The following is a 57,671-nucleotide window of genomic DNA, read 5'->3' as shown; positions in this document are numbered from 1 at the left end:
ACCCGAAACCAACGCAATACCGAGCAACTGGCCAGGAGCGATGGTTTCCCCGGCAAAAACGGCGGCCCCCAGGGTGATCAGCACCGGCGAAGAACCACGGGAAATCGGATAGATCTGCCCCAGGTCGCCGACCCGGTAACTGCGCACCAGGAACAAGTTGTAGCCCACATGCAGCAGCCCCGACAGCAGCGCATAGCGCCAACTTTCAACTGCAGGCGGCAGCATAAACACCGCAGCGACCGCGCAGGTGATAGCGATGGCCATGCACATCACCGTCATGGACCACAGGCGATCGGCACCGCTGCGCAGCAGTGCATTCCAGCTGGCATGCAGGAGCGCGGCGAAAAGGACGAGGCAGACCAGATGAATAGGCATGCCTCATTCTATTTACGCCGGTGTCGGGACTACAGCGAAGTCTCCTCATCGAGGCATGAATGAACACTCATCATGGGCGCCTTCACGTCCCGCACTTTCAGCGCCTCACTCAGTAACCATTGGCGAAGGCTGACGATGTGCGGCAGCGTTTCGACGCCTTTGGGGCACACGAAGTAATAAGCCAGCGGCGATGGGAAATGCACGTCGAATAGCCGCACCAGACGGCCGTCGCTGATTTCCTTCTCGACATGCCCGCTGCGCACCAATGCCACGCCTTGGCCGAGCAATGCCGCCTCGACCGTCATGTTGGTATCGCCGAATCTGACACTTTCCCTGAGCGGCAGATACACCAGCCCCAACGCCTCGAACCACGCCTCCCATTTGGGCGCTAGTTCTGCGCCATCACGGGCCAACAGCGGAAAATGCAACAACTCGGTGGGGCTCAGCGGTGTCCCGACGCGGCGCAGCAATTCGGGACTGGCCACGGGAAATACCTGTTCCCCGAACAAGAACTCCGAATACAGGCCAGGGTAACTGCCCTTGCCCAGCCTGATCGCGACGTCTGCCTGGGCGTTGGAGAAATGAATAATGGCATCCGTGGTGTCCAACGACACCAGCAGCTCGGGGTGCAGGCGAGAGATGTTCGGCAGGCGTGGCAACAGCCATTTCAGCGCAAAGGAATAGGTGGTGCTGACGCTGAGCCGAACCCTGCCCTTCTGCTCGCGCAGGTCGTTGAGCGTCGCCTCCAGGCTCAAAAAAAACTCGCGCACGATCGGCGCCAGGGTAGCGCCCGCCGCTGTCAGGCGCAGCGCCTTGCCACGCTCGAACAACTGCACGCCCCACAGCGCCTCAAGATGCTTGAGCTGGTGACTGACAGCGCTTTGAGTCACATGCAGTTCGTGGGCGGCGGCAGTAAAGGTCGGGTGGCGGGTAGCGACTTCAAAAGCGCGAAGTGTCGCGGTGGGCGGCAGGTCTCTCATCGGGGCGTATCCAGCGAGTCATCAGAGGGTGTTGCATGAACGTTAGCTCATCATAAAGCCAAGCTGATTGAATAACCTCGCCGTTGAAGCAGCCAAAATGCCTAACTTTAGGCTACAGTTCGCAATAGTGGCATTTAGACATGATCGTCGGTCACCTGCTGGTAATAAACCAGACGGAAGGCACACTAGCGTGTCTAAAGTTGCGGCACATAGGGCAGATAACCCCTATGTTGTTTATATATCCGCAGTACTGTTCAAGGATCGAACTATGACCCCGCCTCCATCCAGCCGCACTTCCCTTACCGGTCATCCGCGTTTTCGTTGGTTCGCTTTCATTCCCGTGGTGCCTGCGGTGATCTGGATCCTCGTCCAGTCAACCTCCGCGGCCAACCTCGTTGCGTGCGCGGCGTTGGTGCTGGTCGGTCTTGGGGCCTGCGCCTGGAGCGCGAAATCTCAGCGCGATGCCCTATGGCGCGCGACATCGAGCGCATTGGCCAATCAGGCCGATGCCGACGCAGCGCACAACAGCCAGGCGGCGCGGGCGCAACTCGATGAGGTGTTGCTGGGCGCCATGCCGATCTGGGCCAAACAGGTGGAAAGTTCACGCCAGCAGACCGAGGAAGCCATTGTCAGCCTGGCGAATCGTTTCACTGGGATCGCCGCACGCTTGCAGGAAACCGTCCAGGCTTCACAGCACGCAGCCGGTGAACTGGATGGGCAAGCCGCCGACGGCGCGCTCAAGGTGCTGGCGCGCAGTGACAGCGAATTGAGCCAGGTGATCGACTCACTTAAGGCCACCCAATCCAGCCGCGACCAAACCCTGGCGCAAGTACGCGGCCTTACCGCCTACACCGGCGAATTACGCACCATGGCCGCCGACGTCGCCGCGATTGCCGCGCAGACCAACCTGCTGGCGCTGAATGCCGCAATCGAAGCGGCCCGTGCCGGTGAAGCCGGGCGCGGTTTTGCGGTGGTGGCCGATGCGGTGCGCAGCCTGTCGAGCAAGTCCAGCGAGACCGGCCAGCAAATGTCGGCCAAGGTCGACATTATCAACAACGCCATTACCCAGCTGGTGCAGGCCGCCTCCACCAGCGCCGATCAGGACAGCCACTCCGTCGGTGCGTCCGAGCAAAGCATCCAACTGGTGCTTGAGCGCTTCCAGAACATCACCGGGCGCCTGGCCGAGTCCGCCGACCTGCTCAAGCAGGAAAGCTACGGCATCCGCGACGAAATGACCGACGTGCTGGTCAACCTGCAGTTCCAGGACCGGGTCAGCCAGATTCTCAGCCATGTGCGCGACAACATGAATGCCTTGCACGATCACTTGCGTCAGGCCAGGCAAGCGCCGGACCAGGCCGTGAGCATCGACGCCCGACAATGGCTGGCCAGTATGGAGGCCACCTACGCCACCGACGAGCAGCGGCGCACGCACCATGGCAACGACGCCGCGCAGCAGAATTCCCAAGACATCACTTTCTTTTAGGAGCCCATCATGGCGAAAAGTGTATTAGTGGTCGACGACTCCAGTAGCGTGCGGCAAGTGGTCGGTATTGCCTTGAAAAGCGCCGGTTACGACGTGATCGAGGCCAGCGATGGCAAGGACGCCCTGGGCAAACTCAACGGGCAGAAAGTGCACCTGATCATCAGCGACGTGAATATGCCCAATATGGACGGCATCACCTTCGTCAAAGAGGTGAAGAAGCTGGCCAACTACAAGTTCACGCCGATCATCATGCTGACCACCGAGTCCCAGGAATCGAAAAAGGCCGAAGGCCAGGCCGCGGGCGCCAAGGCGTGGGTGGTCAAGCCGTTCCAGCCGGCGCAGATGCTGGCGGCGGTGTCCAAGCTGATTCTGCCGTGATCCGGGGAGGCTGGCATGTCCATCACCCACGAAACCACTGACGACACGGCCCGCGTGGGCATTGAAGGCGAGCTGACGATCTACACCGTCGCCGAGCTGGCCGCCGCGCTGCTGCCGCAGGTTGGCGCCGCGGCCCGCCTTGAGCTAGACCTGTCACAGGTCACTGAGATGGATGGCGCCGGCCTGCAACTGCTCGCGGTGATAGAACGCGAAGCCGGCATCAACGGCACCGCCCTGAGCCTGACTGGCCAGAGCCAGGCCGTCACGCAAACACTGCAACTCTGTCGCGGCGCCGCGTTGTAGGCGGCGCCACCGTTCATTGATCGACAAGGAAAGTCCAGGTGAGCATCAATCTCGATCAGGCACAGCAGACCTTCATCGTGGAGGCCCGCGAACTGTTGCAGGCCATGGAGCAATCCCTGCTGCAACTGGAGAACGAACCCGACGATCAAGACGCCATCGGTGCGATATTCCGCGCCGCGCATACCATCAAAGGCTCCGCCGGGCTGTTCGGCCTGGCACCGATCGTGGGGTTCACGCATATCGTCGAAGATGTGCTGGACCGCCTGCGCGACGGCGATATCGCGGTGGATGCCGACTTGATCGCCCTGCTGCTCAAGTGCGGCGACCATATGCTCGAACTGATCGACGTGGTTGCCAGTCGTGGTGAAGCCCTTACACCCGCCGCATTGCAGCGCGGTGAGGCTTTGCGCGAGGCGCTGGGTGTCTACCACCCGCTTCACGCCACAACCGCCGACGCCGTAACCGCTAAGGCGGCCGACGGCGAGTCAGCCGAAGTGCTGTGGCATATTTCTCTGCGCTTCGGCGCGGACGTGTACCGCAATGGCATGGACCCGCTGTCGTTCCTGCGCTACCTCCAAACCCTGGGGCAAATGGTGCAGGTCGACACCCTCACCGACAGCATCCCGGCGCTGGAGAACTTTGACCCGGAAAGCTGCTACCTGGGCTTCGAGATCGACCTGCGCTCCACTGCCAGCCACGCCACCCTCAACGAAGTGTTCGACTTTGTGCGCGACGAGTGTGAGGTGCAGATCACGGCCGTCGATGAAGCGCCCATCAACCCGGCGAGCACCGGCACCGAGCTGGTCACCCAGGCCGAACCCACTCACCGGAGCACCGCGCCCCAGCGCGTGGCGACGGCCAGCGAGGCCAAACCCCGAGATGGCAACTATGTACGGGTCAACGCCGACAAGCTCGATGAGTTGATCAACCTGGTCGGTGAGTTAGTGATCGCCAGCGCCGGCGCGAGCCTGTTGGCGCGCTCCTGCAACCACGACCCACTGCATGAAGCCACGTCGACGGTGTCGGGGCTGGTGGAAGAAATCCTCGATGGCGCCCTGCATCTGCGCATGATCCCCATCGGCGATACCTTCAACCGCTTCCGCCGCGTGGTGCGCGACGTCAGCCAGGAGTTGGGCAAGGACATCGACCTGCTGATCAGCGGTGCCGAAACCGAGCTGGACAAGACCGTGGTGGAGAAGATCGGCGATCCGCTGATGCACCTGCTGCGCAACGCCATGGACCACGGTATCGAAAGTGCCGAGGCGCGGCGTGCGGCGGGCAAGTCGAGCAAGGGCCATCTGAGCCTCAATGCCTATCACGACTCCGGCAGCATCGTCATCGAAATCGCCGACGACGGCGCCGGGCTCAACCGCGAACGCATTCTGGAAAAAGCCCAGGAACGCGGGTTGGTGGCCAGCGGTGCGGTGCTGTCCGATCAGGAAATTTACAACCTGATTTTCGAAGCGGGCTTCTCCACCGCCGAGGCGGTGACCAACCTGTCCGGGCGCGGCGTTGGCATGGACGTGGTCAAGCGCAACATCACGCTGCTGCGCGGCACCGTCGATCTGGACAGTCGCCCCGGCCAGGGCACGGTAGTGCGCATTCGGCTGCCGCTGACCCTGGCAATCATCAATGGCTTCCTGGTCGGCATCGACCAAGCCACTTATGTGATTCCCCTGGACATGGTTCAGGAATGCATCGAACTGGACGAACCACAGCGCGACTCCAGCCGCGAACAAGGCTATCTGGACCTGCGCGGCGAGGTGCTGCCATTGGTTCACCTGCGCGACCACTTCAACCACGAAGGCCCCGCCGCCCGGCGCCAGAACGTGGTGGTGGTGCGTTATGCCGAGCACAAGGCCGGGCTGGTGGTGGACGACCTGCTCGGTGAGTTCCAGACCGTGATCAAACCCTTGGGCAAGCTGTTTGGCGCACTGCGCGGAATCAGCGGCTCGACCATTCTGGGCAGCGGGGCCGTGGCCCTGATCCTGGATGTGCCGGCCCTGCTCAACCAACTCGTACAAATGGAAGCTCGCACAGCCCAGGCGCCACAGTCGCCACTGGTCGTCGCTCGCTGACGTATTTGCAATTCCATGGAGGTTCCGCGATGAAATGGTTTTACGATCTAAAAATTTCCACCAAGCTGATCAGCTCGTTCCTGGTGGTCCTGGCGCTCACAGCGGCCATGGGTGCCTTCGCTATCCTCCAATTGGGGGGGGTCAACCAAGCCGCCCAGGACATCCGCGGCAATTGGATGCCGTCAATGCGCGCGGCGGCCGGTATGCGCTTCTTCGCGGCCAACTACCGCTTGAAAGAGAACCGTCATGTCGCCACCGAGGTCGCCGAGGAAAAGGCCCTGGCCGAACGCGAAGCCGCCGAGGCGCGCCAGCAGTTCGACACACGCATGGGCACCTATGAACAACTGGTGTCGAATGACGAAGACCGACAGTTGCTGGATAGCGTGAAAACCGGATGGGCCGCGTACCTGGCCACCAGTAAACAGTTGCTTGAGCTGTCCCGGGAGAACCAGGAAACCCAAGCGCGCGGGCTGCTCAGGGGCGAATCCAAGACGCACTTCGATGAAGTGACCGCGCGCCTGCAAAAAATGGTCGAGCTCAATGATGCTGGCGCCACTGCTGCCGGTGACAAGGGTTCTGCGTTGTATGAAAGCTCGCGTCTGTCGATCATCGCGGCCTTGGTCGCCGCCCTGTTGATCGGCTTGGGCCTGGCGCTGTTTATCGCGCGAATTATTTCCCGTCCGTTGAGGCTGGCTGCCAACGCCGCCGAGCAATTGGCCGAAGGCAACCTCAGTGCACAGATCGAACCGGGCGCCAAAGATGAAACCGGTATGGTGCTCAATGCCATGCGCAATATGGTCGGCAAACTGGCGCATATCATCGGCGAAGTGCGCAATGCCGCCGACAACCTGGCCAGCGCCTCCGAGCAAGTCAGCGCTACGGCGCAATCGATGAGCCAGGCCACCAGCGAACAAGCGGCCAGCGTCGAGGAAACCAGTGCCTCTATCGAACAGATGAGCGCCAGCATCAACCAGAACACTGAGAACGCCAAAGTCACCGACGGCATGGCCAGCAAGGCCGCCAAGGAAGCCACCGACGGCGGTGAGTCAGTGCAGCAGACCGTGGTGGCGATGAAGAAAATCGCGCAGCGCATCAGCATCATCGATGACATTGCCTACCAGACCAATTTGCTCGCCCTCAATGCCGCCATCGAGGCCGCACGGGCCGGCGAGCACGGCAAAGGTTTTGCCGTGGTCGCCGCCGAGGTGCGCAAGCTGGCCGAACGCAGCCAGGTTGCCGCTCAGGAAATCGGCGAACTGTCTTCCAGCAGCGTCGACATGGCCGAGAAAGCCGGCAAGTTGCTTGATGAGATGGTGCCGTCGATCAACAAAACGTCCGACCTGGTGCAGGAAATCAGCGCGGCGTCCGAAGAGCAGGCCGCCGGTGTGGCGCAGATCAACACGGCGATGACTCAGCTTAACCAGGTCACCCAGCAGAACGCCTCCAGCAGCGAAGAATTGGCCGCCACCGCCGAAGAGATGAGCAGCCAGGCCGAACAATTGCAGCAGGCCATGAGTTTCTTCGTGCTCGACACGACGTCCAGGGCCGCCACCCAAAGCAGTGTCGACAGCGCCGGCAGCAAGCCGACTCGCCAGCCGCCGCGCCCCGCGCAACCGCCAGCGCGCAAGGCCTTTGCCTACAACATGGCCAGTGCCCCGGACGAATCGGAATTCACCCGTTTCTGATCAATCCGGGCTCACAGGGAGTAATGAGATGGGCGCAGTGATGACTACCCGCCAGGCCGCCGTCGCGGTCGACGAGGATGCGCAATACCTGACCTTTATGCTCGGCGGCGAGATGTTCGCCATCGGCATTCTGGGAATCAAGGAAATAATCGAATACGGCAGCCTGACCGTGGTGCCGATGATGCCCGCGTTTGTGCGCGGGGTGATCAACCTGCGCGGTGCGGTGGTGCCGGTGGTGGACCTGTCGGCGCGTTTTGGCCGGGCCAATTCGCAGATCACCCGCCGTTCATGCGTGATCATTATCGAAGCCAGCACCGAGGACGGCCTGCCCCAGGATATCGGGTTGCTGGTGGACACCGTGTCCGCCGTGCAGGAAATCCCGGCTGCCCAGATCGAGCCGCCGCCCAGCTTCGGCGCGCGGATTCGTGCAGACTTCATCAGCGGCATGGCCAAGGTCGAGGGCAAGTTTGTGATTGTGCTGGAGGTGGATAAAGTGCTGTCCATCGATGAGATGTCCAGCCTTGCCGAAGCCGGCCAGGCGCCGGCCCTCGACTTCGACCCGCGGTGAGGTGCGATCATGCCTGATACCACCCCGCTGGATGACCGCGAGTTCGGCCAGTTTCAGTCCTGGCTGCATCGCGCGGCGGGCATCAACCTGTCACCGGCCAAAAAGGCCCTGGTGGCCGGTCGGCTGTTCAAGCGGCTCAAGCACTATGAACTCAAGAGCTACGGCGAGTATTTCAAGCTGATCATGAGCGATCAGCGCAAAGGCGAGCTGCAAGTGGCGCTGGACCTGCTGACCACCAACGAGACCTACTTTTTCCGCGAGCCCAAGCACTTTGATTTCCTGCGCCAGCAGGTGCTGCCCAACGCCGCGCCTGGCAAGGTGTTCCGCGTGTGGAGCGCGGCCAGTTCCTCGGGCGAAGAACCCTACAGCCTGGCCATGACCCTGGCCGAAGGCCTGGGCACCACGCCTTGGGAAGTGCTCGGCTCCGATATCAGCACCCAAGTGCTGGCCAAGGCGCGCAACGGCCACTACCCCATGGAGCGCGCCGCCAACCTGCCCCAGCCATTGCTGGTCAAATACTGCCTCAAGGGCATCGGCCGCCAGGACGGAACATTCCTGATCGACAAGCCACTGCGCAACCGCGTCAGTTTCGTCCAGGTCAACCTTAATGAACCCCTGCCTGGCCTGGGCGAGTTCGACGTGATCTTCTTGCGTAACGTGATGATCTATTTCGACCAGCCGACCAAGACCCAGGTGGTGGCGCGACTGTTGCCGCAGCTTAAATCCGGCGGTTATTTCATCATCAGCCACTCTGAAAGCCTCAACGGCGTGAATGACACGTTGAAGCTGGTGGCGCCGTCGATTTACCGCAAGCCATGAAAAAGCCAGCCAATGCCGCCGAGGTGGTGCTCGCCCCTGGCCAAGTCAGCTTTGCCACCTGCCCGACGCGTTTGCGTACCTTGCTCGGCTCCTGTGTGGCGTTCACTTTCTGGCACCCCCAACGGCGCATCGGCGGCATGTGCCATTTCATGCTGCCGGCGCGCAACCGCACGGGCCAGCCACTGGATGGCAAGTACGCTGACGAAGCCCTCGAACTGTTACTGCGCCACGCCCGCGCCAACGGTACACGGCCGCAGGATTACCAAGTCAAAGTGTTCGGCGGCGGCGAGATGTTCCCTGAGCAACCGCGCCAGCGACCGGCCCACAACGTGGCCAACCTGAATATCCGCGCCGCACTGGCCCTCGCCGAACGCCACCACCTGCACCTGGCGGCCCAGGATATGGGTAGTACCGGCTATCGCACGATTATGTTCGACCTCTGGAACGGCAACGTCTGGGTCCGGCACCAACCAATGGGAATACTCGAAAAAGATGCCTACCAAAAAAATCAGCGTGCTGCTGGTCGATGACTCGGCCGTGGTACGCCAGGTGCTACTGGCGATTTTCAACGACACACCGGATATCCATGTCATGGGTGCGGCTTCCGACCCGATCTTCGCCATGGACAAGCTCGCGCGGGAATGGCCGGATGTGATCGTGCTGGACGTGGAGATGCCGCGTATGGACGGCATCACTTTTTTGCGCAAGATCATGAGCGAGCGCCCCACGCCAGTGGTGATCTGTTCGTCGCTGACTCAGAAAGGCGCGGAAACCTCCCTACAGGCGTTGTCGGCCGGCGCCGTGGAGATCATCACCAAGCCCACCACCGGGCTGAAAAACTTCCTGATCGAGTCCGGCCCCGAGCTGGTGGCGGCGATTCGTGCGGCGGCCAATTCCAACGTCAAGAACCTGGGCAAGCGCATCGCCAAGCCCACACCAGCCCCCGTTCCTGCCAGCAAACTCACGGCGGATGCGATCCTGCCCGCCGCCAATGGCCAGGCCATGGCCCAGACCACCGAACGCATCGTCGCCATCGGCACTTCCACTGGCGGTACCCAAGCGCTAGAAGCGGTGCTCACGGCGCTGCCGAGGGTGTGCCCGGGCATAGTGATCGTGCAGCACATGCCGGAAAAATTCACCGCGTCCTTTGCCGAGCGCCTCAACGGCCTGTGCCAGATCGAGGTGCGTGAAGCGCGCAATAACGACCGTATCCTGCCCGGCCTGGCCTTGATCGCCCCCGGCGGCAAACACCTGATGGTCACCCGCAGCGGTGCCTTCTATCACGCCCAGGTGATTGACGGGCCGCTGGTCAATCGCCATCGGCCGTCGGTGGATGTGCTGTTTCGCTCAGTGGCCAAATTTGCCGGCAAGAACGCCACCGGCATCATCATGACCGGCATGGGCGACGACGGCGCCCGCGGCCTCAAGGAAATGCTCGACGCCGGCGCCGCCACGGTAGCTCAGGACGAAGCCAGCTGCGTGGTGTTCGGCATGCCCAAGGAAGCCATCAAACTCAACGCCGCCCAACGCGTCATGCCGTTGCAGGAAATTCATCAGGCGATTTTGCATAAGTGACGTCCAGCGGCTGCGCCCTTGTCAGCGGGCGGCCGTGTTGCTAGTGTCGATTCATGACAAATTATTGCCTCACCTCGACCACCCTCACCACGACCGCTCAAAGCGGTGCGTGCGAGGTGTCGTGAGCCCATAGCCAACGAACTTCAAAGGCCCGCCAGCAATGGACAGGGCCTTTTTTTGTGCCTTGTGTTGCTGGCGCAAACGCAAGGAGATGCACCCATGTATGCACTGTTGGTACTCGATATCCAAGTCGGCCTGGTTCATGGCCCGGAAACACCCTGGCGTTGCGACGCGATGCTCGACACCGTCAATGGCCTGATGGATCAGGCCCGTCGCGCCGGGGCTGGAATTTTCCTCGCGCGCCACATCGGGCCCGCAGGGTCGCCGATGGCGCCGGACAGCCCGCTCACAAGGCTGGCGCCGCAGCTGAAGCTTTCAGGCAATGAAGTGGTGTTTGAAAAGCAGCGGCCTAATGCTTTTGCCCAGACCGACCTGGCGAACAGCTTACGGTCTGTCGGGGCGACGGGCGTGGTGATCGCGGGTATGAAAACCCAATACTGCGTCGACAGCACCTGCCGTGCCGCCCGTGATCTTGGCTTCGATGCAGTGCTGATCGCCGATGGGCACACCTGCTCGGACACTGCAGCGCTGCAGGCCAAGGATATCGTGGCCCATCACAACGCGACGTTGCATGGGCCGTTCTGCCAGGTGATAAAAGCTGAGGACTGGTGCTTCTAGCCAGCGATGGCCAATGCGGGGAGCAAGCGCGTGCCCTCCCCGCAAACAGCACGTCAGTTGTCCGGATGCTCACTGGCAACCGAATCGGCCGCATCTACATCCGACATATCCTCGTCCAGCGGCGCGTCGTCATCGGGTGGCAATGGCAACGCGTCGTCGCCTTTGCGCGGGTCATGCCCGGTCTCGTTGTCGGTGCCCCGCGTGACAGCCTGCTGTGAAAGGTTGCCCGGTGCGTTCTCATCGATATCCATGTTGGCTCTCCGTGGTGACTGAGCACGGAATACCCGCGCCTGATCATAAGAGCCAGTGGCTGACCCACGAGTGCCGAGTACTGGACGAACGGTGACCACCAAAGTCGGTCAGCCCAGGGAGGATTTGAGTCGTCGGAAACTGCCAAACGTTGCCTCGGAGCGTGCTTGCTCCAGCACACTCATGGGCATCGGCTTGCGCACGACGTTGATCACCGGCTTTTGCACCACCGTGCGCTCATGCGTCGCCAGCCGCTCATCGCTGGGCGGCACACCAAAGTATTCGCGATAACATTTGGAAAAGTGCGGCGTCGATACAAAACCGCAGAGCACCGCCAATTCGACGATAGAGATGGGCGTCTGCTTGAGCAATTGGCGCGCGCGGATCAACCGCAGCCGCAGGTAATAGCGCGACGGCGAGCAGTGCAAGTATTTCTGAAACATTCGTTCAAGCTGCCGCCGAGAGAGCTGGACATACTCCGCCAGGTGGTCCAGGTCGATGGGCTCCTCAAGGTTCGCCTCCATCAGCGTGACGATTTCCTGCAGCTTGGGCTGCTGAGTGCCCAGCATGTGCTTGAGCGGTATGCGCTGGTGGTCTTGCTCACTGCGCATGCGTTCATAGACGAACATGTCTGAAATGGCTGCTGACAGTTCATGCCCGTGATCCAGGCCGATAAAGTGCAGCATCATATCCATCGGCGCCGTGCCCCCTGAACTGGTAAGGCGGCCGCGGTCGAGGGTGAACAAGCTTGGGCTGACAGTCACTCGCGCAAACGCTTCTTGCATCGCGGCCAGCCACTCCCAGTGAACGCTGCACTCAAAGCCATCCAACAGCCCTGCCCTGGCCAATACCCAACTGCCGGTGCAGATGCCGCCCAAGCGTTTGGAGTAACGCGCCTGAGCGCGCAGCCACTTGACCAGCTCGGGGGTCACCGTGTTTTGAATGCCCGTCCCGCCGCACACGAAAATAATGTCGGCCGAAGGGGCGGCATCCACCGAGCTGTCCGGCGTGATGGGCACGCCGTCGCTGGCCCAGATGGGCGTGCCGTCGAAACTGGCGGTGTACCAACGATAGAGCTCCTGCCCCGACAATTGGTTGGCCATGCGCAGCGGCTCCACCGCCGACGCCAATGAGATCAGCGTGAACCGGTCCAACAATACAAACAGGATGCTGGTCACAGGTCGTGCATTCATGGCGGCGAAACCATCGAAAGTGGGCTCTGTGCGCGCACGGGTTGGCGCGCAGTGATAACCCCCACCAGTGAAATCAGCAACGCCAACCCAATCGTCGAAGACACCTCAAGACGATGCTCTGGCGTCACCAGCATTACCCCCAGCGCGGCGCAAATAAAGGCGATGACCAGCCAGGTCAGCCAGGGGAACAACCACATCTTGAACGTCAGCGTGATATTGCGGCGCTGCATGAGCTTGCGCATACGCAGTTGCGAAATGGCGATCACCAAGTACACCAACAACGCGATCGCCCCGGAACTGGCCAGCAGGAACTGGAACAGCCCGGCGGGCATGAAGTAGCTGAGCAACGTCACGCCAGCGCCCAGCACGGTACTGGCGATCACCGCGGCCCTAGGCACGCTGGCTGCCGACGTCTTTTTCATCAACGTGGGCGCATCGCCGCGTTTGCCCAGGGAATACAACATGCGCGAGGCAATGTAGATAGAGGAGTTCATGCAACTGGCCACGGCAATCAGCACTACACCGTCGACCAGCAACTTGGCATGGGGAATATTCATCAACTCCAGTGCCCGTTGATAGGAACCGACGGACGCCAGCAAAGGGTCATTCCAAGGCACCACGGAAATCACCACGAAGATCGACAGCACATAGAACACGCCGATACGCCACATCACCGAACGTGTGGCGCGGGCGATATTCTGCGCGGGGTTGCTGGACTCCGCTGCGGCGATGGTGACCGCCTCCGTTCCGATAAAGCTGAACATGATGGTAATGAACGCGCCCACGACGGCAGACATACCGTTCGGGGCAAAACCGCCATGCTCCTCCATCAGTAGACTCAAGCCACTGGCCTCCCGCTCGGGAATCCAGCCCATCAGCACGGCGCCACCCAGGCCGATAAAGCCGATGATCGCTACGACCTTGGCCATGGCAAACCAGAACTCGAATTCTCCGTACTTGGAGACACTGAACAAATTGGTGACCACCAACAAAAAGATCGACAACAAGGCAAACAGCCAAGCGTCGATCTGGGGAAACCACTGGTTCAAGATATGCCCGGCGGCCAGGGCTTCGATCGGAATCACCAGCACCCAGAACCACCAGTACAGCCAGCCAATCGTAAACCCGGCCCAGCGTCCGATGGCCTGGTCGGCATAGGTCGAAAAGGAGCCGGTGTCCGGGTTGGCCACCGCCATCTCGCCCAGCATGCGCATGACCAGCACCACCAGCAGCCCGGAAAAAAAATACGCCAGCATGACTGCGGGGCCCGCCGCCGCAATCGCATGCCCGGACCCGACAAACAACCCAGCACCGATAATGCCGGCAATGGAGAGCATGGTGACATGACGCGGCTTGAAGCCCTGCGCCAGTTGGCCGTTCGAATCCTTGGAACTCAGGCTATTCATCGTTCTTTTTATTCTCTGTGATCGACGTTCAGACGTGCTGACCGGAGGGTCAGGCGATCATCATTTCTCAATGACGGGTCACAGTACGCGGCATGTCGCCGGTCAAAATAGCCTCATTGCGTCATCCAGACGTCTGATATCGACATTTGCTGCCGTCCGGGCAGTCGCTGGAAAGTGCCGGCCGGCACCGAACTGCCGCCACCTATGCCGCCTCCGCGCTGGTTTTGTGAAATATCTGTCCGTAGACTGCCGCCATACCTCCCCTCTGAAGGCGGCGAAAAAACGTGATGCAAGTGACTGAAGTTTCCATTGCCCAACTGCGCGCGGCGCTCGAATCCGGCCAGACCACTGCCGTTGAACTGGTCAAGGCTTACCTGGCGCGGATCGATGCCTATGACGGTCCGCAAACGAGTACCGCGCTTAACGCTGTGGTGGTGCGCAATCCCCAGGCTCTGGAAGAGGCCCAGGCGTCCGATGCGCGCCGGGCCAAGGGCGAAACCCTCGGGCCGCTGGATGGCATTCCTTATACGGCCAAGGACAGTTACTTGGTCAAAGGCCTGACAGCGGCCTCCGGCAGCCCGGCGTTCGCCAAACTGGTGGCCCATCGCGACGCGTTCACCATCGAACGCCTGCGCGCCGGGGGGGCCATCTGCCTGGGCAAGACCAATATGCCGCCGATGGCCAATGGCGGCATGCAGCGCGGTGTGTACGGCCGTGCCGAAAGCCCCTACAACGCCGATTACCTCACCGCGCCGTTCGCCTCCGGTTCGTCCAATGGCGCCGGCACCGCGACAGCAGCCAGCTTCGCCGCGTTCGGCCTGGCTGAAGAAACCTGGTCGAGCGGCCGCGGCCCGGCCTCCAACAATGGCCTGTGCGCGTACACGCCGTCCCGTGGGGTGATTTCGGTGCGCGGCAACTGGCCGTTGACCCCAACTATGGATGTGGTGGTGCCGTTTGCGCGCACCATGGCTGACCTGCTGGAAGTGCTTGATGTGGTGGTCGCCGAAGACCCCGATACCCGTGGCGACCTGTGGCGCCTGCAACCCTGGGTGCCGATCCCCAGCGTCGCCTCGGTGCGCCCGGCGTCCTACGCACAATTGGCCGCCAGCCCGTCGGACCTGGCCGGCAAGCGCTTTGGCGTGCCGCGCATGTATATCAATGCCGACCCGGACGCCGGTACCAGCGAAAAACCCGGCATCGGTGGCCCGACCGGGCAGAAGATCCACACCCGTGCCAGCGTGATCGACCTGTGGCAGGCCGCGCGCCAAGCCTTGGAAGCCGCCGGCGCGGAAGTGGTCGAGGTGGATTTCCCGCTGGTCTCCAACTGCGAAGGCGATCGTCCGGGCGCACCCACAGTGTTTACCCGTGGCCTGGTGTCCAAGCAGTTCCTGCACGATGAACTGTGGGAGCTTTCCGCCTGGGCCTTTGACGATTTCCTGCGCGCCAATAACGACCCGGCACTCAACCGCCTGGCGGACGTTGATGGCCCGCAGATCTTCCCCCACGACCCCGGCACCTTGCCCAACCGCGAAGACGACCTCGCCGCCGGCATGGACGAGTACGTACGCATGGCCCAGCGCGGCATCACGCCATGGAATGAAATCGCCAGCGTGCCCGACGGCCTGCGCGGCCTGGAACAAACCCGGCGCATCGACTTGGAAGACTGGATGGACAACCTCGGCCTCGACGCGGTGCTGTTCCCCACCGTGGCCGATGTAGGCCCGGCGGACGCGGATGTCAACGAAACCAGCGCCGATATCGCCTGGAGCAACGGCATCTGGGTGGCCAACGGCAACCTCGCCATCCGCCACCTGGGCGTGCCCACCGTCACCGTGCCGATGGGCGTGATGGCGGATATCGGCATGCCGGTGGGGCTGACATTTGCCGGGCGGGCGTACGATGACTCGGCGTTACTGCGCCTCGCCTCGGCCTATGAAGCAACCGGCAGCAAACGCCTGATCCCGCCGCGCACCCCGCCACTGAACGCCCACTAACGGGTTCGATGCCTCGAACGCATTTCACCTCAGCCCACGTAGGGCACGGCAATCAGCAGGATTGCCGTGCCATGGCAAGCCGTTGCAGGCACTACCCCATAACGCATGCGCACCAGGGCACAGGCCAACCCTTCCACAAGGGTAAACAGCAGCACCGGCCATCCCAGTTGGGTCACGCTAAGGGCCAGGAAACTATGGCACGCGGCAAAGGCCACGCCGCTAATCAAAGCCGCGCGAATCGGCGCGACCTGCTGCTCCAGGTGGCCCTGTAAGAAACCGCGAAACAGCACTTCCTCCAACGCGTTGGCGCCGTAAGCCAACACGATCATGCCCGGCAACCACAGCCAATAGCCTGGGATCTGTTGAGCATCGACCCCTTGGTAGGTACGCAATGGCACGCCGATCAGACACCCCACCGCCAACCCCATCAACAACCCCGTTAAGCGGGTTCCTCGGTACCACACCACCAGTGCCCACAACGGCGGGGCCACGCGCGCAAGGCCTGCGATCAACAACAACGACAGCCCGCCTAACGTCGCGAGCACGACCGGGTTCGCGCTGAACGCGATCTGCATCTCGCTGCCAAGGGCCCACATGCGCAGCGGCGTCATTGCATCGCGCATCAGCACAAATGCCGCCAGCAGAATCAGAATGCGCATAGCCACCAGCGTTCTGGGGGTGAGCGCGAACCACAAGCCGAATAACAAAAGGCCTGGCGCCAGGTACGCTCCATAGTCCAGCAGGACCACGATTGCCTGGGCGATCATCGGTTCTCCAGCGCCGACCTGTTCACACCGTGCAAACGACACCACTGATCGGCTACGTCGCCCAAGGTGCTGGGTTCGCCGCTACGAAGCCACGCCATAAAGGCCCGGTCGAACTTAAACGTCGGCCCACACTGATCACGCATAAAACGCCGAACGTTCTGGGTGCTTTTGTATTGCGCGGTGATCGGGGTGGCGCGGGTGAGAACGTCACGATGCCAGTCAATGTCCATTTTGAGTCTCGGCTGAGTGATATTAAGGCGCTAGCATAACGGTGCGCCGTCCGCACGGGAAAGCACCAAGCCCTGAATAGCTTTCGACACGCACTGTTAGGACGTCACATAAATAAATCCCCTCTTACATCTCTCTATTTCTCTAGATAATCCAAATTTTACTTTCCATCCCAAGCTGATCTATTGCATGGTTGTACGACGACTTAATCGTCGTCTCGCCTCCATAACAATAAGGACCTCTCCATGCAAAACATCAAAGTGCTGATCGGCTTTCTATGTCTGTTCAGCGGCTACGTCGCCGCCGGCCCTGCCGCCGACGACCAGGATGTAGCCCAAGCCGTCGACCACCTGACCCAAGCCATGCTGCATAAAGACATCAAGCAATTGCAGGCCCTCACCGCCGAGAAACTGACCTACGGCCACTCCAGCGGCAAGATCCAGAACAAACAGGAATTTATCGCCGACATCGAAACCGGCCGCAGCGGCTTCAAGACCCTGGAAATGCAGAAGCAGACCATCACCTTGAACGGCGATACGGCACTGGTGCGCAACCACTTTCACGCCCAGGCGGTGAACAGTGGCGTCGAGGTGCCGACCGATATCGAGAACTTCCAGGTTTGGCAGAAGCAAAAAGGCCACTGGCTGCTGATCGGTCGCCAAGCGTTCAAGTTCTGACACACTCGGTGAGCCCAGCGCGGCTCACCACGCCACGATGCTGCGCACCTTGAGCAACGCCTCGCGCAGCGCCGGCATGTCCACCGACCCCAGGGCCAGGCGCAGCGCATGGGGCACATGGGTCGAGACCGCGAACGGCTCGGCGGTGGACACCGACACGCCCTGGCGCTGCAAAGCCATTGCCACTTGATCGGCGCGAGCGTCTTCGGCCAGCGGTAACCACAAAAAATACGAAGACGGATGACAGGTGTAATCCAACCCCTTGAGCACCTGCGCCGCCAGCGCTTGCCGCGCCTTGGCGTCCTCGCGCTTTTGCGCTTCCAACTGAGCCACAGTGCCGTCTTCCAGCCAGCCCAAGGCGATGGCGCTCATGATGCCGGGCACGTTCCATGTCGTGGCCATCACCCTGCGTTCAAGCGCGCTGACCCACGCCGGCGGTGCCGCGACAAACCCCACGCGCAAACCGGTAGCGACACTCTTGGATAACCCGCCCACATATACCGTGCGCTCCGGCGCCAGGCTGGCCACGGGCGGCGGTGCGTCTTCGGCGAGAAACGCGTAAGCCGCGTCCTCGATGATCATCAGATTGTGCTGGCGGGCGATGTCCACCAACCGCTCGCGCTGCGTCAGGTCCATCACCCAACCGAGTGGGTTATGCAGGGTCGGCATGCTGTACACCGCGCGCACCGGGCGGCGGCGGCACAACTGCTGCAGAGCGTCCAGGTCCGGACCGTAGGCGGTGACCGGCAGGGCAAGGATTTCCAGATGCAGGGTTTCGGCCAGCACCTTGAACCCCGAGTACGTCAGCGCATCGACGGCAATCACATCGCCCGGCTTGAGCAGCGCCATCATGGTCACCGCCAGGCCATGTTGCGCACCGCTGACCACCAGCACCTGTTCGGCCGCCACCGTTAAACCGCGGCTAAGCAAGTGCCGAGCGACGGCGGCGCGCTCGTGTATACGGCCGGCATGGGGCTGGTAACGCAGCAAGGCTTCCAGGTCGCCGGACAGCGCCAACTGGCGCAGAGCCGTGCGCAGCAAATCAGCCTGCCCGGGCAAGGACGGATAGTTGAAATTCAGATCGAGCAGGCCCGCCGCCACGTTCATCTGCCCACTGCCCTGCCCCGGCGGCAAGGCGATCTCACGGACAAAAGTGCCCCGCCCCGTCTCCCCACTGACCAGGCCCATGGCCTCCAACTCGGTGTACACGCGGCTCGCCGTTGCCAGCGCCAAGCCATGTTCGGCGGCCAACTGACGGTGCGTAGGCAGCCGGGTTCCGGGCGCCAGCGCACCTGAGCGGATGGCGTGGGCGAAGCGGTCGACCAGCAGTTTGTAACGGGCTCGCGGCATGGCGGCTGTATCCATGACAATTTTTTGATTGTCACAATCCTCGCTCCTAGGATGACGCCCACGCAACTTCTCTTTTTCAGGCAGACCTCATGGAACGTTCCCTCGACACCCCGCACACCCGCACCCAGGGCTGGATCAACGGTTTTATCGGCGTGGTGATCTTCAGTGGTTCACTGCCTGCCACGCGCCTGGCAGTGATGGAATTCGATCCAGTGTTCCTGACCGCGATCCGCGCCACCCTCGCCGCGCTGCTGGCGGTGTTGCTGCTACGGGTATTCAAGGAGAAACGCCCCACACGCCAGCAGTGGCTGCCTCTGGCGATCGTCTCGCTGGGCGTGGTGATCGGTTTCCCCCTGCTCACCGCCATGGCGTTGCAATACGTGACCTCCGCCCACTCCATCGTGTTTATCGGCCTGTTGCCGCTGGCCACTGCGGTGTTTGCGGTGTGGCGCGGTGGGGAGCGGCCGCGCCCGGTGTTCTGGTTGTTTTCGCTGCTGGGCAGCGCATTGGTGGTGGGTTACGCCTTGTCGCAGGGCCTGACCGCCGCTCCGGCTGGCGATTTGCTGATGCTGCTGGCGGTGCTGGTGTGCGGCCTGGGATACGCCGAGGGTGCCACGCTGTCGCGCAGCCTCGGCGGTTGGCAGGTGATCTGTTGGGCACTGGTGGTGGCACTGCCAGTGGTGGCGCCGCTGAGCCTTTTACTGGCGCCGTCGAGCGTCTCCGGGATCAGCCTGTCGGCGTGGCTGAGCCTGGGCTACGTGGCGTTGTTCAGCATGCTGATCGGCTTCGTATTCTGGTATCGCGGCCTCGCCCAGGGCGGTATTGCGGCTGTCGGCCAGTTGCAGTTGCTGCAACCGTTCTTCGGCCTGGCGCTGGCGGCTGGATTGCTGCATGAACAGGTCAGCCTGGGCATGCTGCTGGTGACGCTCATGGTGATCGCATGTGTGGCGGGCGCCAGGCGCTTTGCGCGGTGATCCGTCGTCGCGCAGCGGCACCATTAGCTCAGCGTTTTATTCCCATTCCTCGTTTGTCCTGCTAAACAGTGCTATCGCCACAGAATAAAAGGATGCGACATGCACGCCCCTTCACTGCAGGACACTACCGCGCCGGAAGGCGTCTGCTACGGCTGCGGCAGCAGCAACCCCCATGGTCTGCACATCAAGAGCCGCTGGGACGAAGACCGCATCCATGGGATCGCCGAGCATCAGCCCGACGCTCGCTATTGCGGCTGGCCGGACCTGGTCTATGGCGGCCTGATCGCCATGCTGGTGGACTGCCACTCCAACTGGACCGCCATGGCCTATCACTATCAGGCCGAACAGCGCGAACCCGGCAGCCTGCCGCGTATCGACTGCGTCACCGGCAACCTGGGTATCAAATTCATCAAGCCCACCCCCATGGGCGTGCCGCTGACGCTGCGTGCGCGGGTCGAGGGCGAAGTCGGGCGCAAAACCCAGGTAATCTGCGAGGTGTACGCCGGCGATGTGCTCACGGCCATCGGTGATTCGGTGTTCGTGCGCGTCGATACCGGCCAATTGGCTGCCGCTGCCCACGGTCGCAGCGACTGAACCTGGGCTACCCTCACTGCCATCGCTTATTGAGGACTGCACTAATGGAACGTCTGACCGCCAAAGACTTCGCTCCCGAACTGCTGGAACTCTATGACGGCTATGCCCACGGCACGATCAACCGCCGCGAATTTCTCGACCGCGCGGCGCTGTTCACCTTGGGCGGGCTGACCGCATCGGCGCTGCTGGCGGCGCTTAGCCCCAACTATGCCCTGGCCGAACAGGTGAAATTCACTGACCCGGCCATCGTCGCCGACTACATCACCTACCCCTCGCCCCAAGGCCACGGCACGGTACGCGGCTATCTAGTGCGCCCGGCCAATGCCAGCGGCAAACTGCCGGCGGTGGTGGTGGTGCATGAAAACCGTGGCTTGAACCCTTACATCGAAGACGTCGCGCGACGCCTGGCCAAGGCCGGTTTCATCGCCCTGGCGCCGGACGGTCTCACATCGGTCGGCGGCTACCCCGGCAATGACGAAAAAGGCAAAGCGCTGCAAGAGAAAATCGACCCGACCCGACTGATGAACGACTTCTTCGCCGCCATCGACTGGCTGATGAAACACGACAGCAGCACCGGCAAAGTCGGCATCACCGGTTTCTGCTACGGCGGCGGCGTGACCAATGCGGCGGCCGTGGCCTACCCCGACCTGGGCGCGGCGGTGTCGTTCTACGGGCGCCAACCGGACGCCAAGGACGTCGCGCGTATCAAGGCGCCGATCATGCTGCACTTCGGCGAGCTGGACACGCGAATCAACGAAGGCTGGCCGGCCTATGAGCAAGCGTTGAAAGCGGCCGGGACGACCTATGAGGCGTATATCTACCAGGGCGCCAACCATGGGTTTCACAACGATTCGACACCGCGCTATGACGACGCGGCGGCGAACCTGGCGTGGGAACGCACCTTGGGGTGGTTTCGCAAATACCTGGCGTGAGATCGACTGTCAGCGGGGGCTGCCTGCCGAAAGCTAGCACATGCAACGCTTGTGATGAGCAGGCTTGCCCTGCTCATCACGGCACGCTGAGGATCAGTGTTCCAGAGCATATCGCCGGCAATGGTTGAGGTAGCCTTGTTCATGGCTGCCCACCAGTTGCACCACGCTCGTCCATAGCCATGACGGCGCATCCAGTTGTCGGGTGCGGTTTTCCTGGAGCACTGCCATCCATGCTTTGCGGGTGGCGCGATCCATCTGGCGGGCGTGGGCGATGCCGACTACGCGGGCCAGATAACCGGCTGCGTGCATGGCATCGGTTTCGCTCAGTTCATCCAGCTCCAACTTCATGTCCTGGGGCAGCAGTTCCCGGATAAAAAAGCCGTGATCCAGAAAACGCGTCGCCACCATGCGCTCGCCCAATCCTGGCGATAGATGGCGTGCGCCTTCGACCACGCGACGACCATTGTCCCGAGGCATCTTCGCCCGCGGCGCTCGAGGTGCGGCCGCGCCCACGGCTTCCTTGATATCGATCAGGCAGTATTCCTGATCATCTTTGTCACCCACGCCGAGCAATACCGCATAGCGCATCAGGCCAAGGGAACTGCAGCCTTTTACCCAATACGCGGAGTCCAGCAGTTCAACCTTGGCATCCTTTGGCCGACCTTTGAGCGAGGTGACCAACTGTTGAATGTCATCCGAGGCGCAGACGTGCTCCAACGCGCTTTTTTCCGCGCGCGACAGCGACCAGAAGTGTTTGCCCAAGGGGATCGTCGGCCGCACGCTTTCGATCCGTTCCCGCGCCAGATTCTTCCAGGTGCGCGCCACCGCGCTGCGCATGCCGGCCTTGACCTGGGAGGGGCGTGGCGGGGCTTCATCCGGCTTGTCTTTGAAGGCTTGCTCGTAACCCAGCATCATTTCTTCGAGCATGCGCGCAGTGGTCACACCTGGCAGGTCCGAACCCCGCGCGGCGGTGGCCAGGGACAGGGCCAGGCGCACCAGATCATGGGCCGGGTTGCCGATCACCGTTTGGTCGAGGTCGCGGATATGCATGTCGATACGGCCGTTGTTGTCGCCGGTCGGGCCCAGGTTGCCGGCGTGGCAGTCGCCGCAGATCCAGATCGCCGGTCCATGGGGCAAGCGGCGCCCCGGCAGGCTGTGCAGCCACTCGTAAAACTGTACGGTGCTGCCGCGCACATAGGCGTGAGCCGAGCGCGCCATCTTCAGATTGCGCAGTTGAGTCAGGTGCGGCATGCGAGCGGAGGGGCGTGGAATTTTCATGAACAGCCTCAGGTGGGGCCACAGTAGATCGCAGCGCCCGGGAGAATGTTTCATTTTGTTTCAAGATAATGGCATTAGGACAGCTCAGACGTCGCCGGATTGCACTTGCAACCACTCCTTGAACGCCAACATTGCCGAGGTTTCGGCGCGCGATTGCAGGCGCGTCAGCCAGTAACTGCCGGTGTTGATGCCGACATCGAACGGCTGGCGGATCAGATCGTTCTCCAGTTGCCGCGTGAACATCAGCGCCGGTGCCAACGCAACGCCGATGCCTTGCAGCGCCGCATCCATCATCGCCAGGGAGGAGTCGAACACGATGCTGCGCGGCACCAGGGTGTCGACGGGCAAACCCGCAGCGTGAAACCACAGGCTCCACTCATCGGCGCGATAGGAGCGCAGCAGCGTGTGTTTCAACAGGTCGTGTGGCGTATGCAGTTGCTCGGCGATCGCGGGAATGCACAGCACCGTCAGCGGCGCTTCCAGCAGATGGCAGGCATCGGTGCCATGCCAGGCGCCGGCGCCGAAGCGTACTGCGTAGTCCAACCCCTCGGCAGCCACGTCGACACGGTTGTTATGGGTGGACAGGCGCAGGTCGATAAGCGGGTAGCGGGCCTGGAAGTCGGCCAGGCGCGGCAACAACCAGCCTACGGCGAAGGTGCCCACCGCGCCCACGGTCAGCACTTCGCGGTAATGCCCGCCTTCGAACTGGCCCAACGTCTGGGCAATGCGATCAAAGGATTCACGCAGCACCGGCAGCAGGGTTTCGCCTTCGCGGGTGAGCATCAGCCCGCGCGGCAAGCGTTTGAACAAGGTCACATTGAGTTGCGCCTCCAGGCTTTTCACCTGATGGCTGACCGCCGCCTGGGTCACGCACAGTTCAATGGCGGCGCGGGTGAAGCTCAAGTGCCGGGCCGAGGCTTCGAAGGCGCGCAAGGCATTGAGGGGCAGATGGGAACGCAACATGGGTTTGAGCCCCAATTTTTCTAATGGCAGGTGCGAGATATGATCGTTTGTCGACCGAATGAAATCCACCTAGATTTGCGGCGCCTGCGCAGGCCTTTATCGCTATCGCGACACTTATAGGGAAGCCAACCACCATGCGTCACTACGCACACACCCTCTTTCTTTCTGCGCTGCTGCTCGGAGCGGGCAGCTGCATCGCCAGTACCGACCTGCGCCCCATGGTCAACGCCAGCATCGAGCCGCTGATGCGCCAGCAAGGCATCACCGGCCTGTCGGTCGCGGTGATTCACCAAGGCCAGGTGCAATACTTTAATTACGGCCTTGCCTCCCGAGAAACCCAACAACCGGTCAGCGAAAACACGCTATTTGAAGTGGGTTCGGTCAGTAAAACCTTCGCCGCCACCCTGGGCGGCTACGCCCAAGCCACCGGCAAACTCACGCTATCGGACAAGGCCAGCCAGCACCTGCCGGCCCTCACGGGCAGCGCGTTCGAGCAGATCAGCCTGTTGCAACTGGCCACCTACACCGCCGGCGGTTTGCCGTTGCAGTTCCCCCAAGCCGCTGACACTGCAGGCGGCATGCTCAACTACTTCCAGCACTGGAAACCCACCTATGCGCCCGGCGCACAGCGGTTGTATTCCAACCCCAGCATCGGTCTGTTCGGTTATCTGGCGGCACAAAGCCTACAGCAGCCGTACAACGTCGCCATGGAGCAAACACTGCTGCCCAAACTGGGCCTGAAACACACCTATGTGAACGTGCCAAAGGCGCAAATGGCCCTTTACGCCCAAGGCTATGACAAACAGGACAAGCCCGTGCGCGTCAGCCCCGGCGCGCTGGACAGCGAAGCCTATGGCATCAAGACCAGCGCCCACGACCTCGCACGCTACGTCCTGGCGAACATGCGCCCGCAAACCCTGGAACAGCCGCTGCAACAGGCCATCGCCACCACCCATAGCGGTTATTACCGCGTGGACGGCATGACCCAGGCCCTGGGCTGGGAGTACTACCCCTACCCCATTTCGCTGCAAGCGTTGATCGACGGCAACTCCACGCCCATGGCCCTGCAACCCCATGCAGCCAGCTGGTTCGGCAAGCCCCAGGCGCAACCGGCCAATGTGCTGTACAACAAAACCGGTTCCACCGGCGGGTTTGGCGCCTACGTGGCGTATGTACCGAGCCAGGACAACGGCGTGGTGATCCTGGCGAACAGGAACTATCCGAACGCCGAACGGGTGAAGGTGGCACATGCGATCTTGAGTGCCCTGGCCCCATAACGCACTCAGGCGGGCGTGGTTCTGCGGGTCATTCGGCGTACGCCCAGGTCATGCGAAACGACGCCCCGCCCCATTCCGAATCCCGCACCTCGACCTGCCCGCCGTGCCACTGTGACACCCGCTGCACCAAGGCCAGTCCAAGGCCGAAGCCGCCAGTGCGGCGGTCGCGGCTGGCGTCCAGGCGCATGAAGGGTTGGAAGATTTTCGCGCGGCCGTCCTCAGGCACGCCGGGGCCGTCGTCACACACGCGCACTTCATAACCGTTACCGAATGCGAGCAATGACACGTGCACCCGGTGTTCGGCGTAACGAATGGCGTTGCGCAACAGGTTGATCACCGCGCGGGCCATAAAGCGCGGTTCGATCTGGATAAAATCCACCTCGCACACGCGCAACGATAACTGCACACCGGCCGCCTCGGCCTCCAGCGCCACGCTGCCGATCACGCTGTCGAGCCAGCTGTGGGCTTCGATGCGCTCGCGGGTGACCTGAGTGGCGCCGCGTTCCAGGCTGGCATAGGTGAGCAACTCCGAGACCATCTCTTCCAGTTCGCCGAGGTCTGCGTACATGTCGGCAATCAGTTCGCCGCGTTGGCGCGGGTCGGCCTGTTGCTTGAGCTGGTCGAGCTCGAACGACAACCGCGCAATCGGTGTACGCAATTCGTGGGACACGGCGTTAGTGAGTTCGCGCTGATTGGCGATCAGGCTTTCGATGCGTTCGGCCATCTGGTTGAAGTGGCCGGCCAGCTCGCGCACGGTGGAGCGGCGCGGCAGCAGGATGCGTGAGCCCAGGTCGTTATCGCCGAAACGCTGGGCAGCCAGGCGGATGTGTTCCAGGTCGCGCCAATGCGGGCGCACCCAAAAATACAGCACAAGGGCCAGGCACACCCCGAGAAGGCCATAGGCCCATAGGTACAGCCATTTGGGCTCTTCCGGCAGTTTGATCTCCAGCAACTGCGGGCCAGCGTCGATAGCGGCGAGGAACTCCTTGAAGTCGCCACGCACCACCAGCAGACCCTGAGCCAGCAGCGCTTGCTCCCGGGAGGTTAGCGCCTGGGTGTCTTTGTGCACCAATTGCAGACGCAGCCCATAGTGCGCTTGCAGCTCGGCGAGCCGGGCCTGGCGCTGTGCACTGGGTAATGGCCGCAGTTGTTCGACCACGCCATACGCCGGGCCACGCATGGCCTCGCGGTTGTAGGTTTCGTTGGCGTCGGGCAGCAGCTCGTCGAAGGTGTAGTTGACCAGCCAGATTGCGCCTGCCAGCCCCAACGCCAGGATCAGATACAAACGCAGGTACAGCCGCAGCACCTAGACCTCCCACGCAAAAGGATTGAACAGGTAGCCCTTGCCCCAGATGGTCTTGATGCACACCGACTCGCGGGGGTTGTCGTTGAGCTTGGCGCGCAGCTTGCTGATGTACACGTCGACACTGCGGTTGAGGCCATCGAAGGCGATGCCGCGCATGCGGTTGAGGATGTCATCGCGCGACAGGATGCTGCCAGCGTTGCTGGCCAGCAGCCAGAGCAGCTCGAACTCCATGGTGGTCAGGTCGATGCGCTCGTCCCCCAGGCTAACCACCCGGCAACTGCGGTCGATGGCCAACCGGCCAAACGCTAGGGCTCCGCGCACCGTAGGCTCCGGCGCCTGGCGGCGTTGCAATGCACGCAGGCGCGCCAGCAGCACCGGTGGTTTGATCGGTTTGATCACATAGTCGTCGGCGCCGGACTCCAAGCCCAAGATATGGTCCAGATCGTCCTCTTTGGCGGTGAGGATCACGATGGGCGTGTCCGACACCCGGCGGATCTCGCGACACACCTGCAAGCCACTCTGGCCCGGCAGCATCAAATCGAGCACCACCATCTTTGGCGTGAAGTCTAGAAAGGCCGCCAGGGCCTCGTCGCCCCGGTGTACCACGCGCACGTCAAAGCCATGCTGCGACAAAAAATGCGCGATCAGCCCTGCCAGCCGCTCGTCGTCCTCGACAAGCAGGACCTTGCCCAGCCCCAGGTTTTCCATAGGTTCTCAGTTGCAAACGGCGATTGATTGAAGAGCGCGCAGTATAGGTGGCAAGCTGCACCACTTGAGCGGCCGGCCAGCTTCGATAAGCCAAGCTTCATGTTTTTAAGAGTTTTTAACAAATAGGCCGCAGTTTTTAACGCCATCCACAGGGAGTTGTATGCGCAAGGATTACCTGGCGTTTTTCGTGTCGCTGTTCCTGTCGCGGCTGGCGGACCAGATTCTGTTGTTTATCGTGCCGCTGCTCGTGTTCCAGACCACCGCCAGCGTGGCGTGGGCGGGCCTTGCGTTTTTTGTCGAGTCCCTGCCGCGCTACCTGGCATTCCCGGTGTGCGGCGCGTTGTGCGACAAGTTTTCGCCGCTGCGGATGTTGCATATCAGCCAGGTCTATCGGGCATTGGCCTGTGCGGTCGCGGTGGCGCTGTATGGGTTGTTCGATGGGATTTATTGGTTGGTGATCCTGTCGGCCCTGTGCGGGGTGCTGACGACCCTGGGCATTATGGCGCGGGAAGTCGTGATGCCCCATGGCTTCGCACAGTACAGCTACGCTAAGACGTTGTCCTATTCACAGATTGCCGATCAGAGCGGCCTGGTGCTCGGCCCACTGCTGGCGGCGTTGCTGCTGGAAATGTGGAGCTGGCCGTGGGTGGTAGCAGGCGTCGCCGGGTTGTTCGTGCTGGCCGATCTGGCCATGCTGATCTGGCAACGCCACACCTCGATGGGCCTGCCCAGTCATGCGCAGCATTCCGATATCTGGCTGCAACCGCTGCGTATCGCCTTGGGCCACATCGGCCGCCTGGCGGCGTTGAAGCGCATCATTATTCTGGCGGTCGGCGTCAACCTGATCGTCGGTGTCACGCTGGCGACCTCGGCGGCATTGGTCACCGGCCAGTTCGCCGCCGGCAAGGACGCCTACGCCCTGCTCCAGGCTGGCGGAGCGCTGGTCACCATTGCGACTCTGTTCTACCTGGCCCGCGCCACTTTACCCTTGAAGCTGATGGGTGGGCTGGCGTATTCGATGATTGCAATCGGTGCGCTGATCACTGCGATCAGCCCTGATGTGGGGGTCTATACCGTGGGTTTCCTGCTGATCACCGGCTGCGACAAGATGTTCAACGTGTACCTGCGCAGCACCCGCCAGCGGGTCATCCCGGTTCAGGATTTCGGCAAGACGGTGGGGGTGATCACCCTGCTCAACAACCTGGCGCAACCCGTGGCGGGCTTGGCGATTGCGCTGTTGGCCACGCCCCTTGGCACGCAAACGGTGATCCTGTTATTAACCGGGATCACCACGCTGATCGGCCTGGCGGTCGCCTCAGGCTGGCACGCCACTGTGAAAGCGGAACTCGACGTCGGGTGACTCGATCAGCTCTTGCTCGGCCGCCCTTACCCGCTCGATCACGTGGGCGATGTCCTTGGCATCGCCATATTGGTAGGCCAGCTTCAAGTACCCCTGAAAGTGCCGGGCCTCGCTTTTGAGCAGACCGAAGTAGAACTTGCCGAGCTCGTCGTCCAGATGGGGCACCAGCGCTTCGAAACGCTCGCAACTACGCGCCTCGATAAACGCGCCGACCACCAGGGTATCCACCAATTTGACCGGCTCATGGCTGCGCACCACTTTGCGCAGTCCCGAGGCATAGCGCCCGGCGTGCAGCTGGCGCAGTTCGACCTTGCGCTTTTTCATCAGGCGCATGACCTGCTCGTGATGCACCAACTCTTCCCGGGCCAGGCGCGACATCATATTGATCAGGTCGACATGGGCGTGGTACTTGGCCATCAGGCTCAGTGCCGTACTGGCGGCCTTGAATTCACAGTTCTTGTGGTCGATCAACAGGGTGTCCTGATCGGCCAATGCGGCCTGGACCCAGGCGTCAGGGGTACGGCAACCGAGGAATTCGTGGATATCGGGCAGGTTCATCGGGCTCACGGGCAAAGGATCACAAAAGGGTGGCGATTATACCGACCGTGCCGCAGACCACCAGCCACTGGGCTTGATGTGTATCAACATGACGCCCGGCGCGGATCAACTATAGTTGTGACACCCCCCTTGTTTCCGGAGAAACCGACCATGCAAGACGTCCGCAGCATCCTGGTGGTCCTTGAAACCGAACATTCCGAGAGCCTGGCCCTCAAGCGCGCCAAGCTGATCGCCGGGGTGACCGGGGCGCATCTGCATCTGTTGGTGTGCGACCGCAAACACGAGCACTCCGCGCTGCTCAGCGTACTCAAAGCGAGCCTGACCGAAGAAGGCTACAGCGTGACCACCGAACAGGCCTGGAACGATAGCCTGCATGACACCGTCATCGCGGTGCAGCAGGCTGAAGGCTGTGGCTTGGTGATCAAGCAGCACTACCCTGATAGCCCGCTGAAAAAAGCCCTGCTGACTCCGACAGACTGGAAATTGCTGCGGTACTGCCCCGCGCCGGTGCTGCTGGTCAAAACCGCCACACCCTGGGCCGGCAAAGTGATCCTGGCCGCCATCGATGTGGGCAACAGCGATATGGAGCACCGCTCGCTGCACCATTCGATCATCGACCATGGTTTCGACATTGCCTACCTGGCCAAGGCCCAGTTACATGTGATCAGCGCCCATCCCTCGCCGATGCTGTCGGCGGCGGACCCCACGTTCCAGCTCAAGGAAAGCATCGAGGCACGGTATCGCGAGCAGTGCCAAGCCTTCCAGGCCGAATTCGATGTGGACGATACCCACCTGCATATCGAAGAAGGCCCGGCGGATGTGCTGATTCCCCACATGGCCAGCAAGCTGCAAGCGGCGGTGACCATTATCGGCACCGTGGCGCGCACCGGCCTGACCGGCGCATTGATAGGCTACACCGCGGAGGTGGTGCTGGATAAAGTGGAAAGCGATGTGCTGGTGCTCAAACCGGAGACGTTGATGGATCAGTTGCAAGAGCTGGCTGCCAAGGACTGACGCCAACTTCCAAGACAACTGAGATCCAAAGTGGGAGGGGGCTTGCCCCCGAAAGCAACCTGTCAGTTGCAACCTGTGTTAACTGACAGATTGCTTTCGGGGCAAGCCCTCCTCTCATATTTGGAATTGCGCTGTCAGTCAGCCAGCGCATCGTTCAGGAAAGCCGGCGCGATATAGCGCTGGTAGTGGGCCTCGGACAGGATAAAAAACTCACGGTCGATAGCATCGCGCAGTTCCGGCAGGGCCCAGTCACGAAACTCCGGCAACAGCACCATGCCATAGGCCTCCAGATTGGAAATCACCCGCGCTCCGCGAGCAATCAACTGATACGCCCAGCAGTACTCGGACTGGTGCGGCACAAAACGGATCTTGCGCTGTTCCAGTTGCCAACGCAGTTTCTGCGGGTCGAATACTTCAAGCTTGCCGGCCATCACCTGCACCAGCAGCTGCTCCAAGCGCAGCCATACCGCGCGCTTTGCCTCCTCGTCGTAACCGTTCCACTGGATCACTTCGTGATGGAAACGCTTGCAGCCGCGGCACACGAGATCGCCGTAGACCGTGGAGCACAGACCGACGCAGGGGGTCTTGATGGTTGAGTTGGACATGGGCGGCAACACGCAAATCAGCGAAACAGTGCGCCATGTTAGCCCTTTGTCTAAGCTCGATCACCCGGCAAACGTGACATGGCAACTTACCTTTAGTTTTTTTTTGCCGTAGAATCATCCGGCCTTGTAAGGCGCCAATAATCCGCTGGAAGCTGTTTTCAAAGCGTCACGAGCACAGTCGTTCCTTCAGAACGGTGTTGGCGATGGTGAATGACCCGGTAGGTCGAGCATCAGCGCCAACCCTCATCAGCTCCGTTCTGCAGGCGTAAAACTTTGAAAGCAGCTTCTGTAAGGAATGCCGGCAGCGCTGGCTTTGCGGCCCAAAAAGCCCCCGAGCGCATGCGTGCCGTTCATTTCTGGATGAGCGTCCCGTGGGACCACTGATGAGGGTAATAACTGTGCTTGAAGCCTACCGCAAACATATCGAAGAGCGTGCAGCCCTGGGTATCGTTCCCCAGCCGCTTAACGCCGAACAAACCGCAGGCCTGGTCGAGCTGCTGAAGAATCCTCCGGCTGGCGAAGAAGAATTCCTCGTTGACCTGATCACCAACCGCATTCCACCAGGTGTTGACGAAGCTGCCTACGTCAAGGCCGGTTTCCTGTCTGCCCTGGCCAAGGGCGAAGCCACTTCCCCCCTGATCGACAAAAAGCGCGCCGTTGAACTGCTTGGCACCATGCAAGGCGGCTACAACATCGTGACCTTGGTCGAGCTGCTTGACGATGCCGAGCTGGCACCTGTTGCCGCCGCTCAACTCAAGCACACCCTGCTGATGTTCGATGCGTTCCACGACGTGGCAGAAAAAGCCAAGAACGGTAACGAACACGCCAAAGCGGTGCTGCAGTCCTGGGCCGACGGCGAGTGGTTCAAGAACCGCCCGACCCTGGCCGACAAGATCAGCCTGCGCGTGTTCAAGGTCACCGGCGAAACCAACACCGACGACCTGTCCCCTGCCCCGGACGCCTGGTCCCGCCCTGATATCCCGCTGCACGCCCTGGCCATGCTGAAAATGGCGCGCGAAGGCATCGTGCCGGACGAGCAAGGCAAGACCGGCCCCATGAAGCAGATCGAAGAGATGCGCGGCCAAGGTTTCCCGATCGCCTACGTCGGTGACGTGGTCGGTACCGGTTCGTCGCGTAAATCCGCTACCAACTCCGTACTGTGGTTCTTCGGCGACGACGTGCCTTACGTACCGAACAAGCGTGCCGGTGGCTTCTGCTTCGGCAGCAAGATCGCTCCGATCTTCTACAACACCATGGAAGATGCCGGCGCACTGCCAATCGAGTTCGACGTCACCAACATGCACATGGGCGACGTGATCGACCTGTACCCGCATGCTGGCAAAGTCTGCAAGCACGGCACCGATGAAGTCCTGACCACCTTCGAAATGAAGACCCCAGTGCTGTTGGACGAAGTCCGCGCCGGCGGCCGTATCCCGTTGATCATCGGCCGTGGCCTGACAGACAAGGCCCGTGCCGAGCTGGGCCTGGGCCCGACCGATCTGTTCAAGCTGCCAGAAGCCCCGGTCGACACCGGCAAAGGCTTCACCCTGGCACAGAAGATGGTCGGCAAGGCGTGCGGCCTGCCGGAAGGCAAAGGCGTGCGTCCAGGCACCTACTGCGAACCGAAGATGACCACCGTAGGTTCTCAGGACACCACCGGTCCGATGACCCGTGACGAACTGAAAGACCTGGCGTGCCTGGGCTTCTCCACCGATCTGGTGATGCAGTCGTTCTGCCACACCGCGGCCTATCCAAAGCCGATCGACGTGACCACCCACCACACCCTGCCTGACTTCATCATGACCCGTGGCGGTGTATCCCTGCGTCCAGGCGACGGCATCATCCACAGCTGGCTGAACCGCATGCTGCTGCCGGACACCGTCGGCACCGGCGGCGACTCCCACACCCGTTTCCCGATGGGCATCTCGTTCCCAGCCGGTTCCGGTCTGGTCGCGTTCGCCGCCGCCACCGGCGTCATGCCGCTGGACATGCCGGAATCGATCCTGGTGCGTTTCAAAGGCAAAATGAAACCTGGCATCACCCTGCGTGACTTGGTTCATGCCATTCCTTACTACGCGATCCAGGCTGGCCTGTTGACCGTAGAGAAGAAAGGCAAGAAAAACGCCTTCTCCGGCCGCATCCTGGAAATCGAAGGTCTGAACGACCTGACCCTGGAGCAAGCGTTCGAGCTGTCCGACGCCTCGGCCGAACGTTCGGCTGCCGGTTGCACCATCAAGCTGTCCAAAGAGTCCATCACCGAGTACCTGAACTCCAACATCACCCTGCTGCGCTGGATGATCGGTGAAGGCTACGGCGATGCACGCACCCTGGAACGTCGCGCCCAAGCGATGGAAGCCTGGGTCGCCAACCCGGAGCTGATGGAAGCCGATGCCGACGCCGAATACGCCGAAATCATCGAGATCGACCTGGCCGAAATCAACGAGCCGATCCTCTGCGCACCGAACGACCCGGACGATGCCCGTCTGCTGTCCAGCGTTGCCGGCGAGAAGATCGACGAAGTGTTCATCGGTTCGTGCATGACCAACATCGGTCACTTCCGCGCTGCCGGTAAGTTGCTGGAACAGGTCAAGGGTCAGCTGCCAACCCGTCTGTGGCTGTCGCCGCCGACCAAGATGGACGCTCACCAACTGACCGAAGAAGGCTACTACGGCATCTATGGCAAGGCTGGCGCACGCATGGAAATGCCGGGCTGCTCGCTGTGCATGGGTAACCAGGCACGGGTAGAACCGAACTCCACCGTGGTGTCGACGTCGACCCGTAACTTCCCGAACCGTCTGGGTGACGGCGCGAACGTCTACCTGGCTTCGGCTGAGCTGGCGGCTGTCGCTTCCACTCTGGGTCGCCTGCCGACCGTCGAGGAGTACATGGGCTACGCGGCCAAGCTGGACACCATGGCCAGCGACGTCTACCGCTACCTGAACTTCGACCAGATCGCCGAGTTCCGCAAGATCGCGGCCAGCGCCAACATCCCGGTGCTGCAAGCTTAACGGTGTGTTGATGTGAAAAACGCCGTGTATCGCAAGATACGCGGCGTTTTTTTGTGCCTGGAATAAGCCATTGGTGCCAAGACAAAACAATGGCGGGAGAGGACCAGCCCCTCCCACACCACTTAAGCCATCAGCGAATACACCAACGCCGTAATCGCCACCAGACCAACCGCCGTGACAAACACGTTGGACGCCTGCCCACGGTATTTGGCCATGGCCGGCACTTTACGGATGGCGTACATCGGCATCAGGAACAGGATCGACGCAATCACCGGGCCGCCGAGGGTCTCGATCATGCCGAGGATGCTGGGGTTGAGCGTGGCGACGATCCAGCACACCACCAGCATGAAGGCGGCAGTCATACGGTCCAGGGTCTTAGCGGCCGGGCGGCGACCGGTTTTAAGCACCAAGCCCTTAAGGCCTTCACTGGCACCGATGTAGTGGCCCAGGAACGATTTGGCGATTGCCACGAACGCGATCAGCGGCGCGGCGAACGCGATGGTCGGGTTGTTGAAGTGGTTGGCCAGGTACGACAGGATCGACAGGTTCTGCGCCTTGGCTTCGGCCAACTGGGCCGGCGACAGGGTCAGCACGCAACTGAACACGAAAAACAGAACCATCGCCACCATCAATAGGTGCGCGCGGGACAGGATCTGCGAGCTGCGCTCATCGGCATTGGCGCCGTATTGGCGCTTCTGATCCACCGCGAACGCCGAAATGATCGGCGAGTGGTTGAACGAGAACACCATCACCGGAATCGCCAGCCACAGCGTATTGAGCAACGCCGACGGCGCCGGCACCTCGCGGGCGGTGCTGAGGATGCCGCCGGTCCAGTGCGGCACCAGGTACACCGCCAGGAACAGCAAGGCGACGATAAACGGATACACCATCAGGCTCATGGCCTTGACGATCACCTGCTCGCCGCAGCGCACCACGGCCAGCAGGCCCAGGATCAGCACGAACGACAGGATCGCCCGTGGCGGCGGCAGGATGTGCAGTTGGTGCTCCATAAAACTGCCGACGGTGTTGGTCAGCGCCACGCTGTAGATCAGCAGGATCGGGAAAATCGCGAAGAAGTACAGCAACGTGATCAACGCCCCGGCCTTGATACCAAAATGCTCTTCCACCACGTCGGTAATGTCGGAGCCTTCACGACCGGACAGCACGAACCGCGTCAGGCCACGATGGGCGAAGAACGTCATCGGGAATGCCAGCAGCGCCAGGATCACCAGGGGCCAGAAGCCGCCCAGCCCTGCGTTGATCGGCAAGAACAAAGTACCGGCGCCAATGGCGGTGCCGAACAGGCCGAGCATCCAGGTGGTGTCCTGGCGGCTCCAGCGCGTGAGGGTTGCAGGTGTCGTTGCATAGCGTTCGTCGACGCTATTGGCCTGATCATTCATCCAGTCGGATCTCCGCATTTACACAGCCGGGACGAGTCAGAAAAACCTGACAGGCAGCGCCCCGACCATAGAAGGGGCCGGATTGTCCGGGATTCTCGTGAAGAAGCAAAGACTTAGCTGAGGAATGGTTGACCGGTGCAGCCGCAAACAGTCACGAACTTGCCCGATCCCACGAGCAGTAAATTTTCCTTCCCGATAAAACGCTCTGTCTTACAAATCCAGCATACTGGTCCTGTCTACCCTCCAAGGAAGAGCCTTGCGATGACCACCACTGTTCTGGTCCTGGTTGAAACCATCAACGACTACCTGCCCATCATCGAAAGCAACGACTTTCATGTGATCCTGGCGCCGACGCCCGCCGAACGCGCTCACGCCATCAAAGCCCACGGCGGGCAGATCCAGGCCGTGCTGACCCGTGGCCCATTGGGCCTTTACGCCGAGGAAATCGCCGCCTTGCCACAGCTGGAGATCATCTGCGTGATCGGCGCCGGCTATGAACACGTCGACCTACAGGCGGCCAGCAATCGCGGGATCGTAGTCACCAACGGCGCCGGCGTGAATGCACCTTCGGTGGCCGACCACGCCATGGCGCTGTTGCTGTCACTGGTACGCGGCATCCCACAGAACGACGCCGCCGTACGGCGCGGCGAGTGGCCCAAAGTGATGCGCCCATCCCTGGGCGGCAAACACCTGGGCATTCTCGGGCTCGGCGCCGTCGGCCTGGAGATCGCCAAACGCGCGGCCTTGGGCTTTGGCATGGAGATCAGTTACCACAATCGCCAACCTCGGGATGACGTGGACTACACCTACTGCGCCACGGCCCTGGATCTGGCGCGCACCGCAGACTTCTTGATTCTGGCCACGCCCGGCGGCGACGGCACCCGGCACCTGATCGACCGGCGCGTACTGGACGCCCTCGGCCCCCATGGCTATTTGGTGAACATCGGACGGGGCAGCGTAGTGCTCACCGCCGACCTGATTGCCGCCCTCGAACAGCGGCGCATCGGCGGTGCGGCGCTGGATGTGTTCGACGACGAACCCAAGGTGCCCGACGCCCTCAAGCGCCTGGGCAATACCGTACTCACCTCCCATGTCGCCGGGCTGTCGCCCGAGGCCGCCCATGACACCGTGCAGCGCGTGGCCGACAATCTGGTGGAGTATTTCGCCGGGCGCCCGGTGCTCACCCCGGTCGCCCTGCCCCCGCCCGTAAAATGACCGATCAGGCACGTTGATCATCCTGCAACACGCTAACCTATTAAACCGCCCCGACCTTGTGGCTGGGCGGTGGCGCGCATTAGATTAGCCAATAGTCCGAGGCCTTTAGAATAAGCAGAAGGGATAAGCATGGCGCTGAACGACCAATCCACCCAGATTCGCCCCGGCGAGGAACTCGATGCCGGCCTGATCGATCCCTACCTCAAGGCCCACATCCCGGGGTTGAGCGGCACGCCCACCATCAGCCAGTTTCCCGGTGGCGCCTCCAACCTGACTTACCTGCTGGAATACCCCGATCAGGAATTCGTACTGCGCCGCCCACCTTTTGGGCACAAAGCCAAGTCCGCCCACGACATGGGCCGCGAGTTCCGCATTCTCAACCAACTCAAGGATGGCTTCCCCTACTGCCCCAAGGCCTACGTGCATTGCACCGATGAGTCGGTGATCGGCGCCGAGTTTTATGTGATGGAGCGCGTCAACGGCATCATCCTGCGCTCCGACCTGCCCGCCGAGCTGGGCCTGGATGCAGCCAAGACTCAAGCACTGTGCAAAAGCTTTATCGACAAGTTCGTCGAACTGCATCAGGTGGACTACACCGCTTGCGGCCTGGCCGACCTGGGCAAGCCCGAAGGCTACGTGGCGCGGCAGATTCGCGGCTGGAGCGACCGCTACGAAAAAGCCCTGACCCCCGATGCGCCAAAATGGGAGGCGGTACGCGCCTGGCTCAACGACAAGATGCCGGCCGATCACCCCACCTCCAGCATCGTGCATAACGACTACCGCTTCGACAACGTGATCCTCGACCCGCATAACCCGATGCAGATCATTGGCGTGCTGGATTGGGAACTGACCACCTTGGGCGATCCACTGATGGACCTGGGCAACACCCTCGCCTACTGGATCGAAGCCGCCGACCCGGCGCCGGTGCAATTGATGCGCCGCCAGCCGAGCAACGCGCCGGGCATGCTCACTCGCCGAGAATTCGTTGACTACTACGCCGAACGCGCGGGCATCCGGATCGATAACTTCGATTTCTATTACACCTACGGCCTGTTCCGCTTGGCTGGCATCGTGCAGCAGATCTATTACCGTTTCTTCCATGGCCAGACCCAGGACAAACGCTTCGCGCAGTTCATCCAGATGAACGCATTGCTCGAGCAGATGAGCCTGAATGTCATCAGCAAATCAGCCCTTTAAGGAATCCCCATGTCCAAGACCCACCTGTTCGACCTCGACGGCAAGATCGCATTTGTCTCCGGCGCCAGCCGTGGCATCGGCGAGGCCATCGCCAAGTTGCTGGCCCAGCAAGGCGCCCATGTGATCGTGTCCAGCCGCAAGCTCGAAGGCTGCCAGCATGTGGCCGATGCGATCATCGCCGACGGCGGCAAGGCCACGGCGGTGGCCTGCCACATCGGTGAAATGGAGCAGATCAGCCAAGTATTCGCCGGTATTCGCGAGCAGTTCGGGCGCCTGGACATCCTGGTCAACAACGCCGCCACCAACCCGCAGTTCTGCAATGTGCTGGACACCGACCTCGGCGCGTTCCAGAAAACCGTAGACGTGAACATCCGTGGCTACTTCTTCATGTCGGTCGAAGCCGGCAAGCTGATGCGCGAAAACGGCGGCGGCAGCATCATCAACGTGGCCTCGATCAACGGCATCTCGCCCGGCATATTCCAGGGCATTTACTCGGTGACCAAGGCTGCGGTGATCAACATGACCAAGGTGTTCGCCAAGGAATGCGCCGAGTTCGGTATACGCTGCAACGCGCTGCTGCCGGGCCTGACCGACACCAAATTCGCCTCGGCGCTGGTCAAGAACGACTCGATCCTGAAAATGGCCCTGGCGCAGATCCCCCTCAAGCGCGTAGCCGACCCGAGCGAGATGGCGGGTGCAGTACTGTTCCTGGCCAGCGACGCCTCCAGCTACACCACCGGCGTGTCGCTGAATGTGGACGGTGGCTTCCTGTCCTGAGTGCCGGCGCAGCGGTACAGATCGATTTGCGAGTAATCTTGGCGCCGATCGATCTGTCTCAGGATGAAACATGGAACTCCACATCGTCATCAACGGGCGTAAGGACCTCGCTGCGCAGCTTTATCAGCAGTTGCGCGAAGCCATCGCCGCCGGGCGTCTCACGGCAGGTGCGCAACTGCCGCCCAGCCGCTTGCTGGCCGAGCAATTGGGCATATCGCGCAAGACGGTGTCCGATACCTACGCCACGTTGACCTATGAAGGCCTGCTGGTGGGCAGGATTGGCCGCGGGACCTTCGTCAACGCCTGGGCCCCACAACCTGATCGCGTACAAACCGCTACAGACCTGGCCTGCTCCGCCAACCTGGCGAAGTGGCAGGCACTGCCCTCGCCCATGCATCACCCCGCCAACGACAAGCGCCTGCGCTACGAATTTATCGGCGGCGCCACCAGCCGCCAGCAGTTCCCCCAGGATGAATGGCGGCGCTGCACCCAGCATGCCCTACGGCGTATCGCCGAGCACAGCGGCTTCTACAGTCAACCCGAAGGGCTGCCGGCGTTGCGCAGTGCCATCGCCGGGCATATCGCGTTTTCCCGAGGGGTCAACTGCCGCGACAGCGACATCGTGGTCACCAACGGCGCGCAACAGGCACTGGACCTGCTCGCCCGCGTGGTGTTGGAACCGGGCAGCATTGTCGCCATGGAAGACCCCGGCTACACCCCCGCGCGCCAACTGTTCACGGCACTGGGCGCCCATGTCGCCAGCGTGCCCGTGGACGCGCAGGGTATCCAGGTCGACCAGATCCCCGACGGCACGCGCCTGATCTACGTCACCCCGTCCCATCAATTCCCCCTGGGCATGCCCATGAGCCCGGCGCGCCGCGAAGCCTTGCTGGCGCGTGCGTTCGACCTGGGCGCGATCATCATCGAAGACGACTACGACAGCGAATTCCGTTACGAGGGCCGCCCTACCGATTCCCTGCAAAGCCTGGACAGTCGCGGCGTAGTGGCTTATGTCGGCACCTTTTCCAAGACCCTGCTGCCCGAGTTGCGCCTGGGCTACGTGGTGCTGCCACCGGCGATCCACGGCGCGGTGCTCAAGGCCAAGCTACTGACCGACCAGCACAGTTCCACGCTGCCGCAGTGGGCATTGGCCAAGTTCATCAGCGAGGGCTACCTGCTCAAGCACATCCGACGCTGCCACACGGTATACGCCGGGCGCCGCGAACGTATCCTGGAGCGCCTGGCGGGCGATCTGTCGCCATGGTTCGAAGCGGTGCCCACAGTGGCGGGGTTCCACCTGGCGGCGCTGTGCAAGGTGCCGGTCAATATTGCGCTGCTACGGGAGCTGGCGCGCCAGGTGGACGTCGGCCTATACCCACTGGAGGTGTTCTTCCATGACGCGCCGGTGCGTGCAGGCTTGATTGTCGGGTTCGGCGCCATTGAACTGCTGGATATCGACCCGGCCCTGGACAGGGTGCGCGATATTCTGCTGAAGATTGCATGACGCTCTATAACCCGGCCGCCGGGCGGGATTTTGGGTCAGTTAACGAGAGGTCGACTGACCCAGCGTCATCGGGGGCAAGCCCCCTCCCACAGTTTCAACCGCCCGATTCGGCAATTCAGGGGCGCTTGAACTGGCGCCGCAGCGCTTCAATCTGCGGGAGGCATGCGCATCCTTCGAGATGATCATTGACCATCCCCATCGCCTGCATCAGCGCATACATCGTGGTTGGCCCTACAAACGTCCAACCACGCTTCTTCAGCGCCTTGGACAATCGCACCGAGGCCGGTGATGTCGGGTTACCCGTCCAGTAAGCCAGGTCCACCACGGCCGGGCGCTCTTGCGGGCCGGGTTCGAAGGCCCATAACCACTGCGCCAGAGAGCCGGTCTCGCCCACCAGTTCACAGGCACGCCGCGCATTGTTGATGGTGGAGACGATCTTCGCTCGATTACGCACGATGCCCGGGTTCTGCATCAGACGCAGGATATCCGCCTCGCCGTACTGCGCCACGCGGCGAAAATCAAAGCCGTCGAACGCTGCACGAAACTGCTCGCGCTTGCGCAGGATGGTGATCCACGCCATCCCCGCCTGAAACCCTTCCAGGCAGATTTTCTCGTACAGCTGAATATCATCGGCCACCGGCACGCCCCACTCATGGTCGTGGTAATGCAGGTATTCCGGCGCGGCACCGCGCCAGGCGCAGTGTCGGTGCCCATGCTTATCGGTGCTCAAACCTAGTGTGTCCATTCGCCCCCCTTCTGTGCCGAGCGCCGGATGATAAGCGAAAATTTTTGCACGCCGCCAACCGCTCAAGCATCGCCCTTACCGACCCACTGGTCAGACCGGGACCTGCCAACCGCCGAATTATTACTTGTGATTTCAAAAAAACCCGGCGTAGACTGGCCCCGCACTGGACTTACCGGTATGACCACAACAATTAAGCCCTGGAACCACCAGGGCGCCGAATAGAGATCCCTCCCATGCTCAGATGGTGCTCGCGTTCGATTTTCCTGCAAGTCGTGATCGGCCTGATGTTAGGCGTTGTTTGCGGCCTGGCCCTTCCCGAATTCTCTTCGCAACTCAAACCCCTCGGCGACGGCTTTATCAAACTGATCAAGATGCTGATCGGCCTGATCGTGTTCTGCGTAGTGGTCAGCGGCATTTCCGGCGCCGGCGACCTGAAAAAAGTCGGGCGCATCGGCCTTAAGTCGGTGATCTACTTCGAAGTGCTGACCACCATCGCGTTAGTGATCGGCCTGGTTATGGCGTTCAGCACCGGCATCGGCACCGGCGCCAATATTCATCTGGAACAGCTCTCGTCCGCCGGCCTGAACGAACTGGCCGACAAGGGCCAGCACATCCGCGGCACCAGCCAATTCCTGATGGACCTGATCCCCAACTCAGTGATCGGTGCGTTTGCCGACAACAACGTGCTGCAAGTCCTACTGTTTTCAGTGCTGTTCGGCAGCGCGCTGAACCTGGTGGGCGAAGCGGCGTCGGGCATTTCGCGACTGATCAACGAATTGAGCCATGTGATTTTCCGCATCATGGGCATGATCGTGCGCCTGGCGCCCATTGGCGTGTTCGGCGCCATCGCCTTCACCACCAGCACCTACGGCCTGGATTCCCTGCAACACCTGGGCAGCCTGGTGGGCCTTTTCTACCTGACCTGCTTTGCCTTTGTCGGCGTGATCCTCGGCGTGGTGATGCGCCTCTCGGGCCTGCGCATGCTGCCGCTGCTCAAGTACCTGCGCGAAGAGCTGCTGATCGTAATGGGCACCGCCTCTTCCGACGCTGTGCTGCCTCAGATCATGCGCAAACTGGAGCACCTGGGCATTGGCAGTTCCACCGTGGGCCTGGTGATTCCGACCGGCTACTCGTTCAACCTCGACGGGTTCTCGATCTACCTGACCCTGGCCATCGTATTTATCGCCAACGCCACCGGCACACCGCTGTCGATGACCGACCTACTGACCATTCTGCTGGTGTCGTTGATCACCTCCAAGGGCGCCCATGGCATCCCCGGTTCGGCGCTGGTGATTCTGGCGGCCACCCTCACCGCGATCCCGGCGATTCCGGTGGTGGGGCTGGTGCTGGTGCTGGCGGTGGACTGGTTTATGGGCATCGGCCGCGCATTGACTAACCTGATCGGTAACTGCGTCGCCACCGTGGCCATTGCCCGCTGGGAAAAAGACATCGACCTCCAGCGCGCCAACAAGGTATTGGACGGCCAGCAGGGTTATGCCTTCCAGGCCAAGAAACCGGTATTGCCGGCGCACCAGGAATTCTGAAGGCGACACTACCCAGGTGGGAGCGGGCAAAACTGCTCCCACCGTATCTGCATCATCAAGGAGCCATCGACGTGATCAGCACCTCAACCGTCGTCAATTCAGTGGTAGAAAAACTACGCGCCGCCCTGGCGCGGGGTCAGTGGCGCCGCGGTGAAATGCTCCCCGGCCAGCGCGAACTGGCCGAACAGCTGGGCATCAGCCGCCCTAGTCTGCGTGAAGCGGTGATCGTACTGGAAACCCTCGGCCTGGTGCGTTCCATGCCCGGCAAAGGCGTGGTCGTGTTAGAGACCAGCGTCAGCGATCCGCAGTCCAGCGACGCCGTAGCCGACGCCAGCCTCGAAGACATTCTGCAACTGCGCTACACCCTCGAACCCTTTATCGTCGGCCTGGTGGCCCAGTCCATCAGCAGCAAGGAAGTCGGCCAGTTGCGCCTGACTTTGATGGACATGCGCGAAGCCCTGGACGCCGGCGATGCCGAAGCGGGCCTGAACGCCTATGTCGATTTTCATGAAGAGCTGTTCGCGCTGACTTCCAACCCGATCTTCCAGAACGTGGTGCAGCAGACCCGCAACGCCCTCAAGCAAAGCGCCCAGGTGCTGCGTAACTCGCCTGAGCACCTGGCCGAACGCCTGCAGGAAAACGAAGCCGTGGTGCGCGCCATACGTAACAAGAACAGCGCCCTGGCCAGCGCCGAAATGCGTCGGCATATCCTCCAGGAAGGTCTGCGCATGGGCATCGCCCTGAACATCCCGGATGACCATCTCGGCAGCTGATTTTTTGGAGACCGGCCATGACCGCCCACGCCTTGCAACGCAACCCGAGCCTGCCTGCCCTGCGCCTGGTGGCCGGTAAAAAACCCTCGGTGGACGACATCTACCCGCGCCTGTTCGACGCCATCCTCGAACAACGCATCGCTCCGTCCAGCCGCTTTACCGAAGAAGGCCTGGGCGAAACCTTCGGCGTGAGCCGCAGCGTGATTCGCCGGGTGCTGGCCAAACTGTCCCATCAGCAGGTGATTATCTTGCGTCCCAATCAACGCGCCCAAGTCGCCGCGCCGGACAGCCTGCAAGCCCGACAAATCCTCGAAGCCCGGCGCATGACCGAAGTCACCGTGGTGCAATTGGCCTGCGCCCAGGCCACGCCGACGCAGACTCGCCAACTGCGCGAGCTGATCGCCCGCGAGCGCGAGTGCATTGAGCGCGACCAGCGTGGGCCGGCGATTCGGTTGTCAGGGGAGTTTCATTTGCAGTTGGCCGCGATCGCCGGTAATGCGCCGTTGGCGCAGTTCCTCAACAGCCTGGTGCCATTGACATCGTTGGTCATCGCCCAATTTGAAGCAAAAGCCTGCACGTATTGCGCGTGGCAGGAACATGTGGCGATTGTGGATGCGATTGAGCAGCGCGACTCAAACACTGCGGTGAGCCTGATGACCCAACACCTGGATCACCTGGAAAGCAAACTACTGAAACATCACTGACCTTCAGATAAATGAAGACCCAAATGTGGGAGAGGGCTTGCCCCCGATGACAGTGTGTCAGTCAACCTATACATGACTGATACACCACTATCGGGGGCAAGCCCCCTCCCACAATTTTGTAGGCGCCAGGCTGGGTGCCAGGGTGCTTTCCAGGCCTCTTGCTGGCCAAGCCCGCATACAAGCCTGAAGCCAACTGAGGCCCAAATATGGGAGAGGGCTTGCCCCCGATGACAGTGTGTCAGTCAACCTATACATGACTGATACACCACCATCGGGAGCAAGCCCCCTCCCACAATTTTGTAGGCGCCAGGCTTGGTTGCGAGGTGCTTTCTATGCCTCCTGCTGGCCAAGCCCGCATACAAACCTGAAGCCAACTGAGGCCCAAATATGGGAGAGGGCCTGCCCCCGATGGCAGTGTCAGCCAACCTGTACATGACTGATACACCACCATCGGGGGCAAGCCCCCTCCCACAATTTTGTACGCACCAGGCTGGGTGCCAGGGTGCTTTCTATGCCTCTTGCTGGCCAAGACCGCATACAAACCTGAAGCCAACTAAGACCCAAATATGGGAGAGGGCCTGCCCCCGATGGCAGTGTGTCAGCCAACCTGTACATGACTGATACACCACCATCGGGGGCAAGCCCCCTCCCACAATTTTGTACGCACCAGGCTGGGTGCCAGGGTGCTTTCCATGCCTCTTGCTGGCCAAGCCCGCATACAAGCCTGAAGCCAACTGAGAACCAAATGTGGGAGGGGGCTTGCCCCCGATGACAGTGTGTCAGTCAACCTATACATGACTGATACACCACCATCGGGAGCAAGCCCCCTCCCACAATTTTGTAGGCGCCAGGCTTGGTTGCGAGGTGCTTTCTATGCCTCCTGCTGGCCAAGCCCGCATACAAACCTGAAGCCAACTGAGGCCCAAATATGGGAGAGGGCCTGCCCCCGATGGTAGTGTGTCAGCCAACCTGTACATGACTGATACACCACTATCGGGGGCAAGCCCCCACAATTTTGTACGCGCCAGGCTGGGTGCCAGGGTGCTTTCCATGCCTCTTGCTGGCCAAGCCCGCATACAAACCTGAAGCCAACTGAGAACCAAATGTGGGAGGGGGCTTGCCCCCGATGGCAGTGTGTCAGTCAACCTATAGATGACTGATACACCACTATCGGTAGCAAGCCCCCTCCCCCAGGTGTTTCACCGGGACATCAAGCCGATTGCAGCACCGACTGACCGCTCATTGCCAGGTCCAGCAGTTCACGGTTGGCCACGGCGTACATGGCGTAGTCCGTGCCGACGGCGGCACGAATTTCCACCATCATCGCGCGCCAGCGATCGGCCATGTCCTGGTGCTGCTCAAGCCACAGGGCCACGCGGGCTTCCATGTCTTGTGGCGCATCGGCCATTTGCAGTACCGAAATGGTGATCGCGCGCTGCTGCCAGTCCACATCGTCGCGGAACGCTTCGCGGGCCTGAGCCTGCCAGTTGTTGGCCACGGGCAGATCGCTGATCTGCTGCAGGTACCACGGCAGGTCCAACGCGCTGCCTACAGCGAAGTAGGCCTTGGCCACTTCGGCAGCATCGTGCCCGGTGACGTCGGCGGCTTCGATGATCGGCAACAAGGTGTACAGGTGCGTGGTGCCTGCCACCATACGCGCCAACAACTCCGGCACGCCGGCTTCGGTGTACGCCTGGTAGCGGTTCTGCCAGCCTTCGCGAGTCGGGCCTTCCAGCAGTTCGTCGAGTTTAAGACCCAACGCAGCCAGGTGCGGACCGAAGTGTGCGGTGTCGCGACCAGCATCCTGCTCATTCCGGCGGCTGCGCAGGAACCAACGCGTGGCGCGGCGGCCCAGGCGCATCAGCTCGTCCATCAGTTCCAGTTGCACGTCGGCGGAGACCTGATGATCCAGGGCTTCGATCTGACGGAACCAGTGCGGGAGATGGAAGATGTCACGCACGATCACATACGCACCGGCCACGTTCGCCGGGCTCATGCCGGTCGACTCTTTGAGCCGCTGCACAAAGGTGATGCCCATGTGGTTGACCAGATCGTTGGCGATCTGGGTGCTGACGATCTCGCGCTTGAGACGGTGACGACGCATGGCCTCGCCGAACTTGGCCACCAGGCTCGGTGGGAACGCGGTCTCCATGTCACGGGTCAGGTAGTCGTCATCCGGCACCAGCGACTTGAGCAAAGCTTCCTTGAGGTCGATCTTGCTATAGGAGATCAGCACCGACAGTTCCGGACGGGTCAGGCCCTTGCCAGTGGAGGCACGCTCGGTGAGCTGCTCCTCGGTCGGCAGGTACTCGATGGCGCGGTCCAGTTTGCCACGGCCTTCCAGGTCGCTCATCAGGCGCTTGTACTCGGCGGCACGCTCGTAGGCTTTGCGCGCAGCCAGGGACAGGGCCTGGGTCTGCTTGTAGTTGTTGCCCAACACCAGGCTGCCGACTTCGTCGGTCATGCTCGCCAGCAACTGGTTGCGCTGCTTGTCGGTCATGTCGCCGGCCTGCACCACTTCGTTGAGCAGGATCTTGATGTTCACTTCGTGGTCGGAGCAGTCCACGCCACCGGCGTTGTCGATAAAGTCGGTGTTGGAACCGCCGCCATTGAGGCCGAATTCCACACGGCCCAGCTGGGTCATGCCGAGGTTACCGCCCTCGCCCACTACCTTGCAGCGCAGTTCGTTGCCGTTGACCCGCAGCGCGTCGTTGGCCTTGTCGCCCACGTCGGCGTGGCTTTCGGTGCTGGCCTTGACATAGGTGCCGATACCGCCGTTCCACAACAGGTCCACCGGCGCCTTGAGCAAGGCGTTCAGCAGTTCGGTCGGGGTCAGCTTGTCGGCCTGGATATCGAAGCGTTCTTTCATCTGTGGCGAGATCGCGATGCTCTTCGCGCTGCGCGAGAAGATACCGCCACCTTCGGACATGATGCTGGTGTCGTAGTCGGTCCAGGCCGAACGCGGCAGCTCGAACATGCGCTTACGCTCGACGAAGCTGGTGGCCGGGTTCGGGTTTGGATCGATAAAGATGTGCAGGTGGTTGAAAGCTGCGACCAGTTGCAGCTTGTCGGACATCAACAGGCCGTTACCGAATACGTCGCCGGCCATATCGCCGACGCCGACGACAGTGATGCTGTCTTCCTGCACATTGATGCCGCGTTCACGGAAGTGACGCTGCACGCCGACCCACGCACCCTTGGCGGTGATGCCCATTTTCTTGTGGTCATAACCGGCCGAACCACCGGAGGCGAACGCATCACCCAGCCAGAAGCCGTAGTCGATAGCGATGCCGTTGGCGATGTCGGAGAAGGTCGCGGTGCCTTTGTCCGCCGCTACGACGAGGTACGGGTCATCGTCGTCATGACGCACGACATTGGCCGGCGGCACCAGGGCGCCGTCTTTCAGGTTGTCGGTGATGTCCAACAGGCCTGAGATGAAGATGCGGTAGCAAGCGATACCCTCGGCCGCGATTTCGTCGCGGCTGCCGCCCAGTGGCAAGCGACGCGGCAGGAAGCCGCCCTTGGCACCCACCGGCACGATCACCGAGTTCTTCACCTGCTGGGCTTTTACCAGGCCCAGCACTTCGGTACGGAAGTCTTCTTCACGGTCGGACCAGCGCAGACCGCCCCGCGCAACGTTGCCGAAGCGCAGATGCACGCCTTCGACCCGTGGCGAGTACACGAAGATCTCGAACTTCGGCACCGGCTTGGGCAGCTCGGGAATGGCGCGCGGATCGAACTTGAAGCTGAAGTACGACTTGTTCTGGCCGTTGGCGTCGGTCTGATAGAAGTTGGTGCGCAAGGTGGCCTTGATCAGGTCCAGGTAGCGACGCAGGATGCGGTCTTCGTTGAGCACCTGAACGTCGTCCAGGGCGCTGAGGATCGCTTGTTCCAGACGCTGCTGCTTGTCTTCCAGGTCGTCGGCGGTGAGTTTGCGCGCCAGGTAGAAGCGGGTCTTGAACAACCGAGTCAACTCGCGGGCGATGTCGGTGTGGTTGTTCAGAGTGCTGGCGATGTAACCCAGGTCGAAGCCCAGGCGGATCTGCTTGAGGTAACGGGCGTAGGCACGCAGCAGCGCCACATCGCGCCATGGCAGGCCGGCGGTGAGCACCAGGCGGTTGAACGCATCGTTCTCGGCATCACCATGCACGATGTGTACGAAGGCGTCCTGCAGGGTGTCGTTGAGCTGCTGGATATCCAGGTTCACGCCTTCGGCGGCGATAAACGCGAAGTCGTGGATCCAGAACTCGCGGCCATTGGCGTGGCGCAGGCGGTACGGGAACTCACCGAGCACGCGCAGGCCGAGGTTTTCCAGGATCGGCAGCACGTCGGACAGCGCCAGCGGCGTATCGGCGTGATACAGCTTGCAATGCAGCTCACGCTGGCCAGACACCTGGCCCAGCGGCTGGTAGAAGCTCATCACCAGCGGGTTGGCTTCGGTGAGGCTGAGCAGGTGCTGCATGTCGACCACCGCCGAATGCGCGGCGAAGCGCTCGCGGAAACCGGCCGGGAAGCCTTTCGGGAAGTCCGCCAGCACGTTGGTGCCGTGGGCTTCGCCGAAGCTTTCCACCACCAGGCTGGCGTAGTCGTCCTGCCAGCTGCGGCAGGCCTGGATCACTTCTTTTTCCAGTTGCAGCGGGTCGATGTCCAGGCGGTTCTTCGGGTCGACCCGCAGAATCAACTGCACGCGCGCCAGTACGGACTCGGAGAAGAAGGTCCAGAATTCGCAGTCGCTGGCCTTGAGGCGCTCCATCAGCACTTGCTGGATCTTCTGGCGCACTTCGGTGGAATAGATGTCGCGCGGCACGTAGGCCAGGCAGTAGCAGAAACGACCGTACGGGTCTTTGCGCAGGAACACGCGGATCTTGTTGCGTTCCTGGATCTGCACGATGGACATCACGGTGCTGTACAGCTCGTCCACCGGGGTCTGGAACAGGTCGTCACGGGGCAGCACTTCAACGACTTGCGCCAGCTCCTTGCCCAGGTGCGCCTTGGCCTGGAAGCCCGAGCGACGCTCGATCTCCGCGACCTTGCGGCGGATATAAGGAATCACACGTACGCTTTCGCCATACACCGACGAGGTGTACAGGCCCATGAAGCGGCATTCCTTGATGACCTTGCCGTCGGCGTCGATCTCGCGGATCGACACGTAGTCCGGGTAGGCCGGACGATGCACGCGGCTTGGGTGTGCGGCCTTGGCGAACGACAATACGGTCGGCTCGCGCAAGTACGACACGGCGTAATCTTCGATGCGCAAGTCTTCGGCGGTGAGGCCGGCGCGCAGCAGCTTGGTCAGGCCGAGGAACGAGCTGGCGTCATATTCGATATGACCGCCGTCCGCCTCGTCACGTACCACAAACTCTTCGTAGCCCAGGAAGGTGAAGTGGTTACCTACCAGCCACTCCAGGAAGTTCTTGATCTCGGCTTTTTCTTCGCCATCGATGCTGAACTGACTGGCGTCGATACCGGCCAACAGGTCCTGGACCTTGGCTTTCATCGGCTCGAAATCGGCCACGGCCACGCGCACTTCGCCCAGCACCTGCTCCAGCTCTTTGCTCAGCACGCTCAGTTCGGCGGCATTGGCGCAGCGGTCGATCTCCAGGTACATCAGCGATTCTTGCTGGATACCTTCGCCCTGAGTGCCTTTGGCCAGGATTTCCTGCAGCTCGCCCTTGCTGCCGCGACGCACGCTGAGCACGGTGGTTTGCAGGGTGTGGATGCTGTAGCCACGACGGTTCAGCTCGGTGCGCACCGAGTCCACCAGGAACGGCAGATCGTGGTGCAGCACTTCGACCGCAGTGTGGGTCGACTGCCAGCCGTGACGTTCGTAATCGGGGTTGTAGACCCGCACTTGCGGTTGGGAGTGGTCAAAGCGCTCAAGCAGGCGCCAGGCAGACAGGGTGCAACCGGCCAGGTCGGAAAGGCGACGCTGGGTCAGTTCGTCCAGGGAAATGATGCCGAAGAATTGTTCAGCGAACAGCGCCACTTGTGGCAGTGCCTGTTCACTGATGTGCTGCGCCAGTGCCGCTTGCAGTTGGTGCTGGAAGTCGGCCTTGCTGGCTGCGGTGAAGAACGCCATCTGTGGTACTCCGCTTGGGCTTGTTATTGATGGAAGCGTCGCGTGTTATCCCCTGGTGGGGAGACCGTCGGCTCTGTTCGTGGGTAACCATAAACGAAACAGGGCGACAGGTGGGTGAAGCTGGACAAGACAGTCAGGTCACATACAACTTCCATAAGATGCGCACCTGCCGGGTGACGGTACGACGGGCAGGTCAGGCGCCTGGAACGTGCGCATCCGTTGCGCAGCTTAACGAGTGTAGAAGGACTGCTCTTGCAGCGCTGCGACATATTCGGTCATCGGTAAGCAGGGCCAGGGTTGCGACGAGTGCAACCGAGGTTGAACGGTAAAAATTCAGTGCATTTAAACGATAAAAGCGTCAGAAATGACTGATAGACGCCGCACGGTCATCCGCCCAGGCCGACGCAGCATGCAGCACAAACGTTCGCGCAATGGCACAATTGCCAACGCCGTGCCCTCCCCAAACAGGATTTCCCATGCTGCAACTGAAAACCGACGCCCTTATGGCCACCCCATGCGACGAAGAAGAAGACAACATGGCCATGCTGTGCTGCCACGGCAAAAACGGCGAGATGTTCATGCTCAGCCGTTATCCGGACGAAGACGAGGTGGAGCTCACCTGGGATTACGAGCCGTCGACCCTGGATGGACTGAAGGTCACCCTGAGTGATACGACGTTGCGCATCGAGCTGGCTGCCGGCGATGCCGATGCACTGGGGGGCAAGGATCATTTGGAGATCACCCACGCCACTGCCGCCTCTGACCTGGCCGAGGTGGAGCAAACTTTGCAGAACATCCTCAAAGGCACCGGCACCTACACCCGGGCTTAAGGGTGGGTGGGGGCTTGCCCCGATAGCGATGCGTCAGTGACAGTGGGCTAACTGACCCACTGCTATCGGGGGGCCAGTCGAATCGTCGCACCGCCCCTCCCCCATTGAGAGTGTTCACAACAGCAAGCGCACCCTCGCACAAAATTCCTACAAGTTTTGCCAAAAATACCCGTTACGCCGTTAGTCGCCACGCCCCTCGATGCATTAAAGTAGTGCCCCCCAGCCCGGTGTTTGTTTCTTAGCACGCGGGCTCATCTTTCCAGGAACCGTCATCGATGGAACATCGTGAAGCGCTGCTCGCGCTGCGAACCTTTCTTTCTACGCAGATTCTCGGCCAGGAAAAGCTCATCGAGCGCCTGCTCATCGCCCTGCTCGCCGACGGTCATATGCTGGTAGAAGGCGCGCCGGGCCTGGCCAAGACCAAGGCCATCAAAGAGTTGGCCGAGGGCATCGAAGCGCAGTTCCATCGTATCCAGTTCACCCCCGACCTGTTGCCCGCCGACATCACCGGCACCGAAATCTATCGCCCGGAAACCGGCAGCTTCGTGTTCCAGCAAGGGCCGATCTTCCACAACCTGGTGCTGGCGGACGAGATCAACCGCGCGCCGGCCAAGGTGCAATCCGCGCTGCTTGAAGCCATGGCCGAGCGCCAGGTCAGCGTAGGCCGAAGCACCTACGACCTGTCGCCGTTGTTCCTGGTGATGGCCACGCAGAACCCCATCGAGCAGGAAGGCACCTATCCACTGCCCGAAGCCCAACTCGACCGCTTCCTGATGCACGTCAAAATCGGCTTTCCCGACGCCGCCGTGGAACGGCGCATCCTCCAACAGGCCCGTGGCGAAGCGCTCAACGGCGAAACCAAGCCCGAGCGGCGCGTCAGCCAGCAGGCGATCTTTGCCGCGCGCAAGGAAATCCTCGGCCTGTACATGGCCGACGCGGTGGAGGAATACCTGGTGCAGTTGGTCATGGCCACGCGCACCCCGGCCAAGTTCGACCCGGAAATGGCCGAGTGGATCGCCTATGGCGCCAGCCCGCGCGGTTCTATCGCCCTGGATCGCTGCGCACGCGCCCATGCCTGGCTGGCCGGGCGCGACTTTGTCAGCCCCGAAGACATCCAGGCGGTGCTGTTCGACGTGCTGCGCCACCGCATCATCCTGTCGTTCGAGGCCGAAGCCGCCGGGATCGATCAGGACCGCGTGGTGCAACGCATTCTCGACGTCGTTGCCGTCGCTTGAAATCGATGAATGCCAGCGATGGAATCCGCGTCACGCTCAGCGAGCTGATTGAGATGCGCCACCGCGTGCGCGAGGTGCAGCTGTTTTCCACGCCCAGCCAACGCAGCCCGCTGATCGGCCTGCACCATTCCAAGCTGCGCGGACGCGGCGTGGACTTCGACCAGGTGCGCGTGTACCAGGCCGGCGACGACGTGCGTACCATCGACTGGCGCGTCACGGCACGCACCCAGGAACCCCACACCAAGCTGTTCCACGAAGAGCGCGAACGCCCGATTTTCATCATGGTGGAGCAAAGCTGCCGGCTGTTTTTCGGCTCCGGCCAGATGTTCAAGTCGGTCCTCGCCGCCCAGGCCGCCAGCCTGATCGGTTGGGCGGCGCTGGGGCATAACGACCGGGTCGGCGGGCTGGTGTTCGGCGACAACGAGCATTACGAAATCAAGCCGCGCCGCAGCAAGCAAAGCCTGCTGCAATTGCTCAACCGCCTGGTGCGGGTCAACCAGAGCTTGAACACCGACACCCGCCCCGAGGCCGACGCCCTGGGCATGGCCCTGCGCCGTGGCCGCGAAGTCCTGCGCCCGGGCAGCCTGGTGATCGTGATCTGCGACGAACGCGCGCTGAGCGAAGGCGCCGAGCAGCAATTGAGCCTGCTGTCGCGCCATTGCGACCTGCTGCTGTTGCCGATCTCCGATCCCCTCGACCATGCGCTGCCTGCCGCCGGGCTGCTGCGCTTCGCCGAGCGAGGCGCGCAACTGGAACTGGACACCCTCAATTACGACCTGCGTCAAGCCTACAAGGCCCAGGCCGAAGCCCGCAGTGCGCGCTGGGAATTACTCGCGCAGAAACTGCGGGTACTGCTGATGCCCTTGAGCACCCAGAGCGAAATGGTCGAGCAGTTGCGCGAATACCTCAACCCACAACGCCCGGTTAAAAAGCAATGAGCAGCCTTGAGCAACTGCAACCGCTGATTGCCCCGCCGGCTATAGGTTTTTGGCCGCCCGCACCGGGTTGGTGGCTGCTGTTGTTGCTGATCCCGCTGCTTGGCTGGGGCGCGTGGTCGCTGCGCCGCTTTCTGCCAACGCGCCGCCCGGTGGTGCGTGCCGAACAACCGCTGGACCCTTTACGCATCGCCGCCCTCGCCGAATTAGCGCTGATGCCCAAACCCTACGACGGCGCGCCCGCCGGGGCTTGGCTGCAACAACTTAATGGCCTGCTCAAGCGCCTGTGCCGCAACGACTACCCCTACAGCCAGAGCCACACCCTCAACGGCCGCAAATGGCTGGCGTTCCTCGACAACCGCTGCCCCGCCGCCGGCCTGACGCGCTGGATGGTCTTGGTGGAAGGCGCCTACAAACCCGAATGCAAACTCGACGACAAGGCCATCGCCGGTCTGACCCAAGCCGTCGACACCTGGATTCGCAAACATGTTTGAGTTCGCCTGGCCGTGGATCTTCCTCCTGCTGCCGCTGCCCTGGCTGATGCGCCAAGTCTTGCCCGCCGCCGACAGCGGCGAGCCGGCGCTGAAAGTCAGCTACCTCAGCGACCTCGAAAGCCTGGCCCGGCGGCGCGCGCGCTCCAACCTGCCGGGCTGGCGTCAACAGGCACCGTTCGTAGTGTTGTGGCTGTTGCTGTTGACCGCCGCCGCGCGCCCCGAATGGCTCGGCGAACCGCTGCCGATCGCCGCCAGTGGGCGCGACCTGTTGGTGGCGGTGGATGTGTCGGGCTCCATGGATTTCCCCGACATGCACTGGCAGGACGAAGACATCAGCCGCCTGAACCTCGTCCAGCACCTGCTCGGCGACTTTCTGGAGAGCCGCGAAGGCGACCGCGTGGGCCTGATCCTGTTCGGCAGCCAGGCGTATTTACAGGCGCCGCTGACCTTCGACCGCCGCACCGTGCGCACCTGGCTGGATGAAGCGCGCATCGGCATTGCCGGCAAGAACACCGCCATCGGCGATGCCATCGGCCTGGCCTTGAAACGCCTGCGCCAGCGCCCGGCCCAGAGTCGCGTGTTGATCCTGGTCACCGACGGCGCCAACAACGCCGGGCAGATCGACCCGCTGACCGCGGCGCGGCTGGCTGCCGAAGAAGGCGTGAAGATCTACCCCATCGGCATCGGCGCCGACCCCGAACAAACCGGGTCGCTGGGCATCCTTGGGGTCAACCCGAGCCTGGACCTCGACGAACCGGCGCTCAAAGCGATTGCCGAGGCCACTGGCGGTCAGTACTTTCGGGCCCGCGACGGTGCAGAACTGCTAGCCATCAAGGAGACCCTGGACACCCTCGAACCGGTCGAGCAGCAACCGACCCAGGCCCGCCCGGCACTGGCGCTGTACAGCGCGCCGTTGGCACTGGCGCTGATTTTGAGCCTGTTGCTGGTGATCCAGGAGCGCTGGCCGGATAACGCGTTGCAACGCGGGTTCGACAAGTTGGCGAGCAAGGGCATGTTCCTGCAACCCAAGCCGCAGTGGCGCCAACGCCTTAAACGCCTGCGTTTGCGGAGGCGTCGATGATCGACCTATGGCCGCACTGGTTCCGCCCCTGGTGGCTATTGCTGCTGCCGCTGCTCGGCTGGTTCCTGTGGCAACTGTGGCATCGGCAAAAACGCGCCGGGCGCTGGCAGATGATCCTGCCGCCGGCCTTCCACGGGGTGCTGCTCAGCGGCGGCAACGGGCGCGAAAGCAAATCGCCGTGGGTGGTGCTCGGTATCGCCTGGCTGCTGGCGCTGATGGCCTTGCTCGGTCCCAGTTGGCAACGGGTGGAGCAGTCCAGCCAGAAACCGTCCGACCCCTTGGTGGTGCTGCTGGAATTGACCCCGCAAATGCTTGCCACCGACAGCCCGCCGAACCGCCTGGAACAGGCGCGCCGCAAGTTGTATGACTTGTTGCAGGCCCGCAGCGACGCGCAGACCGCCATCGTGGTTTACGCCGGCAGTGCCCACACCCTGGTGCCGCTGTCGGACGACCTGGCCACCAGCGGCAACCTGCTGGAAGCCTTGCGCCCCTCGATCATGCCCGAGCCCGGCCATCGTGCGGACCTGGCCGTGGAAAAAGCCCTGGGCTTGCTGAACCAGGCCGGCCTGGGCCAAGGACGGCTGTTGCTGATCGGCTCGTCGCTGTCCAAGCCGGAACGCCAAGGCATCCGTCTGCTGCTGCAAAGTGCCCAGGCGCCGAGCCTGTCGATCCTCGGCATCGGCAGCCGCGAGGGCACCCCGGTGACCCAGGAGAATGGCGAGTTCCTCAAGGACGAACAAGGCGCGATCCTGGTGCCGCGCCTGGACAGCCCGACCCTCAAGGCGTTTGCCAGTGAAATGGGCGGCCGTTACCGCGCCGCGCGGCTGGATGATAAAGACCTGCGCCAACTCGGCATGCTGGATGCGCCGCAGACCTTACGCGACGACGGGCAACGCCTGCGCCTGGATACCTGGGCCGACCAGGGTTACTGGCTGCTGCTGCCATTGCTGCTGCTGGCGGCCTGCGCCGGTCGCCGCGGCTGGCTGTTCTGCCTGCCTTTATTACTGCTGAGCGCACCGCAACCCAGTTACGCGTTTGAGTTGACGGATCTGTGGCTGCGCCCGGACCAGCAAGGCCAATACCTGCTCAAGAAACAACGCCCGGCCCAAGCCGCCGAGCGTTTCGAAGACCCGCAGTGGCAGGGCGTGGCGCTTTACCAAGCCGGCAACTACGCCGAGGCGGCCAAGCGCTTTGCCCAAAGCAATGACGCCTACGCTCACTACAATCGTGGCAATGCCCTGGCCAAGGCCGGCGAGCTGGAGGCTGCGGTGGACGCCTATGATCAGGCGCTGGAAGCCCAACCCGATCTGCATCCAGCGTTGAAAAACAAAGCCCTGGTGGAGGCCTTGATACAGGAACAGGCCCAGGCGCAGGCCGAGCAAAAGCCCGAGTCACCGGCGGAAAATCCGGATGACGAACCCCATCAACCGGGCCAGACTGCGCAACCGGGCGCCGACGGGCAGACCGGCACCGGCGGCGAAGCATCCCCTCAGGGCCAGGGCGAAGCTGGCAACGGCGATCCCCAGGCCGGCGCCAAACCGCCTAGCGGCGGCAATGAAGTCCCGGGCAGCGAGTTGGGCGACGAACAAACCACGACGCCACCGCTGCGCCGCACCGATGCCAGTTTGGATGAACAGCGCCAGGCCCTGGAACAATGGCTGCGGCAGATCCCGGATAACCCCGGCGAACTGCTGCGGCGTAAATTCTGGTATGAACAGCAACAACATCAGGACAAGACTCGATGAGCCGCCCCACCCTTCTGCTTCTGCTCGCGTTGTCGGCCAGCACCGCCCAGGCGGCTAACCTGGTCGCCAGCGTTGACCGCAGCCGCCTCAATTCCGGGGAAACGGTGGAACTGACGGTGGAATCCAGCGATGTCACACAGTTCGGCAAGCCCGACCTGTCGCCCCTGGATGCGCAGTTTGAAGTCAGCGGCACGCGGCAGATCAACCAGCTCACCACCCTGGGCGGTGACAACCACGCCACCACGCGCTGGATCATCACTTTGCTGCCCAAGGAAAACGGCACCGTGGTGATCCCACCGCTCCAAGTGGGCGCGCTACAGACCCAGCCGATTACCCTGCAAGTGATCGAAACCGCCAGCCAAAACACCAGCGCGGAACTGGCGCCGGTATTCGTCGAAGCCAACCTCGACCAGTCCAGTGTGTACGTTCAGGCCCAGGCGCTGTTGACCGTGCGCGTGTACCACTCGGTTTCGCTGTATGACGACAGCAGCCTTACACCGTTGCAGATCGCCGATGCCCGCGTCGAGCAACTGGGGGAATCGCGCACCTATGAAAAAGTCATCAACAGCATCCGTCATGGCGTGATCGAAACCCGCTATGCGATCTACCCGCAGCACAGCGGCAGCCTGGAGGTCGGTGCTCAGACCTTCAGCGCCACCCTGGTTGAATCACGCCCGCCTCAGGAAAATACGCTGCAAGGCACCAAGCCGGGCAAGCTGATCCACGTCAGCTCCGCGCCTCTGCAATTGACCGTCAAGCCCAAACCGGCGCTCTACCCGGCCGATGCACCGTGGCTGCCGGCCCGTAGCCTGACCCTGAGCGAAAGCTGGAACCCCGAGCCGCAACAGGTGCAGGTCGGCGATTCCCTGACCCGCAGCCTCACGGTCAAGGCCGAGGGCCTCTCCAGCGCACAACTGCCGGCCCTGCCCAGCACAGAAATCAGCGGCCTGCGTCGCTACCCGGATCAACCGGTGCTCGGCAACCAGACCAGTGACCGCGGCCTGATCGGCAGCCGCGAAGACCGCGAAGCCTTGGTGCCCAGCCGCGCCGGCGCACTGGAGCTGCCCGCCGTCGATGTGGTGTGGTGGAACACCCATGAGGACCACCTGGAGCGCACCAGCCTGCCGGCGCGCACCCTGCAGGTGGCCAATAACCCGAGCTTGATGGTGGACACCCCCGCCACCCCCACCATCATCACTGCTCCGGACGATAGCCGCCTGTGGTTGTGGCAACTGAGCACTTTGCTGCTGGCCTGCACCACCTTGCTGGGCTTCGGCCTGTGGTGGCGCGCCCGCCGACAACCAGCGGTGCAACGCGCGGCGCAAACCGGCCCCAGCCCGCGCACCCTGCTCGATGACCTCAAACGCGCCACCCAGGCCAACGACCCGCAGGCGACCCGCCAAGCGCTGGATGCCTGGGCGCGGCAGCAACCGGAAACCCTGGCCGACATGGCCGCGCGCTTCGTACCGCTGTCGGATGCGTTGGATGGCTTGAACGGCGCGCTGTACAGCGAAAGCGGCCAGTACTGGCTGGGCGAAGACTTGTGGCGCGCGATCAAGGCCATCCCCATGGCTGAACGTGAAGCGGACCCAACGACGGACACCACCAGTTTGCCGCCGTTGTATCCCAAATAGCCCCCTTCTATTTGGCCTGTGATGCCTGATCAACAGTGTCTGCACCTTGGCGGACCGGGCGTTAGTTAGACTGCCATTGTTGACGCTCCCTCGGTGACCTTTCGTCGCCACTGTCAATTCTGACAGTTACCCACCCCACCCGGATGGGGGTTTGATTCTCCTTGCACAACGCGCCAGTCCTGAGCGCGCTCCCAGCCAGGAGATTCATCATGTCCGACACCCCCCTTGGCCCCGAGAACGATTCGATCTCGGGCGGTCTACCCGCCGCGTCGCTTCCAGTGCCCTATCAATCACCCAGCCTGGAACGCCCTGAACCGCGACGAATTGAAGACCTGGATCACCCATATTCGGCCTTC

General features: G+C 62.0%; 50 protein-coding genes (1 of these 50 running past the window's edge). 33 read left to right on the top strand and 17 right to left on the bottom strand.

The features are described from left to right. Both FIV35_RS18995 and gcvA read right to left on the bottom strand, forming a co-directional pair. On the bottom strand, positions 1–375 hold the beginning of the coding sequence (locus tag FIV35_RS18995; RefSeq protein ID WP_034138314.1) for a DMT family transporter. It extends 453 nt beyond the left edge of the window; 375 of the gene's 828 nt are visible here — the first part of the coding sequence; the start codon lies at positions 373–375; the stop codon falls past the left edge of the window. A gap of 29 nt (positions 376–404) precedes the next feature. Then, positions 405–1,355, bottom strand: a complete 951-nt coding sequence (gcvA, locus tag FIV35_RS18990) for a transcriptional regulator GcvA (RefSeq protein WP_052198962.1) — start codon at positions 1,353–1,355, stop codon at positions 405–407. A 97-nt stretch (positions 1,356–1,452) separates the two neighbouring features. Between gcvA and FIV35_RS18985 the strand changes: the two genes are divergently transcribed. The 10 genes from FIV35_RS18985 (at position 1,453) to FIV35_RS18940 (ending at position 10,982) form a co-directional block, all read left to right on the top strand. After that, positions 1,453–2,838: a methyl-accepting chemotaxis protein gene (locus FIV35_RS18985; RefSeq protein ID WP_377731801.1), complete on the top strand. Its 1,386-nt coding sequence runs from the start codon at positions 1,453–1,455 to the stop codon at positions 2,836–2,838. A gap of 9 nt (positions 2,839–2,847) precedes the next feature. After that, a complete protein-coding gene (locus FIV35_RS18980; RefSeq protein WP_034097651.1) occupies positions 2,848–3,216 on the top strand; it encodes a response regulator in 369 nt (122 codons plus the stop codon). Positions 3,217–3,231: 15 nt separating this feature from the next. Then, the gene (locus tag FIV35_RS18975) at positions 3,232–3,519 is read left to right on the top strand and encodes an STAS domain-containing protein (RefSeq protein WP_034097649.1); all 288 of its coding nucleotides are present in this window, start codon (positions 3,232–3,234) and stop codon (positions 3,517–3,519) included. Positions 3,520–3,557: 38 nt separating this feature from the next. After that, the gene (locus tag FIV35_RS18970) at positions 3,558–5,597 is read left to right on the top strand and encodes a chemotaxis protein CheA (RefSeq protein WP_034138316.1); all 2,040 of its coding nucleotides are present in this window, start codon (positions 3,558–3,560) and stop codon (positions 5,595–5,597) included. A 29-nt stretch (positions 5,598–5,626) separates the two neighbouring features. Then, complete coding sequence (locus FIV35_RS18965; RefSeq protein WP_034138317.1) at positions 5,627–7,282, top strand: methyl-accepting chemotaxis protein; 1,656 nt, start codon at positions 5,627–5,629, stop codon at positions 7,280–7,282. Positions 7,283–7,310: 28 nt separating this feature from the next. Then, entirely contained in the window at positions 7,311–7,850 is a 540-nt protein-coding gene (locus FIV35_RS18960) for a chemotaxis protein CheW (protein WP_034138318.1), read from the top strand. 9 nt (positions 7,851–7,859) lie between these two features. Next, positions 7,860–8,669, top strand: a complete 810-nt coding sequence (locus FIV35_RS18955) for a CheR family methyltransferase (RefSeq protein WP_034138319.1) — start codon at positions 7,860–7,862, stop codon at positions 8,667–8,669. Continuing rightward, complete coding sequence (cheD, locus tag FIV35_RS18950; protein WP_034138320.1) at positions 8,666–9,199, top strand: chemoreceptor glutamine deamidase CheD; 534 nt, start codon at positions 8,666–8,668, stop codon at positions 9,197–9,199. Before FIV35_RS18955 ends, cheD begins: the two co-directional genes overlap by 4 nt. Beyond that, a complete protein-coding gene (locus tag FIV35_RS18945; protein ID WP_034138321.1) occupies positions 9,162–10,244 on the top strand; it encodes a protein-glutamate methylesterase/protein-glutamine glutaminase in 1,083 nt (360 codons plus the stop codon). Before cheD ends, FIV35_RS18945 begins: the two co-directional genes overlap by 38 nt. Before the next feature lie 219 nt (positions 10,245–10,463). Continuing rightward, positions 10,464–10,982, top strand: a complete 519-nt coding sequence (locus FIV35_RS18940) for an isochorismatase family protein (protein WP_034138322.1) — start codon at positions 10,464–10,466, stop codon at positions 10,980–10,982. Between the two features lie 53 nt (positions 10,983–11,035). Here FIV35_RS18940 and FIV35_RS18935 read toward each other — a convergent pair whose 3' ends face one another. The 3 genes from FIV35_RS18935 to gabP form a co-directional block, all read right to left on the bottom strand. Then, the gene (locus tag FIV35_RS18935) at positions 11,036–11,233 is read right to left on the bottom strand and encodes a hypothetical protein (protein ID WP_034138323.1); all 198 of its coding nucleotides are present in this window, start codon (positions 11,231–11,233) and stop codon (positions 11,036–11,038) included. Positions 11,234–11,341: 108 nt separating this feature from the next. Further along, the gene (gene gbdR, locus FIV35_RS18930; RefSeq protein WP_034138324.1) at positions 11,342–12,424 is read right to left on the bottom strand and encodes a choline metabolism transcriptional regulator GbdR; all 1,083 of its coding nucleotides are present in this window, start codon (positions 12,422–12,424) and stop codon (positions 11,342–11,344) included. After that, the gene (gene gabP / locus FIV35_RS18925; protein WP_034138325.1) at positions 12,421–13,830 is read right to left on the bottom strand and encodes a GABA permease; all 1,410 of its coding nucleotides are present in this window, start codon (positions 13,828–13,830) and stop codon (positions 12,421–12,423) included. Before gabP ends, gbdR begins: the two co-directional genes overlap by 4 nt. 284 nt (positions 13,831–14,114) lie before the next feature. Here gabP and FIV35_RS18920 point away from each other — a divergent pair, with 284 nt between their 5' ends. Next, on the top strand, positions 14,115–15,824 hold the full coding sequence (locus FIV35_RS18920) for an amidase (protein WP_034138326.1): 1,710 nt from the start codon (positions 14,115–14,117) through the stop codon (positions 15,822–15,824). 29 nt (positions 15,825–15,853) lie between these two features. Here FIV35_RS18920 and FIV35_RS18915 read toward each other — a convergent pair whose 3' ends face one another. Both FIV35_RS18915 and FIV35_RS18910 read right to left on the bottom strand, forming a co-directional pair. Then, positions 15,854–16,591, bottom strand: coding sequence for a CPBP family intramembrane glutamic endopeptidase (locus tag FIV35_RS18915; protein WP_034138327.1), 738 nt, complete (start codon positions 16,589–16,591; stop codon positions 15,854–15,856). Continuing rightward, the gene (locus FIV35_RS18910; protein WP_034138328.1) at positions 16,588–16,821 is read right to left on the bottom strand and encodes a DUF6434 domain-containing protein; all 234 of its coding nucleotides are present in this window, start codon (positions 16,819–16,821) and stop codon (positions 16,588–16,590) included. Before FIV35_RS18910 ends, FIV35_RS18915 begins: the two co-directional genes overlap by 4 nt. 243 nt (positions 16,822–17,064) lie before the next feature. Here FIV35_RS18910 and FIV35_RS18905 point away from each other — a divergent pair, with 243 nt between their 5' ends. Continuing rightward, positions 17,065–17,496 carry a nuclear transport factor 2 family protein gene (locus FIV35_RS18905; protein WP_034113885.1) on the top strand — a complete coding sequence of 144 codons (432 nt, stop codon included), beginning with the start codon at positions 17,065–17,067 and terminating at the stop codon, positions 17,494–17,496. Between the two features lie 24 nt (positions 17,497–17,520). On the opposite strand, the gene FIV35_RS18900 is transcribed toward FIV35_RS18905, so the two are convergent. Beyond that, entirely contained in the window at positions 17,521–18,846 is a 1,326-nt protein-coding gene (locus tag FIV35_RS18900) for an aminotransferase-like domain-containing protein (protein WP_034138357.1), read from the bottom strand. An 89-nt stretch (positions 18,847–18,935) separates the two neighbouring features. Here FIV35_RS18900 and FIV35_RS18895 point away from each other — a divergent pair, with 89 nt between their 5' ends. The 3 genes from FIV35_RS18895 to yghX all read left to right on the top strand — a co-directional run bounded on the left by FIV35_RS18895 (position 18,936) and on the right by yghX (position 21,346). Beyond that, positions 18,936–19,820 carry a DMT family transporter gene (locus FIV35_RS18895; protein WP_034138329.1) on the top strand — a complete coding sequence of 295 codons (885 nt, stop codon included), beginning with the start codon at positions 18,936–18,938 and terminating at the stop codon, positions 19,818–19,820. A gap of 99 nt (positions 19,821–19,919) precedes the next feature. Then, positions 19,920–20,414 carry a PaaI family thioesterase gene (locus FIV35_RS18890; RefSeq protein WP_034138330.1) on the top strand — a complete coding sequence of 165 codons (495 nt, stop codon included), beginning with the start codon at positions 19,920–19,922 and terminating at the stop codon, positions 20,412–20,414. Positions 20,415–20,458: 44 nt separating this feature from the next. Next, positions 20,459–21,346: a YghX family hydrolase gene (gene yghX, locus FIV35_RS18885; RefSeq protein ID WP_034138331.1), complete on the top strand. Its 888-nt coding sequence runs from the start codon at positions 20,459–20,461 to the stop codon at positions 21,344–21,346. 93 nt (positions 21,347–21,439) lie between these two features. On the opposite strand, the gene FIV35_RS18880 is transcribed toward yghX, so the two are convergent. After that, positions 21,440–22,624: a DUF2252 family protein gene (locus tag FIV35_RS18880; RefSeq protein ID WP_034098185.1), complete on the bottom strand. Its 1,185-nt coding sequence runs from the start codon at positions 22,622–22,624 to the stop codon at positions 21,440–21,442. 84 nt (positions 22,625–22,708) lie between these two features. Continuing rightward, entirely contained in the window at positions 22,709–23,587 is an 879-nt protein-coding gene (locus FIV35_RS18875) for a LysR family transcriptional regulator (RefSeq protein ID WP_034113891.1), read from the bottom strand. A 134-nt stretch (positions 23,588–23,721) separates the two neighbouring features. Here FIV35_RS18875 and ampC point away from each other — a divergent pair, with 134 nt between their 5' ends. After that, positions 23,722–24,864 (top strand): class C beta-lactamase, encoded by a 1,143-nt coding sequence (gene ampC / locus FIV35_RS18870; protein WP_034138332.1) that lies wholly within the window; start codon positions 23,722–23,724, stop codon positions 24,862–24,864. A gap of 28 nt (positions 24,865–24,892) precedes the next feature. Here ampC and FIV35_RS18865 read toward each other — a convergent pair whose 3' ends face one another. Both FIV35_RS18865 and FIV35_RS18860 read right to left on the bottom strand, forming a co-directional pair. After that, positions 24,893–26,170: an ATP-binding protein gene (locus FIV35_RS18865; RefSeq protein WP_034138333.1), complete on the bottom strand. Its 1,278-nt coding sequence runs from the start codon at positions 26,168–26,170 to the stop codon at positions 24,893–24,895. Continuing rightward, entirely contained in the window at positions 26,171–26,878 is a 708-nt protein-coding gene (locus FIV35_RS18860; RefSeq protein WP_034138334.1) for a response regulator, read from the bottom strand. It abuts the gene before it with no gap. Between the two features lie 160 nt (positions 26,879–27,038). Between FIV35_RS18860 and FIV35_RS18855 the strand changes: the two genes are divergently transcribed. Next, positions 27,039–28,238 (top strand): MFS transporter, encoded by a 1,200-nt coding sequence (locus tag FIV35_RS18855; RefSeq protein WP_034138335.1) that lies wholly within the window; start codon positions 27,039–27,041, stop codon positions 28,236–28,238. Here the strand turns inward: FIV35_RS18855 and FIV35_RS18850 are convergent. Beyond that, positions 28,194–28,796, bottom strand: a complete 603-nt coding sequence (locus tag FIV35_RS18850) for a MiaE family protein (protein ID WP_034138336.1) — start codon at positions 28,794–28,796, stop codon at positions 28,194–28,196. The genes FIV35_RS18855 and FIV35_RS18850 overlap by 45 nt on opposite strands. A gap of 150 nt (positions 28,797–28,946) precedes the next feature. On the opposite strand from FIV35_RS18850, the gene FIV35_RS18845 reads away from it, so the two are divergent. Further along, complete coding sequence (locus tag FIV35_RS18845; protein ID WP_083377867.1) at positions 28,947–29,810, top strand: universal stress protein; 864 nt, start codon at positions 28,947–28,949, stop codon at positions 29,808–29,810. Positions 29,811–29,944: 134 nt separating this feature from the next. On the opposite strand, the gene FIV35_RS18840 is transcribed toward FIV35_RS18845, so the two are convergent. Next, positions 29,945–30,415, bottom strand: a complete 471-nt coding sequence (locus FIV35_RS18840) for a DUF1289 domain-containing protein (protein WP_034098199.1) — start codon at positions 30,413–30,415, stop codon at positions 29,945–29,947. Between the two features lie 398 nt (positions 30,416–30,813). Between FIV35_RS18840 and acnB the strand changes: the two genes are divergently transcribed. Continuing rightward, positions 30,814–33,423 (top strand): bifunctional aconitate hydratase 2/2-methylisocitrate dehydratase, encoded by a 2,610-nt coding sequence (acnB, locus tag FIV35_RS18835; RefSeq protein WP_034098200.1) that lies wholly within the window; start codon positions 30,814–30,816, stop codon positions 33,421–33,423. A 122-nt stretch (positions 33,424–33,545) separates the two neighbouring features. Here the strand turns inward: acnB and FIV35_RS18830 are convergent, their stop codons facing one another. Continuing rightward, entirely contained in the window at positions 33,546–34,823 is a 1,278-nt protein-coding gene (locus FIV35_RS18830) for a serine/threonine transporter (protein ID WP_034138338.1), read from the bottom strand. Positions 34,824–35,084: 261 nt separating this feature from the next. Here FIV35_RS18830 and FIV35_RS18825 point away from each other — a divergent pair, with 261 nt between their 5' ends. The 4 genes from FIV35_RS18825 to pdxR all read left to right on the top strand — a co-directional run bounded on the left by FIV35_RS18825 (position 35,085) and on the right by pdxR (position 39,516). Further along, a complete protein-coding gene (locus FIV35_RS18825; protein ID WP_034138339.1) occupies positions 35,085–36,038 on the top strand; it encodes a 2-hydroxyacid dehydrogenase in 954 nt (317 codons plus the stop codon). Positions 36,039–36,167: 129 nt separating this feature from the next. Further along, positions 36,168–37,235 (top strand): phosphotransferase family protein, encoded by a 1,068-nt coding sequence (locus tag FIV35_RS18820; protein WP_034098205.1) that lies wholly within the window; start codon positions 36,168–36,170, stop codon positions 37,233–37,235. A gap of 9 nt (positions 37,236–37,244) precedes the next feature. Next, positions 37,245–38,012 (top strand): SDR family oxidoreductase, encoded by a 768-nt coding sequence (locus FIV35_RS18815; protein WP_034098207.1) that lies wholly within the window; start codon positions 37,245–37,247, stop codon positions 38,010–38,012. Positions 38,013–38,082: 70 nt separating this feature from the next. Next, positions 38,083–39,516 carry a MocR-like pyridoxine biosynthesis transcription factor PdxR gene (pdxR, locus tag FIV35_RS18810; RefSeq protein WP_034138340.1) on the top strand — a complete coding sequence of 478 codons (1,434 nt, stop codon included), beginning with the start codon at positions 38,083–38,085 and terminating at the stop codon, positions 39,514–39,516. 115 nt (positions 39,517–39,631) lie between these two features. Here the strand turns inward: pdxR and FIV35_RS18805 are convergent, their stop codons facing one another. Next, the gene (locus FIV35_RS18805; RefSeq protein WP_034138341.1) at positions 39,632–40,261 is read right to left on the bottom strand and encodes a DNA-3-methyladenine glycosylase I; all 630 of its coding nucleotides are present in this window, start codon (positions 40,259–40,261) and stop codon (positions 39,632–39,634) included. A 218-nt stretch (positions 40,262–40,479) separates the two neighbouring features. On the opposite strand from FIV35_RS18805, the gene FIV35_RS18800 reads away from it, so the two are divergent. From FIV35_RS18800 to FIV35_RS18790, 3 genes are all read left to right on the top strand, one after another. After that, positions 40,480–41,805, top strand: a complete 1,326-nt coding sequence (locus FIV35_RS18800; RefSeq protein WP_169867879.1) for a C4-dicarboxylate transporter DctA — start codon at positions 40,480–40,482, stop codon at positions 41,803–41,805. A gap of 71 nt (positions 41,806–41,876) precedes the next feature. Continuing rightward, entirely contained in the window at positions 41,877–42,578 is a 702-nt protein-coding gene (locus FIV35_RS18795) for a FadR/GntR family transcriptional regulator (RefSeq protein WP_034098214.1), read from the top strand. Between the two features lie 17 nt (positions 42,579–42,595). Then, positions 42,596–43,282: a GntR family transcriptional regulator gene (locus FIV35_RS18790; RefSeq protein WP_034138342.1), complete on the top strand. Its 687-nt coding sequence runs from the start codon at positions 42,596–42,598 to the stop codon at positions 43,280–43,282. A gap of 1,210 nt (positions 43,283–44,492) precedes the next feature. Here FIV35_RS18790 and FIV35_RS18785 read toward each other — a convergent pair. Next, positions 44,493–49,361, bottom strand: coding sequence for an NAD-glutamate dehydrogenase (locus FIV35_RS18785; RefSeq protein ID WP_034138343.1), 4,869 nt, complete (start codon positions 49,359–49,361; stop codon positions 44,493–44,495). Between the two features lie 476 nt (positions 49,362–49,837). Here FIV35_RS18785 and FIV35_RS18780 point away from each other — a divergent pair, with 476 nt between their 5' ends. From FIV35_RS18780 to FIV35_RS18750, 7 genes are all read left to right on the top strand, one after another. Further along, complete coding sequence (locus FIV35_RS18780) at positions 49,838–50,191, top strand: hypothetical protein (RefSeq protein ID WP_034138344.1); 354 nt, start codon at positions 49,838–49,840, stop codon at positions 50,189–50,191. Positions 50,192–50,466: 275 nt separating this feature from the next. Then, positions 50,467–51,426 carry an AAA family ATPase gene (locus FIV35_RS18775; protein WP_017479925.1) on the top strand — a complete coding sequence of 320 codons (960 nt, stop codon included), beginning with the start codon at positions 50,467–50,469 and terminating at the stop codon, positions 51,424–51,426. A gap of 5 nt (positions 51,427–51,431) precedes the next feature. After that, positions 51,432–52,364 (top strand): DUF58 domain-containing protein, encoded by a 933-nt coding sequence (locus FIV35_RS18770; protein ID WP_034098225.1) that lies wholly within the window; start codon positions 51,432–51,434, stop codon positions 52,362–52,364. Beyond that, on the top strand, positions 52,361–52,855 hold the full coding sequence (locus FIV35_RS18765) for a DUF4381 domain-containing protein (protein ID WP_034098227.1): 495 nt from the start codon (positions 52,361–52,363) through the stop codon (positions 52,853–52,855). Before FIV35_RS18770 ends, FIV35_RS18765 begins: the two co-directional genes overlap by 4 nt. Further along, positions 52,848–53,936: a vWA domain-containing protein gene (locus FIV35_RS18760; protein WP_034138345.1), complete on the top strand. Its 1,089-nt coding sequence runs from the start codon at positions 52,848–52,850 to the stop codon at positions 53,934–53,936. Before FIV35_RS18765 ends, FIV35_RS18760 begins: the two co-directional genes overlap by 8 nt. Next, positions 53,933–55,681: a tetratricopeptide repeat protein gene (locus FIV35_RS18755; protein ID WP_034138346.1), complete on the top strand. Its 1,749-nt coding sequence runs from the start codon at positions 53,933–53,935 to the stop codon at positions 55,679–55,681. Before FIV35_RS18760 ends, FIV35_RS18755 begins: the two co-directional genes overlap by 4 nt. Further along, the gene (locus tag FIV35_RS18750) at positions 55,678–57,315 is read left to right on the top strand and encodes a BatD family protein (RefSeq protein WP_034138347.1); all 1,638 of its coding nucleotides are present in this window, start codon (positions 55,678–55,680) and stop codon (positions 57,313–57,315) included. Before FIV35_RS18755 ends, FIV35_RS18750 begins: the two co-directional genes overlap by 4 nt. The last annotated feature ends 356 nt before the right edge of the window (positions 57,316–57,671 follow it).

The sequence above is a fragment of the Pseudomonas rhodesiae genome, assembly GCF_007858255.1.
Classification (GTDB): domain Bacteria; phylum Pseudomonadota; class Gammaproteobacteria; order Pseudomonadales; family Pseudomonadaceae; genus Aquipseudomonas; species Aquipseudomonas rhodesiae.
This window is presented reverse-complemented; position numbering and strand designations above follow the sequence as displayed.

Excerpts from the sequence above, each read along its gene's own strand:
- gcvA (WP_052198962.1), bottom strand. The coding sequence starts at position 1,355 with ATGAGAGACCTGCCGCCCACCGCGACACTTCGCGCTTTTGAAGTCGCT.
- FIV35_RS18985 (WP_377731801.1), top strand. The coding sequence starts at position 1,453 with ATGCCTAACTTTAGGCTACAGTTCGCAATAGTGGCATTTAGACATGAT.
- FIV35_RS18980 (WP_034097651.1), top strand. The coding sequence starts at position 2,848 with ATGGCGAAAAGTGTATTAGTGGTCGACGACTCCAGTAGCGTGCGGCAA.
- FIV35_RS18975 (WP_034097649.1), top strand. The coding sequence starts at position 3,232 with ATGTCCATCACCCACGAAACCACTGACGACACGGCCCGCGTGGGCATT.
- FIV35_RS18965 (WP_034138317.1), top strand. The coding sequence starts at position 5,627 with ATGAAATGGTTTTACGATCTAAAAATTTCCACCAAGCTGATCAGCTCG.
- FIV35_RS18960 (WP_034138318.1), top strand. The coding sequence starts at position 7,311 with ATGGGCGCAGTGATGACTACCCGCCAGGCCGCCGTCGCGGTCGACGAG.
- FIV35_RS18955 (WP_034138319.1), top strand. The coding sequence starts at position 7,860 with ATGCCTGATACCACCCCGCTGGATGACCGCGAGTTCGGCCAGTTTCAG.
- cheD (WP_034138320.1), top strand. The coding sequence starts at position 8,666 with ATGAAAAAGCCAGCCAATGCCGCCGAGGTGGTGCTCGCCCCTGGCCAA.
- FIV35_RS18945 (WP_034138321.1), top strand. The coding sequence starts at position 9,162 with ATGCCTACCAAAAAAATCAGCGTGCTGCTGGTCGATGACTCGGCCGTG.
- FIV35_RS18940 (WP_034138322.1), top strand. The coding sequence starts at position 10,464 with ATGTATGCACTGTTGGTACTCGATATCCAAGTCGGCCTGGTTCATGGC.
- FIV35_RS18935 (WP_034138323.1), bottom strand. The coding sequence starts at position 11,233 with ATGGATATCGATGAGAACGCACCGGGCAACCTTTCACAGCAGGCTGTC.
- gbdR (WP_034138324.1), bottom strand. The coding sequence starts at position 12,424 with ATGAATGCACGACCTGTGACCAGCATCCTGTTTGTATTGTTGGACCGG.
- gabP (WP_034138325.1), bottom strand. The coding sequence starts at position 13,830 with ATGAATAGCCTGAGTTCCAAGGATTCGAACGGCCAACTGGCGCAGGGC.
- FIV35_RS18915 (WP_034138327.1), bottom strand. The coding sequence starts at position 16,591 with ATGATCGCCCAGGCAATCGTGGTCCTGCTGGACTATGGAGCGTACCTG.
- FIV35_RS18910 (WP_034138328.1), bottom strand. The coding sequence starts at position 16,821 with ATGGACATTGACTGGCATCGTGACGTTCTCACCCGCGCCACCCCGATC.
- FIV35_RS18905 (WP_034113885.1), top strand. The coding sequence starts at position 17,065 with ATGCAAAACATCAAAGTGCTGATCGGCTTTCTATGTCTGTTCAGCGGC.
- FIV35_RS18900 (WP_034138357.1), bottom strand. The coding sequence starts at position 18,846 with ATGCCGCGAGCCCGTTACAAACTGCTGGTCGACCGCTTCGCCCACGCC.
- FIV35_RS18895 (WP_034138329.1), top strand. The coding sequence starts at position 18,936 with ATGGAACGTTCCCTCGACACCCCGCACACCCGCACCCAGGGCTGGATC.
- FIV35_RS18890 (WP_034138330.1), top strand. The coding sequence starts at position 19,920 with ATGCACGCCCCTTCACTGCAGGACACTACCGCGCCGGAAGGCGTCTGC.
- yghX (WP_034138331.1), top strand. The coding sequence starts at position 20,459 with ATGGAACGTCTGACCGCCAAAGACTTCGCTCCCGAACTGCTGGAACTC.
- FIV35_RS18880 (WP_034098185.1), bottom strand. The coding sequence starts at position 22,624 with ATGAAAATTCCACGCCCCTCCGCTCGCATGCCGCACCTGACTCAACTG.
- FIV35_RS18875 (WP_034113891.1), bottom strand. The coding sequence starts at position 23,587 with ATGTTGCGTTCCCATCTGCCCCTCAATGCCTTGCGCGCCTTCGAAGCC.
- ampC (WP_034138332.1), top strand. The coding sequence starts at position 23,722 with ATGCGTCACTACGCACACACCCTCTTTCTTTCTGCGCTGCTGCTCGGA.
- FIV35_RS18860 (WP_034138334.1), bottom strand. The coding sequence starts at position 26,878 with ATGGAAAACCTGGGGCTGGGCAAGGTCCTGCTTGTCGAGGACGACGAG.
- FIV35_RS18855 (WP_034138335.1), top strand. The coding sequence starts at position 27,039 with ATGCGCAAGGATTACCTGGCGTTTTTCGTGTCGCTGTTCCTGTCGCGG.
- FIV35_RS18850 (WP_034138336.1), bottom strand. The coding sequence starts at position 28,796 with ATGAACCTGCCCGATATCCACGAATTCCTCGGTTGCCGTACCCCTGAC.
- FIV35_RS18845 (WP_083377867.1), top strand. The coding sequence starts at position 28,947 with ATGCAAGACGTCCGCAGCATCCTGGTGGTCCTTGAAACCGAACATTCC.
- FIV35_RS18840 (WP_034098199.1), bottom strand. The coding sequence starts at position 30,415 with ATGTCCAACTCAACCATCAAGACCCCCTGCGTCGGTCTGTGCTCCACG.
- FIV35_RS18830 (WP_034138338.1), bottom strand. The coding sequence starts at position 34,823 with ATGAATGATCAGGCCAATAGCGTCGACGAACGCTATGCAACGACACCT.
- FIV35_RS18825 (WP_034138339.1), top strand. The coding sequence starts at position 35,085 with ATGACCACCACTGTTCTGGTCCTGGTTGAAACCATCAACGACTACCTG.
- FIV35_RS18820 (WP_034098205.1), top strand. The coding sequence starts at position 36,168 with ATGGCGCTGAACGACCAATCCACCCAGATTCGCCCCGGCGAGGAACTC.
- FIV35_RS18815 (WP_034098207.1), top strand. The coding sequence starts at position 37,245 with ATGTCCAAGACCCACCTGTTCGACCTCGACGGCAAGATCGCATTTGTC.
- pdxR (WP_034138340.1), top strand. The coding sequence starts at position 38,083 with ATGGAACTCCACATCGTCATCAACGGGCGTAAGGACCTCGCTGCGCAG.
- FIV35_RS18805 (WP_034138341.1), bottom strand. The coding sequence starts at position 40,261 with ATGGACACACTAGGTTTGAGCACCGATAAGCATGGGCACCGACACTGC.
- FIV35_RS18790 (WP_034138342.1), top strand. The coding sequence starts at position 42,596 with ATGACCGCCCACGCCTTGCAACGCAACCCGAGCCTGCCTGCCCTGCGC.
- FIV35_RS18785 (WP_034138343.1), bottom strand. The coding sequence starts at position 49,361 with ATGGCGTTCTTCACCGCAGCCAGCAAGGCCGACTTCCAGCACCAACTG.
- FIV35_RS18780 (WP_034138344.1), top strand. The coding sequence starts at position 49,838 with ATGCTGCAACTGAAAACCGACGCCCTTATGGCCACCCCATGCGACGAA.
- FIV35_RS18775 (WP_017479925.1), top strand. The coding sequence starts at position 50,467 with ATGGAACATCGTGAAGCGCTGCTCGCGCTGCGAACCTTTCTTTCTACG.
- FIV35_RS18770 (WP_034098225.1), top strand. The coding sequence starts at position 51,432 with ATGAATGCCAGCGATGGAATCCGCGTCACGCTCAGCGAGCTGATTGAG.
- FIV35_RS18765 (WP_034098227.1), top strand. The coding sequence starts at position 52,361 with ATGAGCAGCCTTGAGCAACTGCAACCGCTGATTGCCCCGCCGGCTATA.
- FIV35_RS18760 (WP_034138345.1), top strand. The coding sequence starts at position 52,848 with ATGTTTGAGTTCGCCTGGCCGTGGATCTTCCTCCTGCTGCCGCTGCCC.
- FIV35_RS18755 (WP_034138346.1), top strand. The coding sequence starts at position 53,933 with ATGATCGACCTATGGCCGCACTGGTTCCGCCCCTGGTGGCTATTGCTG.
- FIV35_RS18750 (WP_034138347.1), top strand. The coding sequence starts at position 55,678 with ATGAGCCGCCCCACCCTTCTGCTTCTGCTCGCGTTGTCGGCCAGCACC.